This window comes from Streptomyces sp. RG80, assembly GCF_040446465.1.
Taxonomy (GTDB): domain Bacteria; phylum Actinomycetota; class Actinomycetes; order Streptomycetales; family Streptomycetaceae; genus Streptomyces.
Window position 1 is genome coordinate 1 of the sequence record NZ_JBEAAJ010000002.1, and the last position, 57,184, is coordinate 57,184.

Genomic DNA, 57,184 nt, shown 5'->3' on the forward strand with positions numbered 1-57,184 from the left:
GCCGATGGACTTCCACGTCTCGGACTCGTACTTCGTGGTGGCGCACTTCCACTACGTGGTGTTCGGCACCGTCGTCTTCGCGATGTTCTCCGGCTTCCACTTCTGGTGGCCGAAGATGACCGGGAGGATGCTCGACGAGCGCCTCGGCAAGATCACCTTCTGGACGCTGTTCATCGGCTTCCACGGCACCTTCCTGGTCCAGCACTGGCTGGGGGTGAACGGTATGCAGCGCCGGATCCCGGACTATCTGGCGGTGGAGGGCCTGACGCCGCTCAACACCCTGTCGAGCATCTTCTCGTTCGTGCTCGGCGCGTCGATGCTGCCCTTCTTCTACAACGTGTGGAAGACGGCCAAGTACGGCAAGAAGGTCGAGGTCGACGACCCGTGGGGCTACGGCCGCTCGCTCGAGTGGGCGACCTCGTGCCCGCCTCCGCGGCACAACTTCGTGGCCCTGCCGCGGATCCGCAGCGAGTCCCCGGCGTTCGACCTGCACCATCCGGCCGTCACGGAGAGGGAGTTGACCGCCCTGTGAGCAGGTTCGTCAACGAGGTCGAGGGTCATCTGCTGCTCGCCGCCACCCGCGAGGAGGGCCGCACGGCCGCCGAGCGCTTCACCGGGCCGCTGCACTGGCTCACCGACAGCCAACGGGCGGAGGTGGAGCGGCGGTTCGAGGCGGAGTACCTCGTACTCGCCCGCACCTCCTGGCAGCACACGGCGGCGCGTGCCGGGAGGTTGCGGGACGAGTACGAGGCGACGTACCGGCGGCTGCGGTGCCGGCTGCTGGCCGGCTGGCTGCTGGGTTGCGCCGTGCTCGTCGGTGTTCTGGTGATGTGTCTCGCCCCGGGCGCCTAGGACGTCCGGGGCGGGGACGTACGGGACACCGGCCGCTAGTTCAGCGTCCACTTCTGGTTGTCGCCGGTGCCGCAGGCCCACAGCACCAGGGAACTGCCGTTGGCCGTCTGGTTGTTGTAGGCGTCCAGGCAGAGCCCGCCGTTGACATTGGTGAGCGTGCCGTCGCTGTTGACGTTCCACTTCTGGTTGTTCTGGCCGTTGCAGTCCCAGATGACGACCTTGGTGCCGTTGGTGGTGCCGGCGTTGTAGGCGTCCAGGCACTTGTTGCCGTACACCACGAGTTCCTTGCGGGAGGTGTACGTCCAGGCCTGGTTCTGGCCGCCGTTGCAGTCCCACAGCTGGGCCTGGGTGCCGTTGGTGATGGTGTTGTCGTTGATGTCGAGGCAGCGGCCGGACTGCTTGCCGACGACGAGGTTGCCGTTGGTGCCGGGCAGCGGCTTGACCGTGATGTCGGCCAGGGTGGGGGCGCCCGTGAAGGTCAGGGTGTTGGACGAGCCCTTGGACAGGGCGACCTGGAGGCTGATGGTGCCCTGACTGGAGCCGGTCGGCGGGAAGGAGACGGTCGTCGCGCCCTGTCCGTTGACCTTGAGGGTCGCGGTGCGCGCCGTGGACGAGGTGTTGGTGTAGGCGACGTCCACGACCTTCAGGCCGGTGTTGCCGGCGACCACGCCGGAGAAGCCGGCCGTGCCGGTGTAGGTGCTGCCCGAGGCCTCGGTGCCGCCGGTGACGGTGAGCATCACCGAGCCGCCCGCCGGGACGCTGGTGGTGTAACTCGTGCCGAAGGTACCGATGTTCTGGCGCGTCCACAGGTCACGGACGGTCGCGTTCGCGGTGGTCAGGCCGAGGTCGGACCACCGGACGGTGATGTTCTGGGCGGTGGAGGTGCGGTTGAGCAGCACGGCCGCGCGGTTGCCGGCGCCGGACAGGACCTTGCCGTACACCTGGAGTCCCGTGGTGTCCTCGGCGACCTTCACGCCCTGGAGGCCGCGCGAGTCCTGGTCGACGGCGATGACCTCGGGGTTCTTGAGGATGTTCGCGGTCTCGGTGGTCATCGTGGCGAGGTTGTTGCCGGCGAGGAGCGGGGCGCCGGAGATCGCCCAGAGGCTCATGTGGGTGCGGTTCTGGGCGGCGGTGAAGCCGTCCATGCCGACCATCAGCATGTCGGGGTCGTTGTAGTAGCCGGTGTGCTGGGCGGTGGGGTGCACGTTCCGGTCGTAGTTGGTCAGCAGATTGGTCATGGACGGCTTGTTGCCGTAGATGATGATGTCGTCGTTGGTGCGCCACATCGCGCCCTGTCCCGGCGCCCAGTTCCACGGGTTCTGCCGGCCCCAGTTGCACAGCGACAGGGTCATCGGGCGGCCGGTCGCGGTCGTGGCCTTGGTGATCGCGTCGCTGATCGCCTGGTACGTGGTCTTCGCGTCGAGTCCCTCGGCGTCGCCGCCGCACCAGTCGACCTTCACGAAGTCGAAGCCCCACTGCGAGAACTGGAGCATGTCCTGGTCGTAGTGGCCCTCGCTGCCGGAGCCGGGCGCGGCGGGGCGGCCGGTCGGGTAGTAGTAGCCGCAGCCGTCCTTGCCGGCGTCGGTGTAGATGCCCGCCTTGAGGCCCTTGCTGTGGATGTAGTCGGCGATGGCCTTCATCCCGCCGGGCCACTCCGCCTCGTCGACCGTGATGTTGCCGGCGCTGTCACGGGTGCCCTGCCACCAGCCCTCGTCGATGTTGATGTACTGGTAGCCGGCCGCCGGCAGTCCCGAGGCGACGAACGCGTCGACCTGCTGCTTGATCACGCTGTAGTCGATCTTCGCGGCGAAGCTGTTCCAGGAGGCCCAGCCCATCGGGGCGGCGGGCACCGGTATCTGACGGCTGGTCGCCGCCTGGGCCCCGGTCGGCGGCGCGAACAGCAGGGCGGCGGTGGCGGCCAGCACGAGGACGAGGGCGCGTATGCCGGCGGCTCTGACGCGGCGTGCAGGGCGCGGTGGGGGGTACATGCGGGGCTCCTTGGTGCGGGGAGGAACACTCGAGGGTGACGAAATTTCGAACGGGGATCGACAGTCCGAACATGTCGCGCGCCGAAAGTAGAGCCGCCGGAGGGGGAAGTCAACGGTTGTGGCAGGTGTGAAGTAGCCGGTTCTCACGGGTCGTTCGCCCGTCGGGGCGTGGCACCGCGCCATACTGACGGGCGTGCGCGTAGCGATCATGACAGCGGGATCCCGGGGCGACGTCGCCCCCTTCACCGGGCTGGGACACGGCCTCGTGCGGGCCGGACACGAGGTCACCCTGGTCACCCACGGTTCCTTCGAGCCGCTCGTGGCGGGTTCGGGGCTCGGTTTCCACGCCCTGCCGGTGGACCCCAAGGCGGAACTGGAGTCCGCGCGCGGCCGGGCGCTGCACCGCAGCACGACCGGCGCCGGAAAGCTGGTGCGGGTGGTCACCATGGCCCGCACCCTGGCCCAGGAGATGGCGGACGACGTACTGGCGGCCGCCCGCGCGAGCGACGTACTGCTGCTGTCCGGCTCGCTCGCGCCCCTCGGGCACACCGTCGCCGAGGGCCTGTCGCTGCCGAGCATGGGCGTCTACCTCCAACCCCTCGCCCCCACCCGGGAGTTCGGGCCGCCCATGATGGGCGGCGGCTCCTGGGGAACCATCGGCAACCGGGTCGCGGGACACGGGGTGGGGCTCGCCGTCGAGCAGGTCTTCTCCGCGACCGTCCCAGCGCTGCGCAGTCGCCTGGGGCTGCCCCGCCTGGGGACCGGCGCGGCCTTCCGGGCCCGGGAGCGGCAGGGCTGGCCGGTGCACCACGGCTTCAGCCCGGCGGTGGTGGCCCGGCCGCGCGACTGGCGGGCCGGCCTCGAGGTCACCGGCTACTGGTGGCCGTACGACGTGGACAGCGAACTCCCGCCCGAGCTGCGGGAGTTCCTCGACGCGGGCCCGCCTCCGGTCTTCGTCGGTCTGGGCAGCGCGACCGTGCCGGACCCCGAGCGGCTCAGCGCCGACCTCGTGCGCGCCCTGCGCCGGGCCGGGCTGCGCGGGGTGATCCAGCGGGGCTGGGGCGGACTCGCGGCCGACGGCGACGACATGCTGACCGTCGGCGAGGTCGCGCACTCCGCCCTCTTCCCGCACCTGGCCGCCGTGGTCCATCACGCGGGCGCCGGCACCACCGCGGCCGGACTGCGGGCGGGGGTACCGGCCGTCCCGGTACCGGTCCAGTTCGACGCGGGCTTCTGGTCGGCCCGCCTGGTCTCCCTGGGCGTGGCGCCTGAAGTGGTACCGCTCCGCCGGCTCAGCACGGACGCGCTCGCCTCGGCCCTGATGCGGGTCACGCGGGATCCGGGGTACCGGGAACGGGCCCGGGCCCTGGGGGCGCGGATTCGCGCGGAGGACGGGGTCGCGCCGGTGGTGGAGGCGGTGAACCGGCTGGCGGACGCCTGAGGGGAAGGGCTTCAGGAGTCCGTCGCGGCCCGGTCCGACTCACTGCGAAGGACACGCCCCGCGGCGGCTCGGTCAGCCGGAGGCCGGCTGCCATCCCGCCGGTTGCATGATCGCCAGCAGCTGGCGCACCAGTTCCTCCACCACCTCGTCCAGCGTCGCGTCCACCCACCCCGCGCTCCAGTCGTGCAGCAGTCCGTTGACGGCGCCGATGAAGGCCGCCGCCGGGAGCCGGTAGTCCCTGGGCGCCGCCTCCCCGCGCGCGACCGCCGCGTTGGCCTCGGCGCACAGCAGGTCGATCCAGCCGGCGCGGCGGGCCAGGCGCTGTTCCTCCAGACGGGGGCTGACGCCGATGATCTCGACGAAGGTGATGCGGATACGGCGTGGATCGGCGGTGACGTTGGCGGCGTACGCGCGGAAGATCGCGGCGCCGCGCTGGGCCAGCGGAAGGTCGTCCGCGTCGGCCACCGCCGCCAGGACGGCTTCCTCGGCCCAGCCGTTGACCTGGAGATGGAGGGCGGCGAGGACGTCCTCCAGGGTGCGGAACTCCTCGTAGAACTGGCGGGTCGACAGGCCGGCGGCCTCGCTGAGCGCGGCGACCGTCGTGTTGCGGTAGCCGGGGGTGTCGCCGAACAGCTGGAGCGCCGCCTCCAGGAACCGGCGGCGCCGCAGCGCCTGTCTCTCCTCGGCGGTCTTGCCGCCGTAGCGGCCGGTCGGCGCCTTGAGCCTGCCCGCCACGGTCACCTCCGTTGATCGTCCACTGACTCGCCAATTTTGTCGTGTACGCAGTCTTGTGGAGAAGGGCGCCCCTTCCTTACTTTGCAGTAAGTTGACTCTGAAAGCATCTGTGTTCAGATTCACCCGCCCTGCTTTGGCATGTCCTACTCATGAACCCCACTCAGAGGAGAGAGCCGTCATGCCTGCCTTCAGAACCAGGCACCTCGCCGTCCTGGCCGCCGCCGTCGCCCTGACCGTCACCGCCCCGGCCACCGCCGCCTCCGCCGCGGACGCCGCCGCCCTGCGCGAGGTGCTGTTCGTCGGCAACAACTGGGAGGGCACCGCCGACGTCCTCAAGTCCTCCGGAGATCTGGCGAAGATCGGCCGGATCAACGTCATCCCCGACAAGGACGAGCGGATGGCGCAGATCAACGCCGATCCGATCAAGTGGATCTACTTCATGGCGATCCGCAACAGCGTCGGCGAGGGCCATGACCAGTTCGTCGACGACATGTACTCCACCCCGGACGGCACCTCGGTCGTGGTCTCCCGGCCGAGCTTCGCCGACGTCGTGTCGATCAACCTCTCCACCGGGGCCATCAACTGGCGCTTCCCCGTGTCGGGTTACCGCTCGGACCACATGGCGGTCTCCCCCGACGGCACCCGCGTCGCGGTGTCCGCCTCGACCTCGAACACCGTGCATGTGCTGGACATCAACACCGGCAAGCAGCTCGGCAAGTTCGGCACCGGCGACAAGCCGCACGAGAACATCTTCACCAAGGACGGCAAGTACATCTACAACATGGCGATCGGTGACGTGAACACCGACTCCGACGCCGCGTGGCTGGACTGGACGAAGGGCGACCGGCGCATCACGGTCGTCGACGCGACGACGTACCAGCAGGTCAAGGTCATCGACATGCGGCCGAAGCTGGACGCGATCGGGCTCACGGACTACTCCGACGCGGTCCGCCCGGCGGTGTTCTCCCCGGACGAGTCCAAGCTGTACTTCCAGGTGTCGTTCTTCAACGGCTTCTTCGAGTACGACATCGCCACCGACAAGATCACCCGCACGAAGACCCTGCCGAAGAACCCGGCGACCAGCGACGACCGCACCACGTTCGTCAACGACTCGCGCCACCACGGCATCTCGATGAGCCCCGACGGCAGCAAGCTCTGCGTCGCCGGGACCATGGACGACTACGCGACGGTCGTCAACCGCACCACCCTCCAGGAGGGCCCGCTGGTCACCGCCTCCAAGCCCTACTGGGCCACGGTCAGCGGCGACGGCAAGCTCTGTGTGGTCTCCGAGAGCGGCACCGACCAGGTCACCGCGATCGACTTCGCCACCGGCCAGAAGACGGTGTCCGTGCCCGTCGGCGACCACCCCCAGCGGGTCCGCCTCGGCCATGTCGCGGCGAACTGGACGAGCCCGGCCTCCTGAGGCTCAGCCCGTCAGCCGCTCCACGGCCTTGACCGCCTCGCCCGCCCCGTCCTCGGCGGCCATGAGCTGCGCGGCGGTCATGGCCGCACGGCTGTAGGTCTGCTGCCGTAGGACACGGCCGAGCGCGTCGGCGAGCGCCTCGGCCGTGAGCGACCGGAACGGGATCGGGTCGGTGGCGGCGCCGAGCGCGGCCAGCCGTCCCGCCCAGAACGGCTGGTCCGTCGTCACCGGCACGGGTACCGCGGGCACCCCGGCGCGCAGTCCGGCCGCCGCGGTGCCCGCTCCGGCGTGGTGGACCACGGCGGCGACCCGCGGGAACAGCAACGCGTGCGGCACATCCCCGACGGTGAGCACGTCGTCACCGTCGGCCGCGAGCCCGGCAGCGCCGGTCTGGAGAATCCCCCGCAGCCCGGCCCGCCGCAGGGCTCGTACGGCGATGTCGCTCAGCCGCTCGCCCTCGCCTCCCGCCATGCTGCCGAACCCGACGAACACCGGGCGCGGTCCGGCCGCGAGGAAGTCCTCCAGCTCGGCGGGCAGTCGACGGCTCTCGTCGACGTACGGCCACCAGGTGCCCGTGACCTCCAGTCCCGGCCGCCAGTCGGAGGGGCGGGGCACGAGGGTCGCGCTGAAGCCGTGCAGGACCGGCCGGTCCGCCCGCTCCTGACGGCGTCGCATCGCGTGCGGGGTGACCGGGGGCAGCCCGAGATCGTGGCGGAGTCGGGTGACCGCCGGGGTGTAGAGGCGGTCGGCCATACGGAGCGCGAAGCGTCCGGCCGTACGGTTGCCCAGCCGCCCCAGGGAACGGGCTCCGGTGACGACGGGCGGGAAGTCACCCGTCGGAGCGGCGGGCACGAGATGGGCGCCGAGCGCGGGGATTCCGGTCGCCTCGGAGACGTGCCAGCCGAGCGGAGCGGTGGTCGTCGACAGCATGAGCAGGTCCGTCCCGGGGTCCACCGCCTCGGCGAAACCCCGCCCCAGCTCGGTGATGAACTCGGCGGCGGTGCGCATCAGTTCACGTCTGGTCGCCGCGCCGCCCTCCGCCCGGGCCGGGAGGGACCGGAACTCCAGCCCCGCCTCCGTCACGAGGCCCGCGAAAGCGTCCGGCGCGGCGAGCGCGACCTCGTGTCCGGCGCGGCGCAGCTCGGCGCCGAGCCCGGTGTAGGGGGCGACGTCGCCGCGTGATCCGGCCGCGGCGATCAGGATCCTCATCTCTCGTCCTCCGGGGAGTCGTGGCGGGCCGCGTTGGCGTGGACGGCCTTGGCCAGCCAGTCGGCGAGGCCGGGCCGTTGCTGTGACGGCGGGACGACGAGGGCGAAGGCGCGCGGGTCGGCAGCGAACTCGTCCGCGAGCCGCAGGTGCATGGCGGGCGGGCAGTGGGTGAAGGACCGGCTGATGTGCTGCCGGTGTTCCTCGGCGAGGTCCATGACCGCGTCACCGTCGCTCGGCTCCCCGGCGTCGAAGGCCGCGAGCAGCCGTTCCCGCCACTCGGCGGCCTCCCCCATGATCCGCCGCCAGTCCTCCTTGGAGTAGGCGGCGGCCCGCGCCATCGACTCGCGCTGCCCCTGAGAGTCGGCCCACTTCAGCTGCCGTTCGGTGGCGTAGCTGAGGTCGAAGCCGATCTCGCCGAAGACCTCGAAGCGTTCCTGCGGAGTGAGGGTCACACCGGTCTGCTGGACCTCGATGGCCCGCTCGGCGACCTCGGACAGCCGTTGCAGCCGGGCGATCTCCTCGCTCAACTGCCGTTGCCGTGCCCGCAGATGGTCCAGGGCGTTCGCCTGCGGGTCGCGCAGGATGGCGGCGATCTCTTCGAGCGGAAAGCCGAGTTCGCGGTAGAAGAGAATCTGCTGGAGCCGGGCCAGATCGGCCTCGTCGTAGAGGCGGTATCCGGCCCGGGTCCGGGTGCTGGGCGTGAGCAGGCCGGTCCGGTCGTAGTGATGGAGCGTGCGCACCGTCACCGCGGCCCAGGACGCGACCTGCCGCACGGAGTAGCTCATTCACCTGCCCTTTCGTCGGGGTCCAGCCTCAACCCTGACGTAAGGAGAGGGTCAAGCGCGTCAGCTGAACTTCGACGCCATCCACGTGGCCAGTTCGGACTTGGCCGCGCTCAGTACGGACGCGGAGGGCGAGGTGGCCCCGTTCGTCACCAGCGCGTAGTGCAGGGTGCCGCTGTCGGAGTCGGTGAGCAGCAGGCGGCGGCTGCCGGTGCCGCCGGGTTCGACGGTCGTGCCGATCGGGGTCGTCGAGGTGTACGCCGGCGGGGCGTACGCCGTGCCGAGGTCGGAGACCACGGTGGTGGAGGCGGTCGGGAAGGAGGCCGGCAGATGCAGCTCGGTGGGTGCCGAGCCGCTGCCCGAGCGCCAGACCAGCAGTGAGTACTGACCGGACCCGACCAGCGAGGACACGTTGGGCAGGCTGCTCGGGACCGGGTTCCAGGTCAGGGTCGTGGAGCCGTCGCGGGAGCGGTCCTCGTAGGTGAAGGCGAGGGTGCTGCCCGAGGTGGCGCTCGGGTAGATCCGGTCGAGCAGCCGGGCGTCCTGACGGAGCACCGCCGTACCGGAGTCGTCGAGGCGTACGGCCGACAGGTCCTCGTCGTTCCAGGCGTCCGCGGTGGTGAGCACCTTGTCGGGGTTGTAGTTCATGAGCTCGTGGTGGCGGCCGTTGTAGATGTCCCACTGCCACTGCGAGCTGGACAGGACCGGCCCCGAAGTGGCGGGCGTGGTCCACCAGTTGGCGCCCTTCACCCGGGAGTCCATGGCCTGGTACATCGCCTTCAGGACCGTCGGGGCCTTGCCGGCGGTGTTGCCGTTCAGCGGGTGGCCGAACTCGCTGACGACGGCCGTGGTGCCGAGCGCGGAAGCCCGGTCGCGGACCGTGGCGAAGTCGGTCGTGTACTGGCCGTCCGAGGCGTTGCCCCACATGAGGATGCCGGAGATGGCCTTCTGGTCGTAGAAGTGGGTGTTGAAGACATAGCGGGAGCCGATCGAGCCCGCGTCGAGGAGTCCGCCCTCCTCCTTGCTGACGTTGCCGTTCCAGAAGAGGTTCGGCTCGACGAAGGCGGGTTTGCCCTGCCAGCCCGCCGCGTCCATGCGGGCGCGGAACTTCACGTAGAACGGCCACAGCAGGTCGCGTTCCCAGGTGCGGCTGTTCTGGCCGGAGTCGTAGGTGCCGGCGTACGGCTCGTTGTAGGGGTCGAAGCCGAGGACGCCCGCGAACTGCTCGGTCGACAGGTTCTGCTTGACGTACGCCATAGTCTGCTGGGCCATGCTCAGGAAGGAGTCCTGGAGACCGTGGGCGTTGTGCCAGAAGTCGTACTGGGCGGCCTTCACCGCGCCGTTCTGGGTGATGTTCTGGCCCCACAGGAAACAGATCCCGCAGGATTCGTCGGGGTAATTGCCCAGTTCCACCGCCCACTTGGGGGCGCCGTCACCGGTGTACCAGCTGTCGGTGTCGAAGAGATGGCGGGAGTAGAGGTCCTGGTGGAAGTCGGGGTAGACGCGGATACCGGCGTCCAGGAAGGCGCCCATCTGCGCGGTCGCGGCGGACAGGTAGCTCGTGTCCAACTGGCCGCGCACCGGTTCGGCGTACGCCCAGGACAGCAGGAAGCGCACGGAGTTGCCGCCGCCGAGGGCTCTCAGCGCGGTGGCCGACTTCCTGGCGTCGGCGACGGAGGCGAAGGGGAGGCCGTGATTCTCGTCGAGCTTGGTCTCGCCGGAGACGTTGTAGCCGCGCAGGACGACCTCACGGCCTTGGCCGTCGACAAAACGGCCGTTCGACACGGTGAGCGCCGTGCCGTCGAACCAGAGGGAATTGGGGACGGCGGCGGTGGCGGGCCCGGCGCCCGCCACCGTCAGGGATCCGAAAAGGACGACCAGAACAGCCAGCAGACGAGCCCGGATATTCGGCATGTCCACTACAGTCAAGCGCTTTCCGGCCACCGTCAACACTTGTGACTCATGAGTAAGTCTCAGGTTTTTTCACACGTTCTTTCTCAGCCAGCTCAGTCGGCCACTCTGCGCGTCACGTTCAACAGGTACTCCTTGCGGTTCAGCGGGTTGTGATCGGTACGCGGACGGCTCGGCACCTCGCCCCGCAGGACCGGCGCGTAGTGGTCGAAGCCGCTCTCCAACTCCCCCTCGCCACGCGTGAGTCCGGGCAGCCGCTGCTCCAGCCCGTGCACCCGGGCCGCCGGCACCGCGCCCTCCAGGACACAGACGTCACCGCGGGTCTCGGTGGTCCGCGGTACGGCCTGGAGCGCCGCCAGCACCGGAAGCAGCGCGCCCAGCGTGTCGGCCGGGGCCTCGATCCGGAAGCGGTGCATCGGCTCGTACACCTGGGTGTCCGCCCGCCGCAGTGCCTCGCTCAGCACCAGCGGGGTCAGACCGCGAAAGTCCGCCCCGGTGCTGGACATGCTCTTGTCGAAGCCCTGGTGGGAGTGGCTCTGGCGGGGCCAGTAGCCGGAGTGGGTCATGGTGACCGTGCAGTCGGTGACCTGCCAGCCGTTGAGCCCCTGGCCGAGGGTCTCGCGGACGGTGTCCTCGACCGCCTTGAAGAAGGCGTACGGCATCGCCCCGAGCTCCACCTCCAGCCGGAAGGCGACGCCGGAACCGGCCGGGGCGGGGTCGACGCGCAGGCCGACGGTCGCGAGGAAGGGGTTGGCGTCCTTCTTGATGAACTCGGCGGCGGCGCCCGACCCGGCCGGCCGCTCGACGCACAGCGGCGTGGTCTCGCGGAACCCGACAGCGAGCCCGAACTCCTCCGCGAGAGTGGCCTGAATGACCTCCTTCTGGACCTCCCCGTACAGGGACACGGCGGTCTCCCGCCGCACCTCGTCGTGGCGCAGGCCGATCAGCGGGTCCTGCTCGGCGAGCCGGGTCAGCGCGAGATGCAGCGCCCGCCGGTCCGTCGCCGGCCCGGGGACCACGATGGTCTCCAGGGTCGGCGGGGCGAAGAAGTGGCCGTGCGCCTTGCGGGGTTCGCCGATCGAGTCCCCGATGCGGACATCGGCCAGACCCCAGAGCCGCGCGATCCGCCCCGCCGGGACCGCGTCCTCGCGCAGGTCAGTGCCGTGGTCGAAGACGCTGACCGCGGTGATGCGGCCCTCGTCGCGGGCGTCGCCGCCTCGGACGTCGCCGAAGGGGACGCGGTCGCGGGTGTGCAGCGTGCCGGAGAACATCCGCGCGTAGGCGATCTTCTCCCCCGCCGGGCCCCGCTCGACCTTGAACACGGTGCCGGAGACCGGCCCGTCGGGGTCGCCGTCGGCGCGGGGCAGCAACTCCTTGATCCCGGCGATGAGTTCGGCCACCCCGGCGCCCGTGACGGCGGAGCCGAAGAACACCGGGTGGACGAGGGCCTGTCGGGTCTGGGCGACCAGGGCCGCACGCGTACGGTCCGGTGCGAGCGCCCCTTCGACGTACGCGGCGAGCAGGTCGTCGTCGTGGTCGGCGAGCACGTCCACGGGTACCGGTCCCGGCACGAACGCGGCCTCGCGGGTGCCGAGTGCGACGGCTCGCCCCATCGGGACGACCGCGGGCGTCAGCCGCTCGGCGAGGGCGCACAGGACGGCGTCGTGGTCCGCTCCGCGCCGGTCGATCTTGTTGACGAAGATCAGCGTGGGGATGCGCAGCCGCTGGAGGGTCCGCATCAGGACACGGGTCTGCGCCTGAACACCTTCCACGGCCGACACGACCAGGACGGCGCCGTCGAGCACGCCGAGGACGCGCTCCACCTCGGCGATGAAGTCCGGGTGGCCGGGGGTGTCGATGAGGTTGACGGTGACGTCGTCGACCGCGAAGGAGACGACGGCCGACTTGATGGTGATGCCGCGCTGCCGTTCCAGCGCGAGGGAATCGGTCTGTGTGCTGCCGGCGTCGACGCTGCCGATCTCGTCGATGACTCCGACCGAGTGCAGCAGCCGCTCGGTCAGGCTGGTCTTACCGGCGTCGACATGGGCGAGGATCCCGAGGTTGAGCAAGTGCACGAAGCGTCATGTCCTTAGAAGAGGGGGTCATTCCTTCTCGGATGGACATGCGTGCTCCTCGCATTACTGCTCTCCTCCATTGATCGCCGATCGGTCTCCAGCAGTGCAGCAGAGCCGCGCACCGGACGCCAACGAATTAACGCTCAACAAAGCCATGTCACGGCCCTCGCCCGCTCTCCCTACCAGTCCTAGAGTGACGCGCATCACGTCCGGTGTTTCCTGGGAGGGCACATGACCCGTATCTCGGTGAAGGTGGACGGAACCAACTACGAGGACGAAGTGGAACCCCGTCTTCTTCTGATCCACTATCTGCGTGACCGCCTCGGCCTGACCGGGACCCCCATCGGCTGCGACACGTCCAACTGCGGGGCCTGCACGGTCGACCTGGACGGCGAGAGCGTCAAGAGCTGCTCGGTCCTGGCCGTCCAGGCGGACGGCAGCGAAGTGACCACCGTCCAGGGACTGACCACGAACGGTGAGTGGACGGGGCTCCAGCGGGCGTTCCACGAGCGGCACGCGCTCCAGTGCGGCTACTGCACACCGGGCATGATCATGGCGGCGCGCGACCTCCTGCGGGACAACCCGCACCCCACGTCGGACGAGGTGCGCCACGCCCTGGAGGGCAACCTGTGCCGCTGCACGGGCTACCAGAACATCGTCCGCGCGGTCCTGGACGCCTCCGAAGACGCCTCGGCACACGCTTCGCCCCAGGAGGTGCGGACATGACCGAGACCCTCGAACCCGAGGTCGGCCGCTCCCGTCCCCGCAAGGAGGACGCCCGCCTGCTCACCGGCCAGACCAACTGGACCGACAACATCAGCGTGAATGGCCTGCTCCACCTGGCGATCCTCCGCAGCCCAATGGCCCACGCCCACATCGACCGCGTCGATGTCTCCCCCGCCCTCGAACGCCCCGGTGTCGTCGCGGCGTTCAGCGGCGCCGACCTCGCGGACGGGCTGGGCTCCCTCCCCTGCGCCTGGCCGGTCACCGAGGACATCGTCCTGCCCGACCACCCGCCGATCGCCGTCGACGAGGTCCGGTACGCCGGCGACCCGGTGGCGGTCGTCGTGGCCCGCGACCGGTATCAGGCCGCCGACGCCCTGGAAGCGATAGAGGTCGACTACACCCCGCTGCCCCCGGTCCTCGACCTGGAGGCAGCCCTCGCCGAGGACGCCCCTCTCGTCCACTCCGACAAGGGCACCAACCGCAGCTACCTCTGGCCCCTGAAGACCGGCGAGGACTTCGAGACGGTACGCGAGCGCGCCGAGGTCACCCTCAAGCGCCGCTACGTCCACCAGCGGCTCATCCCCAACGCCATGGAACCGCGCGGAGTCGTCGTCACCCCGCTCGCCGCCTCCGACGAGTACACCCTCCACTCCTCCACCCAGATCCCGCACATCCTGCGGATCATGCTCGCCGTGGTCACCGGGATCCCCGAGCACAAGCTGCGCGTGATCGCCCCCGACGTCGGCGGCGGCTTCGGCTCGAAACTCCAGGTCTACGGCGAGGAGGCCATCGCCCTCACCGTCGCCCGGCGCCTCGGACGCCCGGTCAAATGGACCGAGTCCCGCTCCGAGGGCTACCTGGCCACCCACCACGGCCGCGGCATGATCCAGGACATCGAGATCGCCGCGAACCGCGACGGCAAGCTGCTCGGCCTCAAGGCGGACCTGCTGGTCGACATGGGCGCCTACCTGATGCTGGTCACCCCGGGCATCCCGATCCTGGGCGCGTTCATGTACCCGGGGATCTACAAGATGGACTCCTACGAGCTGGGCGTCACCGGCGTCTTCACGACCAGGACCCCGACCGACGCCTATCGCGGCGCCGGACGCCCGGAGGCGACGTTCGCCATCGAGCGGATCATGGACGAGCTGGCCGTCGAACTCGGCCTGGACCCGGTGGAGTTGCGGCGCCGCAACTGGATCGGGCACGAGGAGTTCCCGTACACCACGATCGCGGGCCTCACCTACGACAGCGGCAACTACGAGGCCGCGACCGAAAAGGCGCTCGCGCTCTTCGACTACGACAAGCTGCGCGCCGAGCAGGCGGACCGCAACCGCCGGGGCGACTCCGTGCGCCTGGGCATCGGAGTGTCGACGTACACCGAGATGTGCGGGCTCGCGCCGAGCCGGGTGCTGCGGGATCTGCGGTACGCGGCGGGCGGCTGGGAGGCGGCGACCATCCGGATGCTGCCCACCGGCAAGGTCGAGGTGGTCACCGGCACCAGTCCGCACGGGCAGGGGCATGTGACCTGCTGGAGCCAGATCGCCGCCGACGTGCTTGGCGTTCCCTTCGAGGACGTCCAGGTGGTGCACGGCGACACCAAGGCCGCCCCGCAGGGCATGGACACCTACGGCTCGCGCTCCCTTGTCGTCGGCGGCACGGCGATTCACCACGCGGCGCGGAAGGTGGTGGACAAGGCCCGGAAGGTGGCCGCGCATCTGCTCGAAGCGAGCGAGCAGGACCTGGAGTTCACCAACGGCGTCTTCTCCGTCAAGGGCTCCCCCGACGCCCGCAGGACCATCCAGGAACTCGCCTTCGAGACGTTCTCCTCGCACGACCTGCCCGACGGCATGGAACCCACCATCAACGCAGGCCACGTCACCGACCCCGACAACTTCTCCTACCCGCACGGCACTCACCTCTGCGCGGTCGAGGTCGACACCGAGACGGGACGGACTCACATCCGGTCCTACGTCTGCGTAGACGACGTCGGCAAGGTGATCAACCCGATGATCGTCGAGGGCCAGGTGCACGGCGGACTCGCGCAGGGCATCGCGCAGGCGCTGTACGAGGAGGCGGTCTACGACGACCACGGCAACCTCGTCTCCGGCACGATGGCCGACTATCTCGTCCCGTCGGCGCCGGACCTGCCGGACTTCGTCACGGACCGCACCGAGACGCCCGCGACCACAAACCCCCTGGGTGTGAAGGGAGTCGGTGAGGCGGGCACGATCGCGTCCACGCCCGCCGTCGTCAACGCCCTCGTGGACGCGCTGCGTCCGTTCGGCGTGACGGACATCCGCATGCCCTGCACACCCGAGCGGGTGTGGCGAGCGATCGAGGAGGGCTCGGCATGATTCCCCCGGCATTCGACTACGCCCGTCCCACCGACGTCGCCGAGGCGGTGCGCACGCTGGCCGAGGCCGGCGAGGACGCCAAGGTGCTGGCCGGCGGACAGAGCCTGCTGCCCCTGCTCAGGCTCCGCCTCGCCTTCCCGGAACTGGTCGTGGACGTCGGCCGCATCCCCGAACTGCGCGGAGTGCGCGAGGACGGCGACGCGCTGGTCATCGGCGCGATGACCACCCACCACGACGTGATCCGGGACCCGCTGGTCCGCCGCCACGCGGGCCTGCTCGCCGCCGCGACGGCGACGGTCGCGGATCCGGCCGTACGGCATCGGGGCACCCTCGGGGGCTCCCTGGCGCACGCCGATCCGGCCGGGGACCTGCCCGCGGTGGTGCTGGCGCTGGACGCCGAGCTGGTCGTCCAGGGCAGGCACGGTCGGCGCTCGATCCCCGCCCGGCAGTTCTTCGTCGACTATCTGCAATCGGCCCTGGAACCGGACGAGTTGCTCGTGGAGGTGCGAGTGCCGAAGACGGACGGCTGGGGCTTCCACTACGAGAAGTTCGGGCGGGTCGCCCAGTCCTGGGCGATGGTCGGGGTGGCCGCGCTGGTGCGCCGCGACAACGGCCGGATCGCCGAGGCCCGGGTCGGTCTCACCAACATGGGCACGACCCCGCTGCGGGCCGCCGCGACCGAGGAGGCCCTGACGGGTGCCGGGGACGCGGACGCCGTGGCGCGGGCCGCGGAGTCGGCGGCGGTGGCGACCCAGCCGTCGCAGGACGTCTCGGCCTCGCCGGAGTACCGGGCACATCTGGCGCGGGTGCTCACCAAGCGGGCGGTGCTGGCCGCCGCCGGGATGGGGTGAGCGGCGATCATTCGGTTCGACGGCCCGGAACAGGTGCGGGCCGGTCTCGAGGAGACGGGGTACCTCGTCGACGACGGGCTGGCCGTCGCCTGCTTCCTGGCCCTCCGGCTGGCCCGGCCGATCTTCTGCGAGGGCGACGCGGGCGTCGGCAAGACCGCGCTCGCCTCCGCTCTCGCCGAGGCACTCGACGCCCCGCTGATCCGGCTCCAGTGCCACGAGGGCATCGACGCCTCGCAGGCCCTGTACGACTGGGACTTCCCACGCCAGTTGCTGCATCTGCGCGCCGCCGAGGCGGCCGGGGTCACCGACGCCGACCGGCTGGAGGGTGAGCTGTACGACCGGCGGTTCCTGGTCGCCCGGCCGTTGCTGCGGGCACTGGAGACCCACCCGTCGGTACTGCTGGTCGACGAGATCGACCGCGCCGACGACGAGTTCGAGGCGTTCCTGCTGGAGCTGCTCTCGGAGTACTCGGTGACGATCCCGGAACTGGGCACGCTGCGGGCCGCTGTGCCGCCGGTGGTCGTGCTGACGTCCAACCGGACCCGTGAGGTGCATGACGCGCTGAAACGCCGCTGCCTGTACCACTGGTTCGACCATCCCGACTTCGCCCGCGAACTCGCCATCGTGCGGCGGCGGTTGCCCGGTGTCTCCGCTCGGCTGGCGGAGCAGGTGACCGCGCTGGTGCAGGCGCTGCGCGCACAGGAGCTGCTCAAGCCGCCCGGCGTCGCCGAGACGATCGACTGGGCCGAGGCCCTGGACGCGCTGGGCGCGAGCGAGGTGGATGCGGAGTTGGCGGTGACGACGCTGGGGTCGGTGCTGAAGTATCGGGAGGACGCGGAGCGGGCGCGGGGGCTGGACTTCGCGGCAGTACTGAGCGCTCCGTCGGGCGGGCCGTGATGGGTCGTCGGTCGTCTGCGGCAACGTCGTGGCTGGTCGCGCAGTTCCCCGCGCCCCTTCTGGGCTTCGCCCGTGCCCTCCGCGCGGCCGGCGTCGATGCGAGTGCGGACCGGGTGCACGCGTATCTGCGTGCCGTGGACGAGTTGGGTCTCGGTCTGCGGGCGGATGTGTACTGGGCGGGGCGGCTGACCCTGTGCGGGGACCGGGACGACCTGGAGCGTTACGACCGCGTGTTCGCCGCGTACTTCGGCACCGGCGAGCCGGACCGGAGAGGCATTTCCGTGCCTCCCCCGTCCCGGCTACGCCTGATCGCACGGAATGCCCCTGAACCTCCCACCACCACTTCGGGCGATCGCGAAGGACCGCCCACCGCAACCCTCGCCAGTTCCGTCGAGGTCCTCCGCCACCGCGACATCGCCGAGCTGTCCGTTGCCGATCGTGAGCAACTGCGGCGTCTGTTGGACGTGTTCGCGTTGCGCGGCGAGTTCCGGCGCAGCGCCCGGAGGCGGCAGGCTCGGCGCGGGACCGTCGATCCGCGCCGGACGGTGCGGGAGCTGTTGCGGCGGGGCGGCGAGCCCGCTCGGCTACGGCATCACGTCGGGCGCGAGCAGCCCCGCCGGGTCGTGCTGCTGGTCGATGTGAGCGGTTCGATGGCGCCGTACGCCGACGCGCTGCTGCGGTTCGCGCACGCGGCCGCCCGGGGGCCGCGCACCGAGGTGTTCACGCTCGCCACGCGGCTGACGCGGGTGACCCGTGAGCTGACGCATCGCGATCCGGACCTCGCGATGCGGGCGGTGGCGGCCGCGGTGCCGGACTGGCGTGGGGGTACTCGGCTGGGTGTGCTGCTGCGGGAGTTCCTGGATCGGTGGGGGCAGCGCGGGATGGCGCGGGGCGCTGTCGTGGTGGTGCTGTCGGACGGCTGGGAGCGTGGCGATCCGGAGCTGCTGGCGGCGCAGATGCGACGCTTGCGGCGCCTGGCCCACCGGGTGATCTGGGCCAATCCGCGCAGGGCACGCCCCGGGTACGCGCCCTTGGCGGCCGGGATGGCGGCGGCGTTGCCGAGCGTGGACGCGTTCGTCGACGGGCACAGCCTGGCCGCGCTGGAGAGCCTGGCGGCGGTCGTGAGAGGAGCGGATCGTGCGTGAGATTCTCCCGGCGCTGAGCGCCTGGTACGCGGCGGGAGTGCCGTTCGGACTGGCGACCGTGGTGGGCGTGAGCCGCAGCGCGCCGCGCGACCCCGGCGCGGCGATGGCCGTGGGGCCGGACGACGAGGTGGTCGGCAGTGTCTCCGGGGGGTGTGTGGAGGGGGCGGTGTTCGAGCTCGCGCAGGAGGTCGTGGCGAGCGGTGAGGCGCGGTTGCAGACCTTCGGGTACAGCGACGAGGACGCGTTCGCGGTGGGGCTGACCTGCGGTGGCGAGATCACCCTGCTGGTGCGGCCCGTCACCCCGGCCACCGACCCGGCGTTCGGCGAGGTCGCCGAGTCGGTGGCGGCTGGGCGCCCGGTGACCGTGGCGACGGTGACCGACGGTCCCGCGCCGCGCGGGGCGAGCCTCGCGGTGTGGCCGGACCGGGTCGCGGGGAGCCTCGGCACGGACGGTCTGGACGTGGCGGTCACCGCCGACGCACGCGGTGAACTCGCCCTCGGGGCAACGGGGTTGCGGCACTACGGGCCGCGCGGGGAGCGCCGCGAGGACGCCGTCACCGTCTTCCTGCACTCCTTCGCCCCGCCCCCGCGGATGCTGGTGTTCGGTGCCATCGACTACGCCGCCGCGGTCGCCCGGATCGGTGACTTCCTCGGTTACCGGGTCACGGTGTGCGATGCCCGCCCGGTCTTCGCCACCCCCAAGCGCTTCCCGCAGGGCGTCGAGGTGGTCGTGGACTGGCCGCACCGCTATCTGAAGAGCACCGCCACCGACGAACGCACGGTGATCTGTGTGCTCACCCACGACCCCAAGTTCGACGTGCCGCTGCTGGAGGAGGCGCTGCGCCGGCCCGCCGCGTACATCGGGGCGATGGGCAGCCGACGTACCCACGACGACCGGATGAAGCGGCTGGTCGAGGCCGGGTTCACGGACCGTGAGCTGGCCCGGCTGCGCTCCCCGGTCGGGCTCGACCTCGGCGCCCGCACCCCGGAGGAGGTGGCCGTCTCCGTGGCCGCCGAGATCGTCGCGCTGCGCTGGGGCGGCACCGGTACCCCGCTGACGGCGACCGCCGGCGCCATCCATCCGCAGGGATCATGAGGAGGAGGCAGTCATGGAACTGCACCATGAGTTCACCGTCCCCGTCCCGGTCGACGACGCCTGGCGGGCGCTCCTCGACATCGAACGCGTCGCGCCCTGTATGCCGGGGGCGACCGTGGAGGACTACGACGGCAAGACCGTGAACGGCTCGGTGAAGGTCAAGGTCGGACCGATCACCGTGACGTACAAGGGCACCGCGGTGTTCGAGGAACAGGACGAGTCCGCCCACCGCATCGTCCTCATCGCCAGTGGCCGGGAGACCCGCGGCCAGGGCACCGCCCGCGCGACCGTCACCGGCACCCTCGCCGCCCAGGACGGCGGCACCGCCGTCTCGGTCCGCACCGACCTGACGGTGACCGGGCGTCCGGCGCAGTTCGGGCGCGGGGTGATGGCGGAGGTGGGCGACCGGATCATCGGCAGGTTCGCCGAGAATCTCGCCGCCCAGCTGAGCGAGGAGCCCGAGGAGCCCTCTCCCCCGGAAGACGAGCCCCTCGACCTGATCCACACCGCCGGCATACCGGTCGCCATGCGTGCGGCGCCGGCGGCCGTCGCTCTGCTCGCACTGGTACTGGCCGTACGACGGTGGCGGCGCGGCCGGCCGCGCGGATCCGGCACAGGTTGACTGGAACCATTCACTCGAAAACGCGCTCTCCATGGATGGCATGCGTCCCGCGGTCGGCGTTCCCGGACAGATACCGGAACCGGGAACTCAACTCTCGCGCGCGCAAGTTCACCCTGCAGTCCGACTATCGGCGGAGATCGTCAACGTTCACCTGATCGGTATGCGGAGCAGGCGGTGGGCGGAGCGAGAACCGTGATGTCGTCGGGTTAGCATCTGGCCACAAGCACCAGCACCATGACAGAAACGACAAGCGACCCAAGGGGGACCGAGCCTCATGCCGGTCAAGGTCAGCGTCGTCGTCCCCGTGTACAACCCCGGGGTTTACATCGAGGACTGCATCGCATCTCTGAAGAGGCAGTCACTGCCTCCGGACGAGTACGAAGTGGTCTTCGTCGACGACGGTTCCACCGACGGAACACCAGCCCGGCTCGATGAGCTCGCTGCCGAGGATTCCCGTGTCCGAGTGATCCACCAGGAGAACTCCGGGTGGTCGGGCAAGCCTCGCAATGTGGGGATCGCCGCGTCCCGGGGCGAGTTCGTCATGTTCGTCGACAACGACGACTACCTCGGCGACGAAGCCCTGGAGCGGATGTACGACTACGGCGTGGCCAACGGCGCGGACGTGATCGTGGGGAAGATGGCCGGCAAGGGGCGTCCCGTCCCCGTCGAGCTCTTCCGCCGCAACCACCCGCACGCCTCCGTCGAGAACGCGCCACTCATCGACAGCCTCACCCCGCACAAGATGTTCCGCCGGGCCTTCCTCGACGACATCGGACTGCGCTTCCCCGAGGGCCGGCGGCGCCTCGAGGACCATGTCTTCATCGCCGAGGCGTATCTGCGCGCGGACAACGTCTCCGTGCTCAGCGACTACGTCTGCTACTACCACGTACGCCGCGACGACGCCTCCAACGCCGGTTTCCAGCAGTTCGAACCGGCGGGGTACTTCAAGAACCTGCGCGAGGCCCTCGACGTCGTCGAGACCTACACCAAGCCGGGCGAACTCCGGGACCGCCTCTTCCGTCGCTGGCTGCGCAACGAGATGGTCGAGCGGATGCGCGGCAAGCGCCTGCTGGCGCTGCCCGAGGACTACCGTCGCGCCCTGTTCGCGGAGATCCACTCGACCGTCGTCGAGCGCTTCGGTCCCGGCGTCGCGGCCGGGCTCCCGCCGACACAGCACGTCGTGGCCGCGCTGATCGCCGCGGACCGCTACGACGACGTCGTCGCCTTCGCCGAGTGGGAGGCCGGCATCGGCCTGCGGGCCGTCCCGGAGGGTGTCGAGTGGCAGGACGGCACGCTGCGGGTCGCCCTGCGCACCGAGTTCACCTCCGGCGGCGCGCCGATGGTCTTCCCCGCCCATGGCGCCCCGGCCACCGGCGGCCCGCCGCTGGACGCCGCCGAGGCCATCGCGTGGGTGTCCGCCGACTCCGTCGCGCGATTCGACAAGACCACCGGTGACCTGCTGCTGCGCGAACGCGCCAGCTCCGCCCAGCACTTCCAGCCGGTGAAGGTCACCCGTGAGACGGTGCCCGAGGGCGACGCCGGACGCGTCCGCATGGTGCTGCGCGTGACGGCCACCGTCGACCCGGCCACCGCCGCGGACGGCGTGCCGCCGGCCGGCGGACTGTGGGACGCCTTCGTCCGCGTCCGCCTCGGCGGATGGACCAAGGAGTGCCGACTGGGCCCGGCCCCGGTCGAGGACCGGCCCACCCCCCAGGCGGCCCTGGCGGGCGGCCGTACGGTCCTGCCGTACTGGACGAATCCGCACGGCAATCTCGCCCTCGCCGTGGACCGCGCGCCCGAGCGCCTCGGTCTGGACCGGGTCACGCCCGGGACCGTCACCGTCGCCGAGGACCGGCTCCACGCAGCAGTGCCGCTGCACGTCTCCGGCGAGACCAAGGTCGTGCTGCGGCTCGGCTCCACCCGGATCGTGGACGTGCCGGGCACCCTCTCCCCCGCCACGGACGAGCCGGGTGCGGTGCTGGAGGCCGAGCTGCCCGTCGCGGAACTGAGGGGCGCCTCCTGGCGGGTCGCGCTGAACCCCGTCCCGGACGCGACCGAACCCCGCCATCTCGTGCTGCCGTTCGCCCTGCGGGTCACGGGCGACACGGTCCGCGCGGTGCGCGCGCCCAACCCCGGCGGTCTGGAGCGGCTGGCCCGCCGGGTGCGCCGCAAGCTCGGCAGGGTGCTGCGCGGCGCGGCATCCCGGATCAAGAACGGCAGGAGGTAGCGGCGTGCGACCGCTGGGCATAGAGGGCGCCTGGGTGCTGGAACCCAAGGTGTTCCCGGACGAGCGGGGCAGTTTCCACGAGTGGTACCGCGGCGAGGAGTTCCGCGAGGCCACCGGGTACGACCTGTCGCTGGCACAGGCGAACTGCTCGGTCTCCAAGCGGGGCGTGCTGCGCGGGGTGCACTTCGCCGACGTGCCGCCCGGACAGGCCAAGTACGTCACGTGTGTACGCGGTGCGGTCCTGGACGTGGTGGTGGACATCCGCGTCGGCTCCCCCTCCTACGGCAGCTGGGAGGCGGTGCGGCTCGACGACGACACGCGGCACGCCGTGTTCCTCGCCGAGGGGCTCGGGCACGCGTTCATGGCGCTGACCGACGACGCCACGGTGGTGTACCTGTGCTCGACGGGGTACGCGCCGGGGCGTGAGCACGGAGTGCATCCGCTCGACCCGCAGCTGGGCATCGCCTGGCCCGAGGGGATCGAGCCGGTGCTGTCGGAGAAGGACGACCAGGCGCCGTCCCTGGCCGAGGCGGAGCGGTCCGGGCTGCTGCCGTCGTACGCGGAGTGCTCCGCCCACTACGAACGGCTGCGCACGGGGACGCCCGGCGGCTGACCGGCGCCCGAGCCATCAGCAGTGGGCCCCGTCCGCCGGCCGACCGGAGGACGGGGCCCACTGCTGTCGTGCCGCCATCGCGGCCCGGCGTACTACGACGTCTTCGTCGCCTTGGCGTCGGTGGCGTAGCGGGCCTTGAGGGCCTGGCGCTTGTTGCTGCCCTCGGCGTTGACGCCCTTCTCGATGATCACGAGGTTGTGGAAGAAGTGCACGCCGACGATGTTCTTGTCGGTGTACGTGGGCTTGTAGTCCTCGTCCACGAACTCCTCGTAGTTCAACCCGTCCGTGAGGCGCTTGAGCAGGCCCATGCTGGTGTCCGGGGAGTCGAGGTCCTCGCTGCCCATCCACTCGGGCCAGTACGAGCTCTGGGTGTCCTCGACCACGTAGATCCCGCCGTCGCTGAGCAGCGGGAACAGGGTCTTGAACGTGGTGATGACGTGCGGGCTGCGGTGGCTGCCGTCGTCGATGATGACGTCGAGCTTGCCGATCTTGCCGGCGATGGAGAGCAGCGAGTCGGGGTCGGACTGGTCGCCGATGTAGGTGGTGATCCGGTCCTCGTCCACGAAGGACTTGTCCTGGATGTCGACACCGTGGATCTGCGCGTTCGGGAAGAAGGCCTTCCACATCCGCAGCGAGGCGCCGCCCTGACCGGCGCGGGCGTAGCCGCCGATGCCGATCTCCAGCAGGTTGAACTCCTTGTTCTTCAGGTGCTGGAGGTAGCGCTGGTAGTGCTGCGCGTACTTGTGGGCGCCCCACTTGTCGGTCTTGAAGTGCGCGGCCAGCTTGCACAGGTCGCCGGAGATCGCGGCGACGCCCGTGAGCGGCTTGGGCTTCGGCTGGGGGCCGACCGTGCGCTGCTTGACCTTGCGCAGCGTCTGCCAGCCGCGCTCACCGACGACGGGTTTGACGGCCTTCTTCACGGCCGACTTGATCGACATGCTCCCAAATCTCCCTCTGTGGTGGTCAAGCCAGGGACGGGAAGGCCGCTGTCAGCGCCTCCCGCCAGTCTCGGATGGGGGCGAGGCCGGCCTGCTCCCAGCGCGCATGGCCCAGCGCGCTGTAGGCGGGGCGGGGCGCGGGCCTGGGGAAGGCGGCGCTGCCCACCGGCCGTACCCGGTCCGGGTCGGCCCCGAGGTGCCGGAACACCTCACGGGCCAGTCCGTACCAGCTGGTCTCGCCGGAGCTGGTGGCGTGGAAGACACCGCTCACGTCCTGGCCGAGCCGGGGGCCGAGGTCGGCGATGCGATTCGCCACGTCCGCGCTCCAGGTGGGCTGGCCGCGCTGGTCCTCGACGACGTCGACGGTGTCGCGGGAGCCCTCCAGCGCGATCATGGTGCTGACGAAGTTGCGGCCGTGGGCGCCGTAGAGCCAGGCGGTGCGCAGAACCGCGCCGGTTTGGGGCAGGGTCTCCAGGACCGCCTGCTCGCCGGCCAGCTTGGTGCGGCCGTAGGCGGTGCGCGGGCCGGTGGGGTGGTCCTCGGGGTACGGGGTGCTGCGGGCGTCGCCGGCGAAGACATAGTCGGTGGAGACGTGGACCAGACGCGCGCCCTGGGCCGCGCAGGCGCGGGCGAGGTGGCGCGGGCCGTCGCCGTTGATGCGCAGCGCCTGCTTCTCGTCGGTCTCGGCGTCGTCGACGGCCGTGTACGCGGCGCAGTTGACCACGAGGTCGGGGCGCTGTCCGGCGAGGGCGGCGTCGACGGCGTCGGGGTCGGTGATGTCGAGCGCGGCCCGGTCCAGGGCCGTCACCTGCTCGCCGCGGCGGGTCAGTTCGTCGACGGTGTCCCGGCCGAGCATGCCGCCCGCCCCGGTGACCAGCCACTTCATCCGTGCTCCTGGGCGACGCGTCGCTTCAGCGGCTCCCACCAGGAACGGTTCTCCCGGTACCAGGCGACGGTCTCGGCGAGGCCGGTCGCGAAGTCGTGCCGGGGCTGGTAGCCGAGCTCGGTGTGGATCTTGGTCCAGTCGACGGAGTAGCGCAGGTCGTGGCCCTTGCGGTCCTCGACGTACTCGACCATGTCCCAGTCGGCGCCGCTCGCTTCGAGGAGCAGCCCGGTCAGTTCCTTGTTGCTCAGCTCGGTGCCGCCGCCGATGTTGTAGACCTCGCCGGCCCGGCCCTTGGTGCGCACCAGGTCGACGCCCTGACAGTGGTCGTCGACGTGCAGCCAGTCGCGGACGTTGCGTCCGTCGCCGTAGAGGGGGACCTTCAGGCCGTCGAGGAGGTTGGTGATGAAGAGCGGGATGACCTTCTCGGGGAACTGGTGGTGCCCGTAGTTGTTGGAGCAGCGGGTGACCCGGACGTCCATGCCGTGGGTGCGGTGGTAGGCGAGGGCGAGCAGGTCGGAGGAGGCCTTGGAGGCGGAGTACGGCGAGTTGGGCTGGAGCGGGTGGCTCTCGGGCCAGGAGCCGTGCTCGATGGAGCCGTAGACCTCGTCGGTGGAGACGTGCACGAACGGGCCGGTGCCGTGTCTGAGGGCCGCGTCCAGCAGGGTCTGGGTGCCGACCACGTTGGTCATCACGAAGTCGGTCGCTCCGGCGATGGAGCGGTCCACATGGGACTCGGCGGCGAAGTGCACGACCTGGTCGGCGTCGGCCACGAGCTTGTCGACCAGCTCGGCGTCGCGGATGTCGCCCTGTACGAACTCCAGCCGGGGATGGTCGAGTTCGAGGTTGTCCAGGGTGCCCGCGTAGGTGAGCTTGTCCAGCACGGTGATCCGGGGCGCGTCAGGTGTCTCGACGGCGAGGAGTCTGCGCACGTACTGGGAGCCGATGAAGCCGGCGGCGCCGGTGACGAGGAGATTCATGAATGGATCTGCACCTTGCTGTGGTCTCCGAGCACGAGGCGGTGGGCACTGGGCATACCGGTCGTCGGGGTCACTTCGACGTGACGGCCGATGAGGGAGGACTCTATACGTCCCACGCCCTGGATCGAGGAGTCCCGCAGCACGATCGAGAACTCCAACTCACTGTCCTCGATGCGGCAGTTCTCCGCGACCGAGGTGAAGGGGCCGACGTAGGAGTCGCTCACGACGGTGCCGGCGCCGAGGATCACCGGTCCGACAACACGGGAGTTGGTGACCCGCGCCCCCTCCTCGACGACCACCCGGCCGACGAGGTCGGACCCTTCGTCGACCTCGCCGTCGACGCGGTGCTCGATGGTCTCCAGGACGGTGCGGTTCACCTCCAGCATGTCGCCGACGTTGCCGGTGTCCTTCCAGTAGCCCTTGATGACCGTGGAACGAACGTCGGCGCGGACGTCGATGAGGTGCTGGATGGCGTGGGTGATCTCCAGTTCGCCGCGCCAGGACGGTTCGATGGCGCGGACCGCGTCGTGGATCGCGGGCGTGAACAGATAGACGCCGACCAGGGCGAGGTCGCTCTTGGGCGTCTCGGGCTTCTCCTCCAGCCCGATCACCTGGCCCGCGGCGTCCAGTTCGGCGACACCGAAGGAGCGCGGGTCGGGCACATGGGTCAGCAGGATCTGGGCGTCGGGCCGGTTGCCGCGGAACTCCTCGACCAAGGCGGCGATGCCGCCGACGATGAAGTTGTCGCCGAGGTACATCACGAAGTCGTCGTCACCGAGGAAGTCCCGTGCGATCAGCACCGCGTGGGCCAGTCCGAGCGGACGCTCCTGCGGGATGTAGGTGACTTCCAGACCGAACTTCGAGCCGTCACCGACGGCTTCCTCGATCTCGGCGGCGGTGTCTCCGACGATCACTCCGACTTCGGTGATCCCGGCGGCCGCGATGGACTCCAGGCCGTAGAAGAGGACGGGTTTGTTGGCCACGGGCACGAGTTGCTTGGCCGAGGTGTGGGTGATCGGCCGCAATCGCGTACCGGCGCCACCAGACAGGACAAGAGCCTTCATTTGGTTCACCTTAGTCTGGTTCGCCGGTAACGGACCGTTCGCGATATGGCTTGCATGTTATGAAAGCCCGTGGTGACACGGGGTCTTTTCGATCAACTCGCGATGTGTTCGATCAGTTCCCGGTGCACTCGTACGAGTGGTCAGTCCTCACCTCGCACGATGTTGCCCTCCGTGGACAGGCACACGGTGGACGAGCCGTCGGATTCCACGACGGCCGGCACGCAGGTCCGCATACCGGCCCGCTCACGCAGCCGGCGGGCCCTGGCCCAGCCCGTCTCGGGCCGGCGGGCGACGGGTTTCTCAAGAATGTGCGCGGTCACGACGGTTCATCTTCCTTCTGCTGCACGGAGCTCTCGGATGTTCGGAGTTCTTGGACACCGGGTACCCCCTCGGCGCTCCTCGGCACTCACCGGTCCAGTGAGATCTCGCTCCAGACCTGCTTGCCGCCGCTGACCGGCACCGTCCCCCAGGTGTCCGACATGGCCTCGACGAGGAGGATGCCGCGGCCGCCGGTGGCCTCCCAGCCGATGCTGGTCGCCCTGACGGGGGTGCGCGGCGAGGAGTCGGCCACGGCGACGCGCAGCCGGTGGTTGACGAGGGTGAGGTCGAGACGGACCCGGCCGTCGGTGTGCACGAGCGCGTTGGTGACGAGCTCGGAGACGATCAGCAGCACGGCGTCCAGGGCGTCGCCCGACACGCCCCAGGTGCGCATGGTGCGCCGGGTGAAGCGGCGGGCGTGGCCGACGGCCTGCGGGACCCGCCACACGGTCCAGCTCTCGCGCTGCGGACGCGAGGCCATGCCGTCGTAGCGCACGAGAAGCAGTGCGACGTCGTCGCTGCGGCGGGCGTTGCCGAGCAGGGCGTCGGCAACGAGTCCGAGGTGGGCGGGGTCGGAGACGGACAGTTCGTGGGCGAAGCGGTCCATGCCCTCGTCGATGTCGGCGTCGGCGGACTCCACCAGACCGTCGGTGGTCAGGGCGACGAGGGTGCCGGGCTGGAGCCGGAGCGGCGTCATGGGGAAGTCGGCCTGCATGACCACACCGAGCGGCGGGCCGCCGTCGGCCTCGGAGATCTCGGTACCGCCGTCCGGGTGACGCAGCACGGGCGGGAGGTGGCCGGCGCGGACGTACCAGGCGGACCCCTCCTCCATGTCGATGTCGACGTAGCAGCAGGTCGCGAAGAGATCGGTCTCCATGTCCATGAGGAGCCGGTTGGCGTGCGAGACGACGACGTCCGGCGGGTGCCCTTCGACGGCGTAGGCCCGCAGGGCGGTGCGCATCTGGCCCATCAGGGTGGCGGCGCCCGCGCTGTGGCCCTGGACGTCGCCGATGACGAGGGCGACGTGGTTGTCGGGCAGCGGGATCACGTCGTACCAGTCGCCGCCCAGCTCCAGGCCCGCGGTGCTCGGCAGATAGCGGGCGACGGCCATCGCGCCGGGCAGCTTGGGCAGGCGGCGCGGGAGCAGCTGGCGCTGGAGCATGCCGACGAGCTCGTGCTCGGCGTCGAAGGCGTGGGCCCGCATCAGGGCCTGCCCGGCCAGGCCGGCGGAGGCGGTGAGCAGGGCACGTTCGTCGGGGCCGAAGTCGTGCGGGGCGTCCCAGCCGATGAGACAGGCGCCCGCCATGCGGCCCGCGCCGGGCAGTGGCAGCACGGCGAGGCCGCCGGGGCCGACCTCGGCGAGGGCGGGTTCCAGGGCGGTGCCGGCGGGCCAGATCTGGGCGCGTCCCTCGCTCAGGGCGGCGGCCAGGGTGGGCATCGCGCGGACGGGCGCGTCGGGCCACTCGGTGCGCCACTCCAGGCGCCACAGCTCGGGCCAGGACTCCGGTTCGGGCGGGTCCAGGACCGTCACGACGAGCCGGTCGCCCTCCAGCTCGGCGAGCGCGATCCGGTCGGCCTGGAGCGGCTTGCGCAGGGCGGCGACCACGGCCTGGCTGACGTCCCGGACGGTGCCGGCGGTGGCGAGGGCCGCCGCCAGACGCTGGACGCGGGCCACGTCGGTGATGTCGGAGCGCAGGGTGGAGGCGTCGGCGACGGTGCCCACCAGCCGGGCGGGCCGTCCCGCGCCGCCCGGCAGAAGGCGGCCGCGGAGTCTGAGCCACTTGGGTGGACCGGTGGGCTGCAGGACCCGGAACTCCAGCTCGCGGTCGCCGATGGACATGTGGTCGGCCTCGACGACCGACATCAGGGACGGCAGGTCCTCGGGCACGGTCAGCGCCAGCAGGGTCTCGACGCGGCCGTCGAAGTCCTCGCGGCCCATGCAGAACAGATCCAGGATGTCGACGCCGACCTCGACGCGTCCGGTGTCCATGGCGAGGGCGAACGCGTTGGCGGGCAGCTCCTCGCCCTCGGCGGGCCGGGCCGGAGCGGAGTAGGCCACGGCGTCGGCGATGAGTTCCAGGCATGCGCGGTCGTCGGCGTCGAAGCCCTCGGGGCGCTCGCTCACCGCGACCAGACAGCCTCCGCCGCCGTCGCCGCGGGCGGGCAGGGCGGCGAGGCAGAACTCCCCCGCCGGCGTGCGCCGCGACTCGGCGGCCTCGGCGAGCTCCTCGGGGCCGAGCCAGGCGGCCTTGCCGGTGCGCTGGACGTCGGCGACCGGGGAGCCGCCGGCCGTGGGATAGCCGTCACGCAGGCCGTACAGCGTCCGCGGCACCCCGACCGACTCCGTCAGACACAGCAGCTCGCCGTCCGCGCTCGGCGCGTACAGGGCGGCGAAGGAGGCGTGGGCGAAGACGAGCACCTGCTCGAGGACCCGGCGCAGCCGTTCGGGCGAGCCCGGATCGGCCGTGACCGCTTTGAGGGCGATTTCGGCACGCGGCGTTCCCGTTCTGCGTCCCGCAGCGCCCTCACTGACCACGTCCGCCATTACAGCGCTAATGAGACACCTGCGCAGCCCCTGTGACCGTTCCGTGGAGTGTCTGCGGTGACCGCGCTCGAAACCCACCGAACAAGTCTTGACGCATGCGTTCGTCACAGTGATCTCGTGACAGCCGTTACTGTCCGTGCCCACCGCCTCCGCAGCAAGCTCGTTGCCGGGCCATGGAGGGGGTCGTATGGACAAGCGGTACGAGGTGTACGCGCTCGCCGACCGGCACTTCTACGAGACGCCGGACCGGCTGTCCGCGGGGGTGGCGCAGGCGGCGCCGCTGTACGAGACGGCGCGGCGCGAGGTGCCCGAGGGCTGGCACACGGCGCGGATCGGCGACTGGCTCTCGCTGACGCCGCTCGGCCCGGACGGCGCGCCGGCGCCGGGGCCGTCCCAGGGCTGGAAGATCCACGCCTCGGCCACCCGGGCGAACGCGGAGCGGATCGCGCGGACCGTGTGGGACTACTGCGTGCCGCGGCGCATCGGGTTCAAGTTCGTGCCGGGTCCGCACCTGCTGCATCTGCGCAACACCAAGTACGCCTCGCGCGACACCAGCGGCAAGTTCGTCACGATCTACCCGGTCGACGAGGAGCAGCTGCACACCGTGCTGCGCGAGCTGGGCCGGCTCCTGGAGGGGTGCGAGGGGCCGTACATCCTGACCGATCTGCGCTGGTACGACGGTCCGCTCTACGTCCGGTACGGCGCGTTCGCCCGCACCTTCGTCGTCGACGAGCGGGGGACGCTGGTGCCGGCGGTCCGGGACGGCGAGGGGAAGCTGATCCCGGACCGGCGGGCGCCGTCCTTCCAGGTTCCCGAGTGGGTGACGCTGCCCGCGTTCCTCGAGCCGCATCTGGCGGCGCGGAACACGACGACGGTGGGTGACCTGCCGTACCGGATCGAGAAGGCGCTGCACTTCTCCAACGGCGGCGGGGTCTACTCGGGCACCGACACCCGGGACGGCAGCAGGGTCGTGCTCAAGGAGGGACGGCCGCACGCGGGGCTGGCGGCGGACGGGGCGGACGCGATCACCCGGCTGGAGCGCGAGAAGTACGCCCTGGAGCAGGTCGCGGGCACGGGTGTGGTCCCGGAGGTACGGGACTGGTTCACGCTCGGTGACCACCGGTTCCTCGTCATGGACTTCCTGGAGGGACGCCCGCTGAACTCGTTCTTCGCCGAGCGGCATCCGCTGCTCACCCCGGATCCGGATCCGAAGGCCGTCGCCGACTACACGGCGTGGGCGGTGCGTATCCACGGGGCGGTGGAGCGGGCGGTGGCGGCGGTGCACGCGCGCGGGATCGTCTTCAACGACCTGCACGTCTTCAACATCATGGTCGGCCCCGACGAGGAGTCGGTGTCCCTGCTGGACTTCGAGGCGGCCGCGCCGGTCTCCGAGAACGGCCGCCAGGTGGTCGCCCACCCAGGGTTCTACGCCCCGCCGGACCGTACCGGCATCGACGTCGACCGGTACGCACTGGCCTGTCTCAGGATCGCCCTGTTCCTGCCGGTCACCTCCCTGTTCGTGGTCGACCGGGGCAAGGCGGCCCATCTGGCGCAGGTGATCAGCCGTCAGTTCCCGGACGTGCCACGCGAGTTCCTCGACGAGGCGGTCGCGGAGATCACGCGGGACACGGCGGCGCCGCCCGCCCCGTCCTACGTGGAGCCCGGCGACTGGCCCCACAGCCGCGACTCGATGGTCAAGGCGATCCTCGCCTCGGCCACACCGGAACGCGAGGACCGGCTCTTCCCCGGCGACATCGCGCAGTTCTCCGACGGCGGCGGCCTGGGGCTCGCGCACGGTGCGGCCGGGGTGCTGTACGCGCTCGACGCGGTGGGCGCCGAACGGTACGAGGAGGGCGAGCGCTGGCTGCTGGCCCGCACCGCCCCGCCGCCGACCGGCACCCCGCTCGGGCTGTACGACGGGCTCGCGGGCGTCGCCCATGTCCTGGACCGGCTGGGGCACCGGCAACGCGCCCTGGACCTGATCGAGTCGATCCTCGCCGAGCGCTGGCAGAACCTCTCCTCCGACCTGCACGGCGGACTCGCCGGACTCGGCCTGGTCCTGGGCGAGTTGGCCGACCGGACCGGCGAGACGGAGCTGCGGGACCGGGCCGCGGAGGCCGCCGACGTCCTCGTACGCCGTCTCGCGGAGCCGCCCCCGGACACCCCACGGCGGCGCCGGTCCGGGCTGCTGCGGGGTGCGAGCGGGTCCGCGCTGTTCCTGCTGCGGCAGTACGAACGCACCGGTGAGTCGCGGCTGTTGGCGGCGGCCGGGGTGGCGCTGCGCCGCGATCTGGCGTGCTGTGTGACGCACCCGAGCGGCTCGCTGGAGGTCGACGAGGGCTGGCGGACGCTGCCGTACCTCGGCGACGGCAGCGCGGGCATCGGGCTCGTCCTGGACGACTACCTCACCCATGTGCCCGACGCCGAGGGCGAGTTCGAGGCGGTCCGGGCCGGGATCCTGACCGCCGCCACCTTCCGCTTCTACGCGCAGCCCGGTCTCTTCCAGGGCCGCGCCGGACTGATCCTGCATCTGTCCCGCACCAAGGACGCGCGGCTCGCCGGACAGATCTCCGATCTCGGCTGGCTGTCGATGTCCTACCAGGGCCAACTGGCCTTCCCCGGGCACCAGATGATGCGGCTGTCGATGGACCTGGGCACCGGAACGGCAGGGTGCCTGCTCGCGCTCGGCGCGGCCCTCGACACCGGCGCGGATGCCCAACTGCCGTTCCTGCCGCCCCTCGGGCGGCCCCCACAGCGCGGTTCCGCGATCTGACGGAGCCGTGACCCAACCCCGTCCCCACGGGTGGACGACACCGAAGGAAGGAAGAAGACATGGCACTTCTCGACCTCCAGACGATGGAATCCGACGAGCACACCGGCGGCGGCGGAGTCAGCAGCCTCAGCGTGCTCTCCTGCATCAGCGCGGCGAGCATCACGCTCTGTCTCTGACCGGCAGCGTGCGGCCCTAGGCCCCGGGCGGTCCGCTCCCGCGAGGGAGGGGGCCGCCCGGAGCCCCGCACACCGAGGGGTGGCATGGCTGAGGACGTCCACACACCGCACGGGCCGTTCGGCCCGGCCCCCGTCCGCGTACTGGCCCTGTGCCTGGCGAGCACGGCGGCGACCGGAGCCGGTCTGCTGCTGCCCGCCGCGCTGGGCCGCGCCCTGGACCTGCTCCTCGCCGGGACCCCGGCGACCCGCTGGGTGCTGTACTGCGCCGCACTCGTCCTGCTGACCGCTCTCCTCGACGCCTGCGAGACCGTGCTCGGCGGCACGGTCGACGCCCGCACCACCGCCTGGCTGCGCCGCCGCCTCACCTCTCATGTCCTGGCCGTCGGCCCGCGCGCCACCACCCGCTTCGGGCCCGGCGACCTCGTCGCCCGCCTCGTCGGCAACGCCGCCCAGGCCGGCACCGCGCCGACCGCCCGGGCCGCCCTGCTGGCGGCGCTGGCCGCACCGGTCGGCGCCCTGGTGGCCCTCGCCCTCATCGATCCGTGGCTCGCCGCCGTGTGGCTGGCCGGCGCACCGGTACTGGTGCTGCTGCTGCGCGCCCTCGCCCGCGACACGCAGGACTGCGTGACCCGCTACCAGGAGGTGCAGGGGCGGATCGCGGCGGCGCTCTCCGAAGCCGTCGGCGGACACCGCACCATCGCGGCGGCCGGCACGGCGGACCGGGAGACGGCGCGGATCCTGCGGCCGCTGCCCGAACTCTCCCTGGCCGGGCACCGTATGTGGCGGGTGCAGGGGCGGGCCGCCGGCCGGTCCGTCGCCGTGGCACCGCTGCTCCAGCTCGGCGTCGTCGCCGTCGCCGGCTACCTGCTCACCCGGCACCGGCTGACGGTGGGCGAGGTGCTCGCGGCCTCCCGGTACGCGGTGCTCGCGACCGGCGTCGGCGTCCTGGTGGGACAACTCGCGGGCCTGGCCCGGGCCCGGGCCGCCGCCGGACGCCTCGACGAGGTGCTCGCGGAGCCCGCCACCGAGTACGGGAAGCGTCGACTGCCCGCCGGGCCCGGCCGGTTGGAGCTGCGCGGCGTGACCGCCCGGCGCGGCGGACGGACCGTCCTCGACGGGGTGGATCTCGTCGTGCCGGGCGGTTCGACGCTCGCCGTGGTCGGCCGGTCGGGTGCCGGGAAGTCGCTGCTGGCCGCGCTCGCCGGGCGACTCGCCGACCCGGACGAGGGAGAGGTGCTGCTCGACGGGGTGCCGCTGCGGGAGCTGACCCATGACGCGCTGCGCGGGTCGGTCGGCCACGCCTTCGAGCGACCCGCCCTGCTGGGCGGCACGCTGGAGGAGGAGATCGGCCTCGGCCTCGCCTCGCCCTCCCCCGCCCGGATCCGGGCAGCGGCCCGCGCGGCCCACGCGGACGACTTCGTGACCCGGCTGCCCGCCGGATACGCCACCCGCTGCGCCGACGCCCCGCGCTCCGGCGGGGAGTCCCAACGCCTCGGCCTCGCCCGGGCGTTCGCCCACGGCAGCCGACTCCTCGTCCTCGACGACGCCCTGTCCAGCCTCGACACCGTGACAGAGGCCCGGATCAGCCGGTCCCTGGTGGGCACCGGCACAGACGGCACCCGCCTCCTGATCGCCCACCGAGCAGCCACCGCGGCCCGCGCGGACACGGTGGCCTGGCTGGACGAGGGACGCGTACGGGCGGTCGGACGGCACGAGGAGCTGTGGGCACTGCCGGGATACCGGGCGGTGTTCGCGGGCGAGGAGGAGGCGGCGTGACGAGCACGGGGGCGGACGCGCCGAACGGATCCGAGGGTTTCCGGGCGAAGCCCCAGGCCGGGCTCCGGGGTCCCGGGCTGCGTTTCCTGCGTGATCGGCGGCGGGTCGTGGTCAGGCTCGGGGTCTGGTCGGTGCTGGAGACCGGGCAGACCTTTCTCACCGGGTACGCGCCCGCCCGCGCCCTGGACGAGGGGTTCCTGGCGGGACGGCCGGGCCCGGGACTCGCGTGGCTCGGTGTGGCCGGCCTCGGGGTTCTCCTAGGGGCGTTCGGCACGGTGCGGGTGTACGCCGCGGTCGCCGAGCTCGTCGAGCCGCTCCGGGACCGACTGGTCGCGCGGGTCGTGGCGCGCGGGGTACGGGAGGGGGATGCCGGGGCGCTGTCGGGGCTCACCCAGCAGGCCGAGATCGCCCGGGACACCTTCGCCGGACTGGTGATGGTGTCCCGTTCCTTCGTCTTCACCGCCGCCGGTGCCCTGGTCGGCCTGTTCTCGCTCGCCCCGCTGCTCCTGCTGGTCGTCGGGGTGCCGCTGCTCGCCGGAGTGGCCCTGTTCGCCGCGACGCTGCGCCCGCTGGCCCGCCGCCAGGAGACGTTCCTGGTGGCCGACGAGGCGTTGGCGGAACGGCTCGGCGCCGTGTGCCCGGGGCTGCGGGACATCACCGCGGCCGGCGCGGAGGACAGGGTCGCGTCCGACACGGGGCAGCGGATCGACGCCGAGCAACGGGCCGCGTGCGCCCTCGCCCGCTGGAGCGTGCTGCGCGTGGCGTCCCTCGCGATCGGCGGCCAACTGCCCATCGTGCTCCTGCTCGCCACCACCCCCTGGCTCCTGGCCCACGGCGTCACCGCGGGCGCCCTCGTCGGCGCCCTCGCCTACGTCACCCAGTCCCTCCTGCCCGCCCTGCGCAACCTGGTCCACGGACTGGGCACCAGCGGATCACGGCTGGTCGTCGTGATCCGCAGGTTGCGCAGGGACGACTCCGAGCAGCCGGGCAACACGCCCGTGAGCGCGCCCGCCCCACAGCCCGGCGCCCCGTCCGAGCCAGCCGGCCCGGCCGTGGCCATGCCCGCCCCTCACCTCGGTCCGACACCCAAGACTGCCGATACGACCGGCTCCGCCCGCGCCTCGCTCCCTGGCTCCACTCCCGAGACAGCAGCCCCGGACGTGAGCGCGCCCGCTCCGCACTCCGGTGCGACACCCAAGACAGGCGACACGACCGGCTCCACTTCCGTCCCTCTCCCCGGCGCCCGTCCCGAGACAGGCGGCCCGACCGTGAACGCGCCCGCCCCGGTCGGGCCCCCCGGCGCCCCCGCCCTCTCCCTCACCTCCGTCACCTTCGCCTACGGACCCGCCGCCGCCCCCGTCGTCCAGGATCTCGACCTGGTCCTCCCACCCGGCGCCCACCTGGCCGTCGTAGGTCCCAGCGGTATCGGGAAGTCCACGCTCACCGCGCTCGTCGCCGGGCTCCTGGAGCCTGGGCAGGGTGCGATCGGGGTGTGTGGGTATGCGGTGCCCGGGCCGGAGGCGGCCGCGCGCCGGGTGCTGATTCCGCAGCAGGCGTACGTGCACACCGGAACCCTCGCCGAGAACCTCGGGCAGCTGCGGTCGGACCCGGTGCCCGAGGGCGAACTGCTCGCCGCGGCCCGGGCGGTGGGGCTGCTGCCGCTGATGGAGAGGCTCGGCGGACCGGCGGCGACGGTCGATCCGGCGGCGCTCTCCGCGGGCGAGCGGCAGCTCGTCGCGCTGACCCGGGCCTATCTGTCGTACGCCCCGCTCGCGCTGCTCGACGAGGCGACCTGCCATCTGGACCCGGAGGCCGAGGAGCGGGCGGAGCGGGCCTTCGCCGAGCGGCCCGGCGGCACCCTGGTGGTCGTGGCGCACCGTATGAGCTCGGCCCGCCGCGCCGACCGGGTGCTGGCCATGGACGGCCGGGAGACGGCGTACGGGACGCATGAGGAGCTGATGCGTCGCTCGGCGCTCTACCGGGATCTCGTCGGCAGCTGGACGCCCGTGTCGTCAGAGCCAGCCCTCCCCCTGCGAGATCCGGATCGCGTCGACGCGGTTGCGGGCCCCGGTCTTGCGGGTGATGGCCGCCATGTAGTTGCGCACCGTCCCGTGGGACAGATGCAGGCTCCCCGCGATCTCCGCGACGGAGGCGCCCTCGGCGGCCAGGACTAAGACGCTCAACTCCCGTCTGGTGAGCGGCATCTCGGCGGCCTTGAGGAAGCCGAAGCCCAGCGAGTCATCGACGAAACGTTTCCCTTCCGCGACGCTGCGAATTCCGCGCACCAGGCGTTCCGGCGCGCCCTCCTTGTCGACGTAGCCCAGCGCCCCCGCCTCGGCCGCGCGCTTGAGGAGCCCCGGCCGGTTCGCGCTGGCCAGGACGAGGAGGCCGGGCGGTGTCGCGTCCGGCCCGCGTGCGCACAGTTCGCGCAGCGGAGGGATGCCGTAGCTGTCCGCGCACTCCAGGTCGGCCGCGCAGACGTCCGGCGCCACGGTTCGCAGCCGGCTCGGCGCGCTGCGCCACGGGGCGTCGAACACCCCTAGGTCCGGCTCCCGGCGCAGCCACTCCGCCAGGACCGATCTGACCAGACACTCGTCGTGCACCAGAAGAACCCGGATCACTGCCCGTCCCTTCGACTCACCGTTCGGCGGTTCCTTGGGTGAGGACGCGTGCCCCATTGTTCGCGACCCGCACCTGTCGCGGGCGCGAGGAACCGGCCAACAGGGTGCGCGGGGGCGCACACCCGGAGCCCGTACGCCGCCGCGCGCTTCGACTGTGGGGGGTGGTCCGGGGCCGAGGGGGTAGGCGCGGGGGTTCGCGTTCGCGTGGACGCACGAACGGTCCGGTCCTCCCGCCGGAGGACCGGACCGTGTCCGTGGACCCGCTGCTGGAGCGGGGTGTGTCAGTGGTTCTCGTTCAGCCCGGAGTTGTCCTCGGCGCCCGCGCCGGCGTCCTCGCCACCGACCTCCTGGCCACCGACTTCTTCACCGCCGACCTCCTGGCCGCCGACCTCCTGGCCGCCGACTTCCTGACCGCCGACCTCTTCACCGGCACCGGCTTCCTCGCCCGCGCCCGCTCCGGCTTCCTCGCCTGCTCCGGCCTCTTCACCGGCACCGGCGCCGGCCTCGTCACCCGCGCCGGCCTCTCCGCCGCCGCCCGCCGCGTCACCCGCGCCGAGCGTCGCACCGACCGCCTGGAGCGCGGTGGTGACCGGCTGGAAGAAGGTCTCGCCGCCGACCGTGCAGTCGCCGCTGCCGCCGGAGGTCAGGCCGATGGCCAGTCCGTCCTGGGTGAACAGCGAGCCGCCGCTGTCGCCGGGTTCGGCGCAGACGTCGGTCTGGATGAGCCCGGTGACCGTGCCCTCCGGGTAGTTGACCGTGGCGTCGAGTCCGAGGACGGAGCCGTCGGCGAGCCCGGTCGTGCTTCCCATTCTGAAGACCTGGAGACCGACCTCGGCGTCCGCGGCCTGGGAGATCTGCACGGTCTGGTCGCCGACGTTGACCTCGCTCGGCGCGACGGTCGCCGGGTCGTCGTACTTGACCAGGGCGAAGTCGCCGTCACCGGGGAAGGTGGCCTGGTCGACGGTGGCGATCGGCTGACCGCCCTCCGCGTCCGCCCACTGCTCCGCCGCGACCCCGCAGTGACCGGCGGTCAGGAAGGCGGGGGTGCCGTCGCCCGCGGTGACGTTGAACCCCGCCGAGCAGCGGGCGCCGCCGGCGAAGATGGCGTCGCCGCCGGAGAGGAACGTCTTGAAGGTGCCCGCCGACTTCTTGATGGTGGCCATGCCCGAGCCGAGGCTCTGGACGGTCGACTCGAGCTGGTCCCACTTGCCGCCGGTGACCGTGCTGTCGGCGGTGACGAGGATCTTGTTCGTGCGGGGGTCGACGGCCCAGGCGGTGCCGGGGATGGTCGCCTCGGTCTTCAGCGTCTGCGCGCCGGCCGCCAGGTCGTCGAGGCTGTTGTCGACCTCGCGCACCTGCGCGCCGGCCTTCTTCGCCTGGACGATGACGTTGTTGTTGTCGCCCGATATGACGTTGACGACGAGCTGCTTCTGGTCGGCGTCGTAGTACGAGCCGGCGAACGCGTCACCGAGCAGTTGCTCGAGCTGCGAGGCGAGGTCCGAGGCGTCCGACGCCTTCAGAGTCTTGGGGGCGGCGGCCTGGTCCGAGGCGCCGTCCTGGGACGCGTTCGCCTGCGGCAGCAGAATTGCGGCTGCTCCGAGCGCCACCACGCTGCCCGCTGCGAACGCGGCCTTGCGCTTCGGAATTCGCTTGTGACTCAAAACTCTCGACCTCCTGAAGGACGGGGTCAGTGCCGCCGGTCGTCGGCGGCCTTTCGGGGCGCCTGGATGGCAGTGGGTACGCAGGAGTCACGTGGGGCGTTCAATTCCGTTTGCAGGCAATCTCTTTACGCGATCGTGAATCGGCCAGGGTCCGCGTCCGGCGGGCGGGGAGCGGGAACAATCCCCCATATGACGATGACCACCGCCGAAGCCGACAAGATCCTCGCCGACAACTTCGCCCCTTGGGTGCTGGCACTGGGCCTCACCGTCGAGGCCTTGGGCGACCGCCGCGCCACCCTGCGTCTGCCCTGGTCGGACCGCCTGTCGCGGGAGGGCGGGGCGTTGTCGGGGCAGGCGCTGATGGCCGCCGCCGACACCGCCACCGTGATCGCCGTCTCGGGGGCGCGCGGCGCCTACGGACCGATGACGACGGTGCAGCAGTCGACCTCGTTCCAGCGCGCGGTGTCCGGTTCGGATGTCTTGATCGAGGCGGTCGTCACCAAGCTGGGCCGGCGCATGGCGTTCGCGGACATCACGATGACCGACGCGGAGTCGGGCGAACTCGCGGCACACGCGAGCACGGTGTACGCACTACTGGGCTGACACGGTCCGCGATCGATCGGCAACGGTCCGTTCCGAACTCCGCGCTGAATCCTGGCTTCAGCGAATCTGCACATCCAATACTCAACGAAGTCACCGGGCGCGACGCTTCTGCACAAGCGCCCGCGGCCGCCCACGTCATTGGGGCGGGAGTGTCGGATTCGCCTCCGGGGGCGCAAGGGCGCGCATGAACGGATGACGTGCCGAGTGTGAAGGAGTCGCCACCGAGACGTGCGCAGGCCTGCACGGTTCGGCACGGGTGGGACTCAAGTTGCCTGGTGGGACGAGTGGTTGATTGGAAGGGCCCGGCCGCCGCGTGCTTTGATCCATCGCACCGCAGGAGCCGCACAGGGCTTCGGAAACGGCGCCCGGCGCCTGTGGTCGCGGCCCGTCCCCATGGGGGCACCGCTCCCCCCTTGTGAATATCCATATGAAGGGAAGTTCCATCATGAACTCCACCCCCCAGGTTGAGACCGTCGAGATCTCCGACGCCGAGCTCGACAACGTCTCCGGCGGCCTGCAGCTCAACGCCCTGGGCACCGTCACCGGCCTGGTGGACGGCGTTGCCCCGGTTTCCGGCCTGGTCAACACGGTCGTCGGCACGGTCGAGGGTGTCACCGGCCTGAACACCGCCCCGGTCACCGGCCTGGTCGCCGGTCTCTGATCGGACCTTGTGCCGTTGAGTCCCGGAGCCGCTTCCCGGCTCCGGGGCTTTCGGACGTCGTAGAACAACCGGCTCCCTGGGGCCGGTCCACTGTCGTTTTCAGGTGAGGGAAAGTTCCGTGCAGTTCCGCCAACAGGCCCTCGCCAAGCTGCAGTCGCCGGAGGAGCTCGATCTTCCGGTGCGTTTCGCCCGCCCCCAGGGCTGGCTCGCGCTCTCCGTCACGGTGGTCGTCATGGCCGCCGCGTCCGTGTGGGCGGTGACCGGCTCGGTCGCCTCCACCGTGAGCGCGTCCGCCATCCTCACCCATGGGCAGGGCAGCTACATCCTCCAAAGTCCCGTGGCGGGACAGGTCACCGCGGTCCTCGCCGAGCAGGGCGAGCGGCTGCCGGCCGGCTCCCCCGTACTGAAGGTCCGTACGTCCGACGGCGACACCGTCGTCCGCTCGGTCGCCGCGGGCCGGATCACCGCGCTGGCCGCGACCATCGGGCAGATCATCCAGACGGGCGCGAACGTCGCCGCCGTGGAGAAGGTCGCGCACGCGAAGGACCCGCTGTACGCCACCGTGTACGTCCCCGCCGAGAACGCGGCCTCGATCCCCGCGCACGCGGCCGTGGACATCACCGTCTCCTCGGTGCCCACCCAGGAGTACGGCGTGCTGCACGGCCATGTGAAGTCGGTGGACCGCTCGGCCCAGTCGGCGCAGGCGATCTCCGCGTTCCTCGGGGACAGCCAGCTCGGCGAGCAGTTCACCAAGGACGGCAGGCCGGTGGCCGTCCTGGTGAAGCTGGACAAGTCGTCCGGTACGAAGAGCGGCTACGAGTGGTCCTCCAAGGACGGGCCGCCGTTCGCCCTCACCTCCATGACCCTCGCCAAGGGTTCGATCCGGCTGGCCGACCAGCGCCCCGTCGATTGGCTGCTGCCGTGAGCACCGCACAGGACACCCGGAGCAGACGCCGCTCCGCCCCGCCCAAGCGCCCGGTCCCCAAGGGAAGGGCGAAGACCGTCCGCACGCCCACCGTCCTCCAGATGGAGGCCGTGGAGTGCGGCGCCGCCTCCCTCGCGATGGTGCTGGGCCACTTCGGCAGGCACATCCCGCTGGAGGAACTGCGTATCGCGTGCGGTGTCTCCCGCGACGGCTCCCGCGCGAGCAACCTCCTCAAGGCGGCGCGCAGTTACGGCCTGACCGCCAAGGGCATGCAGATGGACACGGCCGCCCTCGCCGAGGTGCGCACCCCGGCCGTGCTGTTCTGGGAGTTCAACCACTACGTCGTCTACGACGGCATGGGCCGCCGCTTCGGCCGCCGCGGGGTGTACATCAACGACCCCGGCAAGGGCCGCCGGTTCGTGCCCATGGAGGACTTCGACGCGAGCTTCACCGGCGTCGTGCTGATCATGGAGCCGGGGGACGGCTTCACCAAGGGCGGGCGCAAGCCGGGCGTGCTCGGCGCGATGCCGGCCCGGCTGCGCGGCACCGCGGGCACGATGCCGGCCGCGGTGCTGGCGAGTCTGCTGCTTGTGCTGGTCGGGGCGGCGGTGCCCGCGCTGAGCCGTACCTATATCGACATGTTCCTGATCGGGGGGCAGACCTCGCTGCTCGGCGTGCTGTTCGCGTCGATGGGCACGTGCGTCCTGCTCACCCTGGTGCTGACCTGGCTCCAGCAGGCGAACCTGCTGCGCGGCCGCATCATCTCCTCCACGCTCTCCAGCGCCCGCTTCCTGCGCCATCTGCTGCGGCTGCCGGTGACGTTCTTCTCCCAGCGCAGCCCGGCCGACCTGGTGCAGCGCCTCCAGTCGAACGACGCCGTCGCCGAGACCCTGGCCCGCGACCTCGCGGCGGCCGGCGTGGACGCGGTGGTCGTCGTCCTGTACGCCGTGCTGCTCTACACCTACGACCCGCAGCTGACCTTCGTCGGCATCGCGGTCGCGCTGCTCAACATCGTCGCCATGCGGGTCGTCATCCGGCTGCGCGCCACCCGTACCGCGAAGCTGCGCGCGGACAGCGCCCGGCTCACCAACACCGCCTACACCGGCCTCCAGTTGATCGAGACGATGAAGGCGACCGGCGGCGAGGACGGCTACTTCCGCAAGTGGGCCGGTCAGCACGCCACCACGCTGGAGGAGCAGCAGCGGCTCGGGGTGCCGAGCGCCTGGCTGGGTGTGGTCGCGCCGACGCTGGCCGCGCTGAACAGCGCGCTGATCCTGTGGATCGGCGGCATGCGCGCGGTCGAGGGCGGTATCTCGGTGGGCCTGCTGGTGGCCTTCCAGTCCCTGGTCACCCGCTTCACCGCCCCGATCACCCGGCTCAACGGTGTGGCGGGGCGCATCCAGGACTTCGCGGCGGACGTGGCCCGCCTCAAGGACGTGGAGAACTTCCAGGCGGACCCGCTCTACGACCGTCCCGGCGCGGGCGACTCGACGCGCCGGCTGCAAGGTCATGTCGAGCTGGAGAACATCACCTTCGGCTACAACCCCCTCGACAAGCCGCTGTTGACCGGCTTCGACCTGACGGTCGGCCCCGGTCGGCAGGTGGCCCTGGTCGGCGGCTCGGGCAGCGGCAAGTCCACGGTCTCCCGGCTGATCTCGGGCCTGTACGCGCCCTGGGAGGGTGTCATCCGCATCGACGGACAGCGTCTGGAGGACATCCCGCGCGGCGCGCTCGCCTCCTCGGTCTCCTTCGTCGACCAGGACGTCTTCCTCTTCGAGGGCTCGGTCCGCGACAACGTGGCGCTGTGGGATCCCTCGATCCCGGACGACGCGGTGGAGGAAGCCCTCCGGGACGCGGCGCTGTACGACGTGGTGATGCGCCGCCCGGGCGGCATCCGCAGCCGGGTCGAGCAGGACGGCCGGAACTTCTCCGGCGGACAGCGTCAACGACTCGAGATCGCCCGGGCGTTGGTGCGTCGCCCGAGCATCCTGGTCCTCGACGAGGTGACGAGCGCGCTGGACGCGGAGACCGAGCTGACGGTGATGGACAACCTGCGCCGGCGCGGCTGTGCCTGTGTGGTGATCGCGCACCGGCTGAGCACCGTGCGCGACAGCGACGAGATCGTCGTGCTCCAGCACGGCACGATCGTGGAGCGCGGGCGGCACGAGGAGCTGGTGGCGCGCGGTGGTGCGTACGCGGCTCTGGTCAGGGAGCACTGAGATGACGACCGCACCCGAAGGGGACCTCGTCCTCCAGGCCCTGGGTTCGATGGGTACGCCGTTCGACCTGGCCGGGCACAACCGCCTCGACCTCGAAGGGCCGCAGGTGCTGTGGCTGGTGGCGTCCGGCGCGGTGGACCTGTTCGCGGTCGACGCCCAACAGCAGGGCCACTGGCACCACTTGGGCCGCCTGGAGGCGGGTTCGCTGCTGCTCGGCCCGACCCCGGGACCCCAACACACCCTCGTGGCCCGCCCGTTGCGCGACTGCGTGGTGCACCGCATCGGGCTGCGCGAGCTGTACCAGCCCGCCAACACCCAGACGTGGTCCTACGACGAGTACGGCAACCCCCAGTACGTCCCGCCGACGACGAGCCCGCTGGAGTACGCCCTCGCCCTCGGGGTCGGCCGCAGCCTCTCCATCCTCTTCCAGGCGCCGATGGCCACCGAACGGGCCGCGGAGGTGACCGACGACGACGTCTTCTGGATGCAGGTCCCGCCGGGCAGCGTGCAGTACGGCTCGCTGTACGGCGCCGAGGCCGCCGCCGACCTGCTGATGGACCCGGCGGTCTGGCAGAGCATGGTCGACCAGCAGTACCGGCTGCTGACCACGCTGGACCGCTGGATCGAGCAGCTGGAGCGCACCCACGAGACCCGTACGGCCGAGGGCATCAAGGCGGGTGAGGCGGTCCGCGCCCAGGCCGACCGGACGCTGCTGGCCTCGATCGGCAAGTCCTCGGGCAAGCGCGCCACGGCCGCCGACGCGGACGCCTCCTACGCGGCCTGCAAGCTGGTCGCGCAGGCGGCCGGGATCACCCTCGCCGACCCGGCGCAGAGCGGCACCGGCAGCGACCGGCTCGACCCCGTCGAGCAGATCGCGCTCGCCTCCCGCATCCGGGCCCGGGCCGTGCGTCTGGACGGCGGCTGGTGGCGGGACAACGTCGGTCCGCTGGTGGGTCATCGGGCGCTGTCGGGTGCGCCGGTGGCGTTGCTGTGGCGGCGCGGTGGCTATGTGGCGGTGCATCCGGCGACGGGCCGGGAGACACCGATCGAGAAGGCGAACGCGGAGGAGTTCGAGCCGCGTGCGGTCATGTTCTACCGGCCGCTGCCCGAGCGCCGGCTCACTCCGCTCGGGCTGCTGCGGTTCAGCATGCAGGGCATGGGCGGGGATCTGACGAACCTGCTCCTGAGCGGGCTCGTCACCGTCGCGATCGGGGCGATCGTGCCGATCGCGACCGGCAAGGTGCTCGGTGAGTTCGTGCCGAAGGCGCAGACCGGTCTGATCGTGCAGGTCTGTCTCGCGGTGATGGTCTCCAGTGTCGTCGCGGCGGCGTTCATGCTGCTCCAGAACCTGACGATCCTGCGCCTCGAGGGCCGGATCGAGGCGACGCTCCAACCGGCGGTGTGGGACCGGCTGCTCAGGCTGCCGACGAAGTTCTTCACCGAGCGGTCCACCGGTGAGCTGGCGAGCGCGGCGATGGGCATCAGCGCGATCCGCCGGCTGCTGGCGGGCGTCGGTCCGGTCGTCGCCCAGTCGGTGACCGTGGGCGCGATGAACCTGGGGCTGCTGTTCTGGTACAGCACCTCGATGGCGCTGGCGGCGATCGGCATGCTCGTGGTCATCGCCGCGATGTTCCTGGGGCTCGGGCTGTGGCAGGTCCGCTGGCAGCGACGGCTGGTGGTGCTCGGCAACAAGCTGAACAACCAGGCGTTCCAGACCCTGCGCGGACTGCCCAAGCTGCGGGTCGCGGCGGCCGAGAACTACGCGTACGCGGCGTGGGCCGCGCAGTTCGCGCGCAGTCGGGAGCTCCAGCAGAAGGTGGGGCGGATCAAGAACCTGACCACCGTGATGGGCGCCGCCTATCTGCCGATCTGCACGCTGCTGATGTTCATGCTGCTGGCGGGCCCGGCACGCGGGTCGATGTCGGCGGCCGCGTTCCTGACCTTCAACACCTCGGTGACGATGGTGCTGACCGCCGTCACCCAGCTGACCGGCTCCTTCGTCTCGGCGGTGGGCGCGCTGCCGCTGTTCGAGGAGATCAAGCCGGTCCTGGACGCCACCCCCGAGGTGCGCACGGCGAACACCCGCCCCGGCCCGCTGTCCGGCGGCATCGAGGCGCGCAGGCTGTCCTTCCGGTACGCGGACGACGGCCCGCTGGTCCTGGACGACGTGTCGTTCGAGGTGCGGCCCGGCGAGTTCGTGGCGATCGTCGGCCCCAGCGGCTGCGGCAAGTCGACGCTGCTCAGACTGCTGATCGGCTTCGACCCGCCGACATCGGGCAGTGTGCTCTACGACGGCCAGGACCTGGCGGCGCTGGACCAGTCGGCGGTCCGCCGGCAGTGCGGGGTGGTGCTCCAGCACGCCCAGCCCTTCAACGGCTCGATCATGGACGTCATCTGCGGCACCGAGCCGTTCACGCCGGAGGAGGTGATGGCGGCGGCGCAGATGGCGGGGCTCGCGGAGGACATCCAGCGGATGCCGATGGGCCTGCACACGATCGTCTCGGGCAGCGGCGCCGTCTCCGGCGGCCAGCGTCAGCGGCTCATGATCGCCCAGGCCTTGATCCGCCGGCCGCGGATCCTGTTCTTCGACGAGGCGACCAGCGCCCTCGACAACGAGACACAGCGCCGGGTGATCGAGTCCACCAAGGCTCTCAACGCCACCCGGATCGTCATCGCGCACCGCCTGTCGACGGTGCTGGACGCCGACCGCGTGATCGTCATGGAGGACGGCAAGGTCGCCCAGCAGGGGCCGCCCGCGCAGTTGCTCGCGGACACGGGCGGGCGGTTGCACGAGCTGGTGCGGCGCCAGCTGGCCTGATCAGTCCAGGCCGGGCACGGGGGCTCCGGACGGGACACCGGCGTCGACGTACCCGTCGTAGAACTCCTTCCAGCTGGCCGGTCCATCGGCGGGCGAACCGGCGGCGTACGCGTCCAGGGCTCCCAGGCAGACCTCCCAGCCGGCGCTGTTGCGGGCGGCCGTGTTCGGTGCGTCGAGCACGTTGGTGAGGGTGAAGCGGGTGCGCTTGTCGGCCAGTTCCTCCAGGTCGAAGTGGAGTTCGTCGGCGCCCCACGCGAAGGAGAGGTGCCGGGGCGGGTCGACCGCGATCACCCGGCCCGTGCCGTCCTTCATGTTCGGGTCCCCGCTGAACCTGATCTCCCCGCCGGGCCGGAGGTCGATCTCGGCGCGGGAGGGGAACCAGTGGGCGAGTTCGTCGGCTTCGGTGACGAACCGCCAGACGCGCTCGATCGGATGGTCGTAGGTACGGCTGAAGCGGACGGCGGTACGCCCGTCGTCCAGCGTGAGGCAGGTGCCGGTGAGGTCTGCGGACATGAGGGATCAGTCCTTCGGGAGGGGTTCCTCGGGGTCGTCCGACGCGGTCTCGTCGAGGCGGCGGCCCAGGGTGTCCAGGCTGTGGTTCCACAGCTTCCGGTAGGGCGCGAGCCAGGCGTCGAGTTCGGCGATCGGGGCCGGGTCGAGGGCGTAGACGCGGCGCTGCGCGTCCTGCCGGACCCGGACCAGGCCCGCCTCCCTGAGCACCTTCAGATGCTTGGAGGTACCGGGCTGACTCAGACCGCATGCCTCCACGATCTCCCCGACCGGCCGCGGCCGCTCCAGGAGCAGCGCGACGATGGCCCGCCGGTGGGGATCGGCGAGGGCGGTCCAGAGCGCGGCGTCGGACATGGCTCCAATATTCCTCCAGAGTTATATGACCGTCAAGGAATACTCAGGGGCGGCAAGGCTCAGGGGCTCATACGGGTCAACTGTTCCCGCAGCGCCGCCGCGAAGCGCGCCGGGTCGCGGAGGAACTCCATGTGAATACCGGGGAACTCCACCCAGGGCGCGCCGACGCGGCGGGCGATCTCGATCGAGGGGCGGCCGTAGTAGGTGTCGAGGTCCTCCGATCCCGCGCCGAGCACGATCGGGAAGGGCGCCGCCCGCAGCGCGTCCTCGTCGGGCCGGAAGCCGGCGAAGCCCGGCCACTCGGCGCCGAAGAGCTGGTCCTGGTTGCCGAGGAACCGCTTCCAGAGGTCGTCCGGCCAGCGGTAGGTCCCCTCGCCGCGCACCGTCTGGGCGAACCGCCGGCCCGCCGCGGGCGCTCCGCCCTGTGTGTAGAGCCCGGCGACTTCCGTGAAGAAGCCGCGCGCGGGGTCGTCGTCGGGGAGCACGTTGACGGCGGGTGGCTCGTGGGCGATCAGCCCCGCCAGGGACGCGGGGTGGAGGGCGGCCAGGGTGAGCCCGATGATCGCGCCCCCGCTGTTGCCGAACACCAGCGCCCGGCCGCCGGCCAGACCGTCGACGAGCGCGCGAGCGTCGGCCGCCTGCCGGGCGAGGTCCATCGGCGTACCGGTGCGACCGGTGCTGCGGGAGTTGCCGCGCCGGTCGTAGGTGATCACCGTGAACGCGTCGGCGAGGTCCGTGGCGACCTCCGTGTAGTAGCCCGCGTCGCCGCCCGCCCCGCTGATCATCAGCAGTGCGGGACCGCTCCCCCGCCGCTCGTAGTACAGAGCCGCGCCGTCGACCTCGAACGTGCCGCTGGTCACACTCGACCTCCCTCCCCAGCGAAACGTTGCCGTTTCGCTGGAAGTAGCCTAGCCTCTTCATGTGTACGAAACCGTTTCGTTTACGGTTTGGCAAAGTCCGAACGACTTCCCTGGAGTGGTTCTTCCATGACGCAGAAGACCCTTACCGACGGCGCCCAGGCGGGCGCGCTCGAGGCACCGCCCGAGGACTCGTCGACCAAGCGGTGGTGGATCCTCGCGGTCGTCGCCCTCGCGCAGCTGATGGTCGTCCTCGACGCCACCATCGTGAACATCGCCCTTCCCTCGGCCCAGGCCGACCTCGGCTTCTCCGACGGCAACCGGCAGTGGATCGTCACCGCGTACGCGCTGGCCTTCGCCTCCCTGCTGCTGCTCGGCGGCCGGATCGCCGACCTCTTCGGCCGCAAGCCCGCCTTCCTGATCGGTGTCGTCGGCTTCGCCGCGGTCTCCGCGCTCGGCGGTGCGGCCACCAACTTCGAGATGCTGGTCACCGCCCGTGCCCTCCAGGGTGCCTTCGGCGCACTCCTCGCGCCCGCCGCGCTCTCGCTGCTGAACACGACCTTCACCGACGCCAAGGAGCGCGCCAAGGCCTTCAGCGTCTACGGCGCCATCGCCGGCGCCGGCGGCGCGGTGGGCCTGCTGCTCGGCGGCATCCTGACCGACGCCCTCGACTGGCGCTGGACGCTCTACGTCAACGTCGTCATCGCCGTGCTCGCCTTCGCGGGCGGCTGGCTGCTGCTGAACAACCACCGTGACGCCGCGAACTCCAAGCTCGACGTCCCCGGCACGATCCTGGTCGCCGCCGGTCTCTTCTCCCTGGTCTACGGCTTCTCCAACGCCGAGACGCACGACTGGAACGCACCCGAGACCTGGGGCTTCCTGATCGCCGGCGGTGTGCTGCTCGTGGCGTTCACCTGGTGGCAGACCAAGGCCGCGCACCCGCTGCTGCCGCTGCGCATCCTGCTCGACCGCAACCGGGCGGCCTCGTTCCTGGCGGTGCTGATCTCCGGCGCGGGCATGTTCGGTGTGTTCCTCTTCCTCACCTACTACCTCCAGCTGAACCTGGGCTTCAGCCCGACCAAGACCGGTGTGGCGTTCCTGCCGATGGTGGCCGCGCTGATGGTCGCCGCCCAGGCCGGTACGACGCTGCTGGTGCCGCGGATGGGCCCGAAGGCCGTCATCCCGCTGGGCTTCGGCATCGCCGCGCTCGGCATGGCCTGGCTGACCGGCATCGGTGTCGGCTCCTCCTACGCGAGCCATGTGCTGCCGCAGCTGGTCGTGATCGGTCTGGGACTCGGCCTGGTCATGCCGCCCGCCATGCAGCTGGCCACCGGCGGCGTCGCCGCGGAGGACGCGGGAGTGGCCTCCGCCACGGTCAACGCCATGCAGCAGGTGGGCGGTTCGATCGGTACGGCGCTGCTGAACACGCTGGCCGCGAGCGCCGCGACCGACTACCTGGCCGGGCGGGACCCGTCGAGCAAGCTCGTGCAGGCCCAGGCGACGATCGAGAGCTACACCACCGCGTTCTGGTGGTCGGCGGGCTTCTTCGCCGCCGGTACGCTGATCGCCTTCCTGCTCTACCGCCGCGGGATTCCGGAGCAGGACCCGGACGCGGCGCCCGTCGTCCACATGTGACCGAAGCGCACCGCGCCGAGGGGCCGACCGTCAACAGGGAGACGGCGGCCCCTCTTCGCTGCCATCGTGGCCGTATGCGCTCACCGGCGGCGGCACTCGGCAGCACGGTCTTCTTCGCGCTCGCACCCGGCACGGTGGCCGGGCTGATCCCGTGGTGGCTGACCGACTGGCGGCCCGGGGACTGGCCGCCGCCCCTGCGACTGCTCGGCCTTCTCCCGCTGACCGTCGGCGCGGCCGTCCTCCTCGCCGCCTTCGTCCGGTTCGTGCGGGAGGGCCTGGGTACCCCGGCCCCCGTCGCGCCGACCGAACACCTCGTGGTGGGCGGGCTGTACCGGCATGTGCGCAATCCGATGTACGTCGCCGTGGTCGCGGCGATCTGCGGCCAGGGGCTGCTGCTCGCCCGGCCGGTCCTGTTCGGCTACGGCGCCGGCGCCTGGGCCCTGATGTGGGCGTTCGCGCGCTGGTACGAGGAGCCCGCGCTCGCCGACCGGTTCGGCGCGGAGTACGGGCGCTACCGGCGTGCCGTGCCTGGCTGGATCCCGCGTCCGACGCCCTGGCGCGGTGAGTGAGGGCCCCGAAGCGGGTACCCACGGGTGCATGCGAATCAGCGTGGTGGATGTGGGATCGAACACCGTCCGGCTCGTGGTGGCGGACGCGGAGGGCGGGGTGCCGTTGCCGGTCCACACCGCCAAGTGGCGCCTGAGGCTGTCCGAACAGGTCGAGCCGGGCGGGCCGTTGCCCGAGGAAGCCGTCGAACGGCTCGTCGGCGCGGTCGCCGAGGCGAACAGAACCGCGGCGAAGTGGGGGGCCACGGCACCGCTGGCCTTCGCGACGGCCGTGGTGCGCGGCGCCGCCAATCGCCGGGAGGTGCTGCGCGCGGTGCGCACCCGTACCGGGGTCGGGCTGTGCACCCTGCCGGGCGAGGTGGAGGCCGAGCTGACGTTCCTCGGGGCGCGCCGCTGGATGGGCTGACGGTCGGGGCCGCTGGCCCTGCTGGACATCGGCGGCGGTTCGCTCGAAGTGGCTTTCGGGCGGGGCCGGTTGCCGGACTTCGTGGCCTCGTTGCCGCTGGGCGCGGGGCGGCTGACCCACGAGTTCTTCGAGGGCCAGGATCCGCCGACGCCGGAGCTGGTCCGGGCGCTGCGCCGCAGAGTCCGCCACCAACTGCGGGACGTCGCGGCCCGGATCCGCTGGGAGGGACCGCACACGGCGGTGGTCACCTCCCGTACCTTCCAGCAGCTGGGCCGGCTGTGCGGAGCCCCGCCGGGACGGCACGGGCCGTTCATGGAACGCCGGTTGCACCGCTCGGACCTGCGCGAGGCGATCGTCCGCCTCGCCGCGGTGCCCACCGCCGACCGCTCCCTGCTGCCCGGCATCTCCGCGCCGCGCGCCTCCCAGAGCCTGGCCGGCGCCGTGGTCGGACACACCGCGCTGAAGCTGACCGGCATCAAGACCGTCACGCTCTGTCCGTGGGCGATCCGCGAGGGCGTCTTACTGCGGCACATCGAGGACGGACCGTCCTGGTGGGCGGAGATCAGCCGGCAGGCCGAGGAGACCACCGCCCAGGATCCGGTACCGCTGCGCATCGCGGCCGCGGGGAGCTGAGAGAACGGCCACCGGCCGAAAAACCCGAGAAACCCGAAAAGGCCGAGAAGCCGAGAAAGGCGAGACAAGGAGACACCGCCATGTCCGAGTCCGACGACAAGAAGCAGCCCGAGACCGCCCTGGAGGAGGTCCGGCACGAGGCCGAGGAGGCGGCACACCGCACCTCGGAATCCGAGGAGCGGCGCCGGCGCCGGGGCGAGGCCGGCGACGCCCTCACCCCCAACACCGGCGCCCAGGAGGAGTCCGAGGGCGAGTGAGGTGACGCTCAGCCGGGCGGCGGGCCCAGGGGGCGCTCCACGAGGGCCCGGGCCACCCCGTGCAGGTTGGCGGCCATGGCCCGGCCCGTCCGGTGCGACCACTCCCGGCCGCGCTCGTCGTCGAGGTAGTCCGGCCCCGGGCCGGGACCCAGGTGCCAGTAGGTCCAGGCCTGGCCGGGGACGGTGTAGCCGAGGTCGGCGAGCGCGCCCGAGATCTCGCTGATCACGTGGTGCGCGCCGTCCTCGTTGCCGGTGACGACCACCCCCGCGACCCGGTTGTAGGCCACGGGCCGGCCCTGGTCGTCGGTCTCGGACAGCAGCGCGTCCATCCGCTCCAGGACCCGCTGGGCCACCGACGAAGGCCGCCCGAGCCAGGTCGGCGAGGCGACGACCAGGATCGCGGCGTCGAGCAGCTTGGCGTGGACGGCCGGCCAGGCGTCGCCGTCGCGCAGGGGCTCGCTGGTCACGCCGGGGGCGATGTCCAGGTCGACGGCCCGTACGACCTCGACGTCGACGCCGTCCTTCTCCAGTCCTTCGACGACGACGCCCGCCAGTGCTTCGGTGTTCGAGGGTTGGGGGGACGGTTTGAGCGTGCAGTTGATCACGAGTGCCTTCATGCCGGTCCGCAGTACCCCTCCCGGCCCGCTCCACGCCCAGGGGTGGCCCGGCGGCGCCCGGGTACCCGGGCGCCATGACGTACGACCTCGAAGGACCACGACTGCCGCCCGCCCGGGGACCGGTCTCCGCAGCCGTGTCGGCGTACCTGCTGGGCGCCGGCCCCCTGCCCGACGACGACGAGGTCGCGCGCGCGGGCGTCTACGGCGACGATCTCCAGCTCGCCCTCTACCTCTGCTACGAGCTGCACTACCGGGGCTTCGCGGGCGTCACGCCGGACCCCGAGTGGGACCCGGAGCTGCTGCGTACCCGGGCCGCCCTGGAGCACCGGTTCCTGACGGCCCTGCGCACGGACACCGCCGTGCACGACAGCGTCGAGGACGCGCTCGGGGAGCTCCTCGTCGAACCCGTCGAGGGCACCGGCGTCAGCCACTACCTGCGCGACGAGGGCGAGCTGTGGCAGCTGCGCGAGTACGCGGCCCAGCGCTCCCTGTACCACCTCAAGGAGGCCGACCCGCACGCGTGGGTGCTGCCGAGGCTGTGGGGGCGGGCCAAGGCGGCGATGGCGGCGGTGGAGTTCGACGAGTACGGCGGCGGCCGCCCCGACCGGGTGCACGCGCAGCTGTTCGCGGACCTGATGACGGATCTGGGCCTGGACACGACGTACGGGCACTATCTGGACGCGGCCTGCGCGGAGCTGCTGGCGACGGTGAACCTCATGTCGCTGTTCGGTCTGCACCGGGCCCTGCGGGGCGCCCTCGTGGGGCACTTCGCGGCGGTGGAGGTCGCCTCCTCGCCCGGTTCCCGGCGACTGGCCGAGGCCATGCGGCGCACCGGGGCCGGGGCGGCCGCCGAGCACTTCTACGACGAGCACGTGGAGGCCGACGCCGTGCACGAGCAGGTCGTGCGCCACGACGTCATCGGCGGGCTGCTCGCCGAGGAGCCGCACCTCGCGGCCGACGTGGCGTTCGGCGTCGACGCCACCGGACTCGTCGAGGACCGTTTCGCCGACCGGCTGCTGGCCGCGTGGCGCTCGGGCCGGTCGTCGCTGCGGACACCACTCGACGCCGAAACTGCCCATATCTCCTGAATGTCTGGGTACTCAAGCGGAATGACATGGGTACGCCCGGGCGCCGCCGACCGGTCGCGGAACGCGGTGTGCGCGACACGGTGCAACGCCCTGCCGGCCGGGCTTCGGGTCCGCACCCGGCGCGGAAACCTCTTCGCGCCCGTCGCGGGCCGTGCCGGCCGCCTCGTACTGGACCGGATCTGCGGCGAGGAAAAGGCCGCGGTGACGCGGCGCCGCCGGATCGCCTTCGGTCCGGTGCTGTCCGCTCGGGAGGGCCGGCTGCGGGACCGACGTCCGCTGTCCGCGGCCGAGAACGACGAGGAGTTGGTGGTGGTCCGTGCCGCACTCACCCGCTGACCCGCCCTGCCGCATCAGGCTGGAGCGCCGCGGCCCGCTGCTGGTGGAAGGCCCCGTCGAGGTCGAACTGGAGGACGGGACCACGGTCTCCTCCGACCGCTTCCGGGTGGCCCTGTGCACCTGCCGCCGCAGCCGCCGCTACCCGTGGTGCGACACCAGCCACCGCGACCGGGCCTAGGACCCTGGGCCTCGCCCCGCGTGTCGGCCGGGCACCAGGGCCGCTCCCACACCACCCACACGTGCCCGTCGGAGCCGTGGTGGATGCGCAGGTCGTCGGCGACGCCGTGCGGGGGCAGCCCGTTCGCTCCGCTGTCGTGGGCCCGGTCCAGGGTGATCAGCCCGTCGCCCCTGTCGGCCACCGCGACGCCCCCGCGGTTCGCCGTCAGGACACAGACAGCTTGCTCACCCGGCGGCCGGCGTCGAGCAGTGAAGTCGTGAACCACGCCGGCGCCTCGATGACCGCGGCCGTCGCCGCGGTCTGCCGCCGCGACGGGCGAAACGGGTCGTGAACTCCATCTCCAGCGCGGGCTCCAGCAGCCCGAACTGGGTGAGCAGCGGAGGCTCCCCGGAGGAAGTACGTACCGGCGTGCCCACGGCCAACTCCCTGTTTCGACAGCGGTGCAGCCGAGGGCCGGGGCGGAGCTGGGCTATAGAAAAACCGACTAAGAGTCAATAACTCCCGGCCAAATTCACCAAGTTGAGTGAACCAGATCTTGGGTCGGGCCCCTCAGGGATGCACCGGAGCTCCCCGGGGTACCTACCGAGATCGAATACCCGCCCCAGTCGAGGTGGAGTCCACATGACACCGGATTCCGGCGACCGAGCCCCCGGATCTCCCGAGGGCGCCTGCGGTTCCGGGCCTCCGGCGCCGAGTCCGTACGCCCGCACCTACCGGCACGGCCCCTTCACGGTGGTCGAGGCCGCGGGCGAGATCGACATGGCGACCGCCGGCTTGCTCGCCGTACATCTGGACGCCGCGACCGAGCGCGCGCGGCCGGACGTCCTGGTCGATCTGCGCACGGTCGACTTCTTCGACTGCTCAGGTCTGCGGGTCCTGTGCCGGGCCGACTCCCGGGCCCGGGAGCAGGGCGGGCGGCTGCGGTTGGTCTCGGAGAGTGCACGTATACGACGGCTGCTGCGCGCCTCGGGGTTGCTGGGCCGTTTTCCGCCACTGCCGGACATCCCGGCGGACCCGGGTTGATCCGAAGGCCGGCCGGGCGGCCCCACTCCGCCCGACCGGCCCCGTACGAGATCGCAGGGTTTCCCGCGTCAGGGCTCGCGCTCCCCAGCCACGAGCCGCTGTCCGTGCACGGTGACCGTGCGACCCCGGTCCCTAGAAGGTGAAGAGGCTGGTCCCGTGGGTGCTCTTCACGCACTCGTTGGCGAAGGTCCGCTCGTAGGAGACGCGTCTGCCCTGCCAGACGCCGTCGACGGTGACGACCACGGGGTCGTACTCCTTGGTGCACATCACGTCGTCCCGGCCGGCCAGCGCGTCGAAATCACCGCCGACGCCGCGCAGTTCGGCGCAGGCGGCGGCCGCCGCGGGATGGCTGCCGGACGACGTCGGCGCGCACGTGAGGGTCACGGCGCGGGCCGGGGTGGCGAGGGCGGCGGTGTCGCCGTGGCCCACGGTGAGGACCAGGGCCGAGGGGGCGTAGAGCGAGTCCGGGGCGGCGAGGGCGGTCCCGGTGAGGGGGCCGCAGACGGCGGTGGCCGTCAGAGCGAGGGTCGCTGCCCAGCGCGCGGTGTTCCGCATTGTGTGCATCCTTCCGCTGATACGGGGGTGGTGCCGGGCCCGGCGCGATCGGTGCCGGACCGGCGAGCGGGAGTCTGCCGAGTCCGCGGCCGAATCTCACATCGACCCCCTGTGTTTCAGTAACCTTGCGTGTTGAATCAGTGGCGCGAAGTCACGTAATTCGAACGTGTCAGCGCCGGAACCACGCGGTTCTTGATCGTTCCAACCGACCGAATGGCCGGTTCACACCGCCTGGGCAATCGGCCTGAAACATTCCGGTTGAGCTCTCGGCGGACTCCTCCGCGACCCCTTGTGTTCATGCTCCTGCGAGTAATCGTCATTACATGATTACGACAGAGCAGCGAGAGAAGTTGCGCGGCTGGTTCGCCGGCCGTCTGCCGGACGATCTCTTCGAGGCGCCGCCCGAGCTGACGGTCGACCGCGAGGAGATCACCGTGATCGGCCGCATCTCCGGGCCCCGGCTGACCGAGGGAGTTTCGGCCACCGAGCGGGAGGCCGCCGTCCAGGGCCGCATCCAGGAGTTCCGGGAACGCACCCGGGAGGCCCGGATCGAGGTGGCCCGCGAGGCCGAGCACCGGTTCCGCCGGAAGGTCTCCTGGGGTGTGGAGTGCGACGGGGAGCGCGCCCTGTTCACGCATGTGGCCGCGCCCGTCATGACCCGGCTGCGGCAGCCGGAGCGCCAGGTCCTCGACACGCTCATCGCGGGCGGGGTGGCGCGCAGCCGCAGCGACGCGCTCGCCTGGTGCGTGCGCCTGGTCCAGAAGCACACCGACGACTGGCTGGGCGAGCTGCGGGAGTCACTCGAACACGTCCAGCGGGTGCGGGCCCAGGGCCCCGACACGGAACCGGAGGACGCGCCCACGGACACCGAGTGATGGAGGTTTCGCACACCCACGACCCGAAAGATGGATGAACAGTCCTCTGGTGCGGCTCTCGGCCACGGCCGTACCGTCGGCAGACCCCCGAGAGGACGGCATCCGCTCCCACCGCACACCCACGCGACAGGAAGCGGCCGTCCCCTCACCCCGCTCCCCCGCGCCACCACGCGCTCCACCGCCGGTCCCCACGTTGGAGCCCCCTTGTCCCCGCAGCCCGACACCTCCGCCGCGCCGTCCCTGACCGAGGTCGAGACGCACGGCGTCGACCGCATCCCCGACGCCGAGCGCAGCGCGACCCCGCTGGACCTGTTCCGGCTCGCCTTCGGCGGCGCCAACACGTTCTCCACCTGTGTGCTGGGCGCCTTCCCGATCCTGTTCGGCCTCTCCTTCTGGCAGGGTCTCGCGGCCACCCTCCTCGGGGTCGTCGTGGGGGCGCTGATCCTGTGCCCGATGGCGGTGTTCGGTCCGGTCAACGGCACCAACAACGCCGTCTCCTCCTCAGCCCACCTCGGTGTGCACGGCCGCGTGGTCGGCTCCTTCCTCTCCCTGCTGACCGCGATCGCGTTCTTCTCCATCTCCGTGTGGAGCTCCGGCGACGCCCTGGTCGGCGGCGCCCACCGGCTCTTCGGCCTGCCCCGCACCGACCTGTCCTACGTCGTGGCGTACGCGCTGTTCGCCTGTCTGGTCCTCGCGGTGTGCGTGTACGGCTTCCGGTTCATGCTGTTCGTCAACAAGGTCGCGGTGGCGGCGGCGAGCCTGCTGTTCCTGCTCGGCGCGATCGCCTTCGCCGGCGACTTCGACCCTGGTTACGCGGGGGTCTTCACGGACTCGGCGGACGCGGCCACGCAGTCGCTGTTCTGGCCGTCCTTCATCGGCGCGGCGCTGATCGTGCTCTCCAACCCGGTGTCGTTCGGCGCGTTCCTCGGCGACTGGTCGCGCTACATCCCGGCGAGCACGCCGCACCGCAAGGTGATCGGCGCGGCCTTCCTGTCGCAGATCGCGACGCTGCTGCCGTTCCTGTTCGGCCTGTCGACGGCGAGCATCATCGCGGCGAAGGCGCCGGACTACGTCGACCCGGCCGCGCCCGACTTCGTGGGCGGGCTGCTGGCGATCTCGCCCGGCTGGTTCTTCCTGCCGGTGTGTCTGATCGCGCTGATCGGCGGCATGTCGACGGGCACGACGGCGCTGTACGGAACGGGCCTGGACTTCTCCTCGGTCTTCCCCCGGCTCTCCCGCGTGCAGGCGACGCTGTTCGTCGGCGTGCTGTCGATCGCGTTCATCTTCATCGGCCGGTTCGGGCTCGACCTCGTCCAGTCGATCTCGACCTTCGCCACGATGATCATCACCTGCACCACACCGTGGATGGTGGTGATGATGCTG

Annotated in this window: 48 protein-coding genes and 3 pseudogenes (1 of these 51 cut by a window edge); 32 read left to right on the plus strand and 19 right to left on the minus strand. The window is 71.5% G+C overall.

Translation table 11 applies throughout. The features are described from left to right. Together ABKA17_RS05890 and ABKA17_RS05895 are read left to right on the plus strand one after the other, a co-directional pair. On the plus strand, positions 1–532 hold a 532-nt coding region (locus ABKA17_RS05890; RefSeq protein ID WP_353690785.1), incomplete at its 5' end, for a cbb3-type cytochrome c oxidase subunit I. Beyond that, a complete protein-coding gene (locus ABKA17_RS05895; protein ID WP_353690786.1) occupies positions 529–852 on the plus strand; it encodes a hypothetical protein in 324 nt (107 codons plus the stop codon). The genes ABKA17_RS05890 and ABKA17_RS05895, both read left to right, overlap by 4 nt. Before the next feature lie 35 nt (positions 853–887). Here the strand turns inward: ABKA17_RS05895 and ABKA17_RS05900 are convergent, their stop codons facing one another. Then, positions 888–2,840 (minus strand): ricin-type beta-trefoil lectin domain protein, encoded by a 1,953-nt coding sequence (locus tag ABKA17_RS05900; RefSeq protein WP_353690787.1) that lies wholly within the window; start codon positions 2,838–2,840, stop codon positions 888–890. Between the two features lie 208 nt (positions 2,841–3,048). Between ABKA17_RS05900 and ABKA17_RS05905 the strand changes: the two genes are divergently transcribed. Next, positions 3,049–4,281 carry a glycosyltransferase gene (locus tag ABKA17_RS05905; protein WP_353691597.1) on the plus strand — a complete coding sequence of 411 codons (1,233 nt, stop codon included), beginning with the start codon at positions 3,049–3,051 and terminating at the stop codon, positions 4,279–4,281. A gap of 72 nt (positions 4,282–4,353) precedes the next feature. On the opposite strand, the gene ABKA17_RS05910 is transcribed toward ABKA17_RS05905, so the two are convergent. After that, entirely contained in the window at positions 4,354–5,016 is a 663-nt protein-coding gene (locus ABKA17_RS05910) for a TetR/AcrR family transcriptional regulator (RefSeq protein WP_353690788.1), read from the minus strand. Between the two features lie 178 nt (positions 5,017–5,194). Between ABKA17_RS05910 and ABKA17_RS05915 the strand changes: the two genes are divergently transcribed. Continuing rightward, a complete protein-coding gene (locus ABKA17_RS05915) occupies positions 5,195–6,439 on the plus strand; it encodes a YncE family protein (RefSeq protein WP_353690789.1) in 1,245 nt (414 codons plus the stop codon). Positions 6,440–6,442: 3 nt separating this feature from the next. On the opposite strand, the gene ABKA17_RS05920 is transcribed toward ABKA17_RS05915, so the two are convergent. The 4 genes from ABKA17_RS05920 to ABKA17_RS05935 form a co-directional block, all read right to left on the minus strand. Continuing rightward, complete coding sequence (locus ABKA17_RS05920) at positions 6,443–7,648, minus strand: glycosyltransferase (RefSeq protein ID WP_353690790.1); 1,206 nt, start codon at positions 7,646–7,648, stop codon at positions 6,443–6,445. Then, positions 7,645–8,433 carry a MerR family transcriptional regulator gene (locus tag ABKA17_RS05925; RefSeq protein WP_353690791.1) on the minus strand — a complete coding sequence of 263 codons (789 nt, stop codon included), beginning with the start codon at positions 8,431–8,433 and terminating at the stop codon, positions 7,645–7,647. The genes ABKA17_RS05920 and ABKA17_RS05925 overlap by 4 nt, the downstream gene beginning before the upstream one ends. 60 nt (positions 8,434–8,493) lie before the next feature. After that, the gene (locus tag ABKA17_RS05930) at positions 8,494–10,344 is read right to left on the minus strand and encodes a glycoside hydrolase family 5 protein (RefSeq protein ID WP_353690792.1); all 1,851 of its coding nucleotides are present in this window, start codon (positions 10,342–10,344) and stop codon (positions 8,494–8,496) included. A gap of 92 nt (positions 10,345–10,436) precedes the next feature. Then, the gene (locus ABKA17_RS05935) at positions 10,437–12,416 is read right to left on the minus strand and encodes a GTP-binding protein (protein WP_353690793.1); all 1,980 of its coding nucleotides are present in this window, start codon (positions 12,414–12,416) and stop codon (positions 10,437–10,439) included. 231 nt (positions 12,417–12,647) lie between these two features. Here ABKA17_RS05935 and ABKA17_RS05940 point away from each other — a divergent pair, with 231 nt between their 5' ends. From ABKA17_RS05940 to rfbC, 9 genes are all read left to right on the plus strand, one after another. Continuing rightward, complete coding sequence (locus ABKA17_RS05940; protein ID WP_353690794.1) at positions 12,648–13,142, plus strand: (2Fe-2S)-binding protein; 495 nt, start codon at positions 12,648–12,650, stop codon at positions 13,140–13,142. After that, positions 13,139–15,499: a xanthine dehydrogenase family protein molybdopterin-binding subunit gene (locus ABKA17_RS05945; protein ID WP_353690795.1), complete on the plus strand. Its 2,361-nt coding sequence runs from the start codon at positions 13,139–13,141 to the stop codon at positions 15,497–15,499. Before ABKA17_RS05940 ends, ABKA17_RS05945 begins: the two co-directional genes overlap by 4 nt. Further along, entirely contained in the window at positions 15,496–16,350 is an 855-nt protein-coding gene (locus ABKA17_RS05950; protein WP_353690796.1) for an FAD binding domain-containing protein, read from the plus strand. The genes ABKA17_RS05945 and ABKA17_RS05950 overlap by 4 nt, the downstream gene beginning before the upstream one ends. Before the next feature lie 33 nt (positions 16,351–16,383). Next, positions 16,384–17,247, plus strand: a complete 864-nt coding sequence (locus tag ABKA17_RS05955; protein WP_502994149.1) for an AAA family ATPase — start codon at positions 16,384–16,386, stop codon at positions 17,245–17,247. Continuing rightward, on the plus strand, positions 17,247–18,392 hold the full coding sequence (locus ABKA17_RS05960; protein ID WP_353690797.1) for a vWA domain-containing protein: 1,146 nt from the start codon (positions 17,247–17,249) through the stop codon (positions 18,390–18,392). Before ABKA17_RS05955 ends, ABKA17_RS05960 begins: the two co-directional genes overlap by 1 nt. Further along, a complete protein-coding gene (locus ABKA17_RS05965; protein ID WP_353690798.1) occupies positions 18,385–19,488 on the plus strand; it encodes an XdhC family protein in 1,104 nt (367 codons plus the stop codon). Before ABKA17_RS05960 ends, ABKA17_RS05965 begins: the two co-directional genes overlap by 8 nt. 13 nt (positions 19,489–19,501) lie before the next feature. Beyond that, entirely contained in the window at positions 19,502–20,110 is a 609-nt protein-coding gene (locus ABKA17_RS05970) for an SRPBCC family protein (protein WP_353690799.1), read from the plus strand. 274 nt (positions 20,111–20,384) lie between these two features. Next, complete coding sequence (locus ABKA17_RS05975; protein ID WP_353690800.1) at positions 20,385–22,337, plus strand: glycosyltransferase family 2 protein; 1,953 nt, start codon at positions 20,385–20,387, stop codon at positions 22,335–22,337. A gap of 4 nt (positions 22,338–22,341) precedes the next feature. Next, positions 22,342–22,950, plus strand: a complete 609-nt coding sequence (gene rfbC / locus ABKA17_RS05980; protein ID WP_353690801.1) for a dTDP-4-dehydrorhamnose 3,5-epimerase — start codon at positions 22,342–22,344, stop codon at positions 22,948–22,950. 92 nt (positions 22,951–23,042) lie between these two features. Here rfbC and ABKA17_RS05985 read toward each other — a convergent pair whose 3' ends face one another. The 6 genes from ABKA17_RS05985 to ABKA17_RS06010 form a co-directional block, all read right to left on the minus strand. After that, the gene (locus ABKA17_RS05985; protein WP_353690802.1) at positions 23,043–23,888 is read right to left on the minus strand and encodes a class I SAM-dependent methyltransferase; all 846 of its coding nucleotides are present in this window, start codon (positions 23,886–23,888) and stop codon (positions 23,043–23,045) included. Positions 23,889–23,913: 25 nt separating this feature from the next. Beyond that, on the minus strand, positions 23,914–24,774 hold the full coding sequence (gene rfbD / locus ABKA17_RS05990; RefSeq protein WP_353690803.1) for a dTDP-4-dehydrorhamnose reductase: 861 nt from the start codon (positions 24,772–24,774) through the stop codon (positions 23,914–23,916). Then, positions 24,771–25,751 (minus strand): dTDP-glucose 4,6-dehydratase, encoded by a 981-nt coding sequence (gene rfbB, locus ABKA17_RS05995; protein WP_353690804.1) that lies wholly within the window; start codon positions 25,749–25,751, stop codon positions 24,771–24,773. Before rfbB ends, rfbD begins: the two co-directional genes overlap by 4 nt. Beyond that, positions 25,748–26,815: a glucose-1-phosphate thymidylyltransferase gene (locus ABKA17_RS06000; protein WP_353690805.1), complete on the minus strand. Its 1,068-nt coding sequence runs from the start codon at positions 26,813–26,815 to the stop codon at positions 25,748–25,750. The genes rfbB and ABKA17_RS06000 overlap by 4 nt, the downstream gene beginning before the upstream one ends. A 140-nt stretch (positions 26,816–26,955) precedes the next feature. Beyond that, positions 26,956–27,135: a hypothetical protein gene (locus tag ABKA17_RS06005; protein WP_353690806.1), complete on the minus strand. Its 180-nt coding sequence runs from the start codon at positions 27,133–27,135 to the stop codon at positions 26,956–26,958. A gap of 86 nt (positions 27,136–27,221) precedes the next feature. Next, the gene (locus tag ABKA17_RS06010) at positions 27,222–29,678 is read right to left on the minus strand and encodes a SpoIIE family protein phosphatase (RefSeq protein WP_353690807.1); all 2,457 of its coding nucleotides are present in this window, start codon (positions 29,676–29,678) and stop codon (positions 27,222–27,224) included. A gap of 187 nt (positions 29,679–29,865) precedes the next feature. Between ABKA17_RS06010 and lanKC the strand changes: the two genes are divergently transcribed. The 4 genes from lanKC to ABKA17_RS06030 all read left to right on the plus strand — a co-directional run bounded on the left by lanKC (position 29,866) and on the right by ABKA17_RS06030 (position 36,577). After that, the gene (gene lanKC / locus ABKA17_RS06015) at positions 29,866–32,451 is read left to right on the plus strand and encodes a class III lanthionine synthetase LanKC (protein WP_353690808.1); all 2,586 of its coding nucleotides are present in this window, start codon (positions 29,866–29,868) and stop codon (positions 32,449–32,451) included. Positions 32,452–32,510: 59 nt separating this feature from the next. After that, positions 32,511–32,627, plus strand: a complete 117-nt coding sequence (locus tag ABKA17_RS06020; protein ID WP_353690809.1) for a SapB/AmfS family lanthipeptide — start codon at positions 32,511–32,513, stop codon at positions 32,625–32,627. An 84-nt stretch (positions 32,628–32,711) separates the two neighbouring features. Beyond that, positions 32,712–34,403, plus strand: a complete 1,692-nt coding sequence (locus ABKA17_RS06025) for an ABC transporter transmembrane domain-containing protein (protein ID WP_353690810.1) — start codon at positions 32,712–32,714, stop codon at positions 34,401–34,403. 77 nt (positions 34,404–34,480) lie between these two features. Beyond that, positions 34,481–36,577, plus strand: a complete 2,097-nt coding sequence (locus ABKA17_RS06030) for an ATP-binding cassette domain-containing protein (RefSeq protein WP_353691599.1) — start codon at positions 34,481–34,483, stop codon at positions 36,575–36,577. Here the strand turns inward: ABKA17_RS06030 and ABKA17_RS06035 are convergent. Both ABKA17_RS06035 and ABKA17_RS06040 read right to left on the minus strand, forming a co-directional pair. Then, positions 36,500–37,081: pseudogene (locus ABKA17_RS06035) on the minus strand (LuxR C-terminal-related transcriptional regulator); the annotation flags it as partial. The gene ABKA17_RS06030 and the pseudogene ABKA17_RS06035 overlap by 78 nt on opposite strands. Positions 37,082–37,305: 224 nt before the next feature. Further along, positions 37,306–38,685 (minus strand): S1 family peptidase, encoded by a 1,380-nt coding sequence (locus ABKA17_RS06040; protein ID WP_353690811.1) that lies wholly within the window; start codon positions 38,683–38,685, stop codon positions 37,306–37,308. Positions 38,686–38,874: 189 nt separating this feature from the next. Between ABKA17_RS06040 and ABKA17_RS06045 the strand changes: the two genes are divergently transcribed. The 5 genes from ABKA17_RS06045 (at position 38,875) to ABKA17_RS06065 (ending at position 45,911) form a co-directional block, all read left to right on the plus strand. Continuing rightward, positions 38,875–39,288: a PaaI family thioesterase gene (locus tag ABKA17_RS06045; protein WP_353690812.1), complete on the plus strand. Its 414-nt coding sequence runs from the start codon at positions 38,875–38,877 to the stop codon at positions 39,286–39,288. A 445-nt stretch (positions 39,289–39,733) separates the two neighbouring features. Then, a complete protein-coding gene (locus ABKA17_RS06050; protein ID WP_353690813.1) occupies positions 39,734–39,949 on the plus strand; it encodes a type A2 lantipeptide in 216 nt (71 codons plus the stop codon). Between the two features lie 118 nt (positions 39,950–40,067). Beyond that, entirely contained in the window at positions 40,068–40,874 is an 807-nt protein-coding gene (locus tag ABKA17_RS06055; protein ID WP_353690814.1) for an HlyD family efflux transporter periplasmic adaptor subunit, read from the plus strand. Continuing rightward, on the plus strand, positions 40,871–43,093 hold the full coding sequence (locus ABKA17_RS06060; RefSeq protein ID WP_353690815.1) for an NHLP family bacteriocin export ABC transporter peptidase/permease/ATPase subunit: 2,223 nt from the start codon (positions 40,871–40,873) through the stop codon (positions 43,091–43,093). The genes ABKA17_RS06055 and ABKA17_RS06060 overlap by 4 nt, the downstream gene beginning before the upstream one ends. 1 nt (position 43,094) lies before the next feature. Further along, positions 43,095–45,911, plus strand: coding sequence for an NHLP bacteriocin export ABC transporter permease/ATPase subunit (locus ABKA17_RS06065; RefSeq protein WP_353690816.1), 2,817 nt, complete (start codon positions 43,095–43,097; stop codon positions 45,909–45,911). Here the strand turns inward: ABKA17_RS06065 and ABKA17_RS06070 are convergent, their stop codons facing one another. The 3 genes from ABKA17_RS06070 to ABKA17_RS06080 are packed head-to-tail and all read right to left on the minus strand — an operon-like array spanning position 45,912 to position 47,635. Further along, on the minus strand, positions 45,912–46,424 hold the full coding sequence (locus ABKA17_RS06070; RefSeq protein ID WP_353690817.1) for an SRPBCC family protein: 513 nt from the start codon (positions 46,422–46,424) through the stop codon (positions 45,912–45,914). 6 nt (positions 46,425–46,430) lie between these two features. Continuing rightward, positions 46,431–46,775: an ArsR/SmtB family transcription factor gene (locus tag ABKA17_RS06075; protein WP_353690818.1), complete on the minus strand. Its 345-nt coding sequence runs from the start codon at positions 46,773–46,775 to the stop codon at positions 46,431–46,433. A 59-nt stretch (positions 46,776–46,834) separates the two neighbouring features. Further along, positions 46,835–47,635: an alpha/beta fold hydrolase gene (locus ABKA17_RS06080; RefSeq protein WP_353690819.1), complete on the minus strand. Its 801-nt coding sequence runs from the start codon at positions 47,633–47,635 to the stop codon at positions 46,835–46,837. 126 nt (positions 47,636–47,761) lie between these two features. Here ABKA17_RS06080 and ABKA17_RS06085 point away from each other — a divergent pair, with 126 nt between their 5' ends. The 4 genes and pseudogenes from ABKA17_RS06085 (at position 47,762) to ABKA17_RS06100 (ending at position 51,129) form a co-directional block, all read left to right on the plus strand. Beyond that, entirely contained in the window at positions 47,762–49,267 is a 1,506-nt protein-coding gene (locus tag ABKA17_RS06085; protein ID WP_353690820.1) for an MFS transporter, read from the plus strand. 74 nt (positions 49,268–49,341) lie between these two features. Further along, positions 49,342–49,836, plus strand: a complete 495-nt coding sequence (locus ABKA17_RS06090) for a methyltransferase family protein (protein ID WP_353690821.1) — start codon at positions 49,342–49,344, stop codon at positions 49,834–49,836. A gap of 28 nt (positions 49,837–49,864) precedes the next feature. Then, positions 49,865–50,872, plus strand: a pseudogene (locus tag ABKA17_RS06095) (Ppx/GppA family phosphatase). A gap of 80 nt (positions 50,873–50,952) precedes the next feature. After that, positions 50,953–51,129, plus strand: a complete 177-nt coding sequence (locus ABKA17_RS06100) for a hypothetical protein (protein WP_353690822.1) — start codon at positions 50,953–50,955, stop codon at positions 51,127–51,129. Between the two features lie 8 nt (positions 51,130–51,137). Here the strand turns inward: ABKA17_RS06100 and ABKA17_RS06105 are convergent, their stop codons facing one another. After that, positions 51,138–51,746, minus strand: coding sequence for a flavodoxin family protein (locus ABKA17_RS06105; RefSeq protein ID WP_353690823.1), 609 nt, complete (start codon positions 51,744–51,746; stop codon positions 51,138–51,140). A 74-nt stretch (positions 51,747–51,820) separates the two neighbouring features. On the opposite strand from ABKA17_RS06105, the gene ABKA17_RS06110 reads away from it, so the two are divergent. The 4 genes and pseudogenes from ABKA17_RS06110 (at position 51,821) to ABKA17_RS06125 (ending at position 54,371) form a co-directional block, all read left to right on the plus strand. Beyond that, positions 51,821–52,834 carry an iron-containing redox enzyme family protein gene (locus ABKA17_RS06110; protein WP_353690824.1) on the plus strand — a complete coding sequence of 338 codons (1,014 nt, stop codon included), beginning with the start codon at positions 51,821–51,823 and terminating at the stop codon, positions 52,832–52,834. 33 nt (positions 52,835–52,867) lie between these two features. Next, positions 52,868–53,170: pseudogene (locus ABKA17_RS06115) on the plus strand (class I SAM-dependent methyltransferase); the annotation flags it as partial. Next, positions 53,151–53,348, plus strand: coding sequence for a CDGSH iron-sulfur domain-containing protein (locus tag ABKA17_RS06120; protein ID WP_353690825.1), 198 nt, complete (start codon positions 53,151–53,153; stop codon positions 53,346–53,348). The pseudogene ABKA17_RS06115 and the gene ABKA17_RS06120, both read left to right, overlap by 20 nt. Before the next feature lie 621 nt (positions 53,349–53,969). Next, positions 53,970–54,371 (plus strand): STAS domain-containing protein, encoded by a 402-nt coding sequence (locus ABKA17_RS06125; protein WP_353690826.1) that lies wholly within the window; start codon positions 53,970–53,972, stop codon positions 54,369–54,371. Between the two features lie 132 nt (positions 54,372–54,503). On the opposite strand, the gene ABKA17_RS06130 is transcribed toward ABKA17_RS06125, so the two are convergent. Continuing rightward, positions 54,504–54,926: a protease inhibitor gene (locus tag ABKA17_RS06130; protein WP_353690827.1), complete on the minus strand. Its 423-nt coding sequence runs from the start codon at positions 54,924–54,926 to the stop codon at positions 54,504–54,506. A 323-nt stretch (positions 54,927–55,249) separates the two neighbouring features. Here ABKA17_RS06130 and abmR point away from each other — a divergent pair, with 323 nt between their 5' ends. After that, complete coding sequence (abmR, locus tag ABKA17_RS06135) at positions 55,250–55,801, plus strand: ATP-binding transcription factor AbmR (protein WP_353690828.1); 552 nt, start codon at positions 55,250–55,252, stop codon at positions 55,799–55,801. A gap of 204 nt (positions 55,802–56,005) precedes the next feature. After that, positions 56,006–57,184, plus strand: partial view of a purine-cytosine permease family protein gene (locus ABKA17_RS06140; protein ID WP_353690829.1) — the 5' portion only. 405 nt of this gene lie beyond the right edge of the window; only the first 1,179 of its 1,584 coding nucleotides appear in the window; it begins with the start codon at positions 56,006–56,008; its stop codon lies beyond the right edge, outside the window.

Excerpts from the sequence above, each read along its gene's own strand:
- abmR (WP_353690828.1), top strand. The coding sequence starts at position 55,250 with ATGATTACGACAGAGCAGCGAGAGAAGTTGCGCGGCTGGTTCGCCGGC.
- ABKA17_RS06025 (WP_353690810.1), top strand. The coding sequence starts at position 32,712 with ATGGCTGAGGACGTCCACACACCGCACGGGCCGTTCGGCCCGGCCCCC.
- ABKA17_RS06110 (WP_353690824.1), top strand. The coding sequence starts at position 51,821 with ATGACGTACGACCTCGAAGGACCACGACTGCCGCCCGCCCGGGGACCG.
- ABKA17_RS05985 (WP_353690802.1), bottom strand. The coding sequence starts at position 23,888 with ATGTCGATCAAGTCGGCCGTGAAGAAGGCCGTCAAACCCGTCGTCGGT.
- ABKA17_RS05950 (WP_353690796.1), top strand. The coding sequence starts at position 15,496 with ATGATTCCCCCGGCATTCGACTACGCCCGTCCCACCGACGTCGCCGAG.
- ABKA17_RS06045 (WP_353690812.1), top strand. The coding sequence starts at position 38,875 with ATGACGATGACCACCGCCGAAGCCGACAAGATCCTCGCCGACAACTTC.
- ABKA17_RS06000 (WP_353690805.1), bottom strand. The coding sequence starts at position 26,815 with ATGAAGGCTCTTGTCCTGTCTGGTGGCGCCGGTACGCGATTGCGGCCG.
- ABKA17_RS05970 (WP_353690799.1), top strand. The coding sequence starts at position 19,502 with ATGGAACTGCACCATGAGTTCACCGTCCCCGTCCCGGTCGACGACGCC.
- ABKA17_RS06075 (WP_353690818.1), bottom strand. The coding sequence starts at position 46,775 with ATGTCCGACGCCGCGCTCTGGACCGCCCTCGCCGATCCCCACCGGCGG.
- ABKA17_RS06100 (WP_353690822.1), top strand. The coding sequence starts at position 50,953 with ATGTCCGAGTCCGACGACAAGAAGCAGCCCGAGACCGCCCTGGAGGAG.
- ABKA17_RS06085 (WP_353690820.1), top strand. The coding sequence starts at position 47,762 with ATGACGCAGAAGACCCTTACCGACGGCGCCCAGGCGGGCGCGCTCGAG.
- ABKA17_RS05940 (WP_353690794.1), top strand. The coding sequence starts at position 12,648 with ATGACCCGTATCTCGGTGAAGGTGGACGGAACCAACTACGAGGACGAA.
- ABKA17_RS06050 (WP_353690813.1), top strand. The coding sequence starts at position 39,734 with ATGAACTCCACCCCCCAGGTTGAGACCGTCGAGATCTCCGACGCCGAG.
- ABKA17_RS06105 (WP_353690823.1), bottom strand. The coding sequence starts at position 51,746 with ATGAAGGCACTCGTGATCAACTGCACGCTCAAACCGTCCCCCCAACCC.
- ABKA17_RS06090 (WP_353690821.1), top strand. The coding sequence starts at position 49,342 with ATGCGCTCACCGGCGGCGGCACTCGGCAGCACGGTCTTCTTCGCGCTC.
- ABKA17_RS05915 (WP_353690789.1), top strand. The coding sequence starts at position 5,195 with ATGCCTGCCTTCAGAACCAGGCACCTCGCCGTCCTGGCCGCCGCCGTC.
- ABKA17_RS05975 (WP_353690800.1), top strand. The coding sequence starts at position 20,385 with ATGCCGGTCAAGGTCAGCGTCGTCGTCCCCGTGTACAACCCCGGGGTT.
- ABKA17_RS06070 (WP_353690817.1), bottom strand. The coding sequence starts at position 46,424 with ATGTCCGCAGACCTCACCGGCACCTGCCTCACGCTGGACGACGGGCGT.
- ABKA17_RS05920 (WP_353690790.1), bottom strand. The coding sequence starts at position 7,648 with ATGAGGATCCTGATCGCCGCGGCCGGATCACGCGGCGACGTCGCCCCC.
- ABKA17_RS05925 (WP_353690791.1), bottom strand. The coding sequence starts at position 8,433 with ATGAGCTACTCCGTGCGGCAGGTCGCGTCCTGGGCCGCGGTGACGGTG.
- ABKA17_RS05905 (WP_353691597.1), top strand. The coding sequence starts at position 3,049 with ATGACAGCGGGATCCCGGGGCGACGTCGCCCCCTTCACCGGGCTGGGA.
- ABKA17_RS06020 (WP_353690809.1), top strand. The coding sequence starts at position 32,511 with ATGGCACTTCTCGACCTCCAGACGATGGAATCCGACGAGCACACCGGC.
- rfbD (WP_353690803.1), bottom strand. The coding sequence starts at position 24,774 with ATGAAGTGGCTGGTCACCGGGGCGGGCGGCATGCTCGGCCGGGACACC.
- ABKA17_RS05930 (WP_353690792.1), bottom strand. The coding sequence starts at position 10,344 with ATGCCGAATATCCGGGCTCGTCTGCTGGCTGTTCTGGTCGTCCTTTTC.
- rfbB (WP_353690804.1), bottom strand. The coding sequence starts at position 25,751 with ATGAATCTCCTCGTCACCGGCGCCGCCGGCTTCATCGGCTCCCAGTAC.
- ABKA17_RS06125 (WP_353690826.1), top strand. The coding sequence starts at position 53,970 with ATGACACCGGATTCCGGCGACCGAGCCCCCGGATCTCCCGAGGGCGCC.
- ABKA17_RS06130 (WP_353690827.1), bottom strand. The coding sequence starts at position 54,926 with ATGCGGAACACCGCGCGCTGGGCAGCGACCCTCGCTCTGACGGCCACC.
- ABKA17_RS05945 (WP_353690795.1), top strand. The coding sequence starts at position 13,139 with ATGACCGAGACCCTCGAACCCGAGGTCGGCCGCTCCCGTCCCCGCAAG.
- ABKA17_RS05900 (WP_353690787.1), bottom strand. The coding sequence starts at position 2,840 with ATGTACCCCCCACCGCGCCCTGCACGCCGCGTCAGAGCCGCCGGCATA.
- ABKA17_RS06065 (WP_353690816.1), top strand. The coding sequence starts at position 43,095 with ATGACGACCGCACCCGAAGGGGACCTCGTCCTCCAGGCCCTGGGTTCG.
- ABKA17_RS05960 (WP_353690797.1), top strand. The coding sequence starts at position 17,247 with ATGGGTCGTCGGTCGTCTGCGGCAACGTCGTGGCTGGTCGCGCAGTTC.
- lanKC (WP_353690808.1), top strand. The coding sequence starts at position 29,866 with ATGGACAAGCGGTACGAGGTGTACGCGCTCGCCGACCGGCACTTCTAC.
- ABKA17_RS06010 (WP_353690807.1), bottom strand. The coding sequence starts at position 29,678 with ATGGCGGACGTGGTCAGTGAGGGCGCTGCGGGACGCAGAACGGGAACG.